This is a genomic window from Streptomyces sp. NPDC087270, assembly GCF_044744625.1.
GTDB lineage: Bacteria > Actinomycetota > Actinomycetes > Streptomycetales > Streptomycetaceae > Actinacidiphila.
Genome location: NZ_JBIUYR010000026.1, coordinates 57,672 through 114,316, shown reverse-complemented (window position 1 = coordinate 114,316; position 56,645 = coordinate 57,672). Strand labels below are relative to the sequence as shown.

The window sequence follows — 56,645 nt, the reverse complement described above, 5'->3', positions numbered from 1 at the left end:
TGGCGGCGCAGTACTGGTTCTCCGACCGGATCGCGCTGTTCGCGATGCACGCCCACGAGGTCACCCCGCAGGAGCAGCCCGAGCTGCACGGCGCGGTCGACCGGCTGTGCGCCCTCGCCGACATGCCCAAGCCGCAGGTGGCGGTCTCGGAGATGGACCTGCCGAACGCCTTCGCCACCGGGCGCAGCGCCGACCACGCGGTGATCTGCGTGACCACCGGCCTGCTGCGGCGCCTCGAACCGGGCGAGCTGGACGGCGTGCTAGCCCACGAGCTGTCCCACGTCGCGCACAAGGACGTCGCGGTGATCACCATCGCCTCGTTCCTCGGCGTGCTCGCGGGGCTGCTGGTGCGCTTCGCCTTCTACTCGGAGCTGTTCGGCCGGGGCCGCCGCGACCAGAACACCCTGCTGCTGCTCACGATGATCATGGCGGTGTCCGTCGTGGTGTACTCGCTGAGCTTCGTGCTGATCCGCGCGCTGTCCCGCTACCGCGAGCTGGCCGCCGACCGGAGCGCGGCCGAACTGACCGGCCGGCCCTCCGAACTGGCGTCCGCGCTGGTCAAGGTGAGCGGAACCATCGCCCGTATCCCCAGCGAGGACCTGCGCACCGCCCGGGCCTTCAACGCGTTCTTCTTCACCCCGGCGCTGAAGGAGGGCTCGCCCCTCGCGACCGTCTTCTCCACCCACCCGAGCCTGGAGCGCCGCCTGGAGGCCCTGGCGAAGCTCTCCGCCGAAATGGGCCTCCACGCCTGAGGGGCACCCTTCGGCTCGCCGGCTGCCCCGGCGAACCGTTCTCCGCAGCGGGACCCGTGCGTGGGTGCGGCTCCCCGCGGACAACGACCCCGGTGGGGCCACCACCGGGGTCGTCCGCGCGGGAAGCGGGCGCGCATCGCGCCGTGGGTGACACTGAGTGATGTGACAACTGCACGTGGTGACGGCGATGGTGGTGGTGGCACGCCCGATGCAAGGGGTGGCGTGCCCGGCCCGGCGGAGATGCTGCCCGGTCTCGACGAGGACCAGCTGCGGGTGCTGGGCGAGGTCGGGCAGGCGTGGGCCCAGGTGTCGGACGACGCGGACCTGCGGCGCCACGAGTTGCCGGTCGACCCCGACCTCGGCGGCTTCCCGTCGGCCGAGGACATCGGCCCCGACCGCTTCGGCCGGATGGTCCGGGTGGCGACCCTGGGCACCGCCACGGCGCCGGAGGAGGCGGTGCCCTCCTCCGGTGCGGCCCGCGCCGCCTACCGCGTCCGGCACGCGCTGATCGGGGCGCCGCTGAAGAGCACCGCGGTCACCCGCGAGCGCATGCGCAAGCTGGTGGCGCTGCCGGTGCTCTCCGCCGACGCGCTGTCCTCCGTGGCGTACGGCCCCGAGGCCCTGCTCGCCGTGCTGGTGCTGGCCGGCACCGCCGGTCTCGGCTGGACCACGCCCATCGCGGCGGCCATCGCGTTCCTGATGCTCGCGGTCGGGGTGTCCTACCGGCAGACGATCCGCGCGTACCCGCACGGCGGCGGCTCGTACATCGTGGCCGGCGACAACCTCGGCAGAGTGCCCGGCCTGGTGGCCGCGGCCGGGCTGATGACCGACTACATCCTCACCGTCGCGGTGTCGATCGCCTCCGGGGTCGCCGCCATCACCTCCGCGCTGCCGTCGCTGTCCCCGTACACCGTGCCGATCGGCGCGGGGGTGATCGCGCTGCTGCTGGTCGGGAACCTGCGCGGGCTGCGGCAGGCCGGGGCGCTGTTCGCAGCCCCGACCTACGCCTTCATCATCGCGATGTTCGTGCTGGTCGGGGTGGGCCTGTCCGACGCCGCCGGGCGCGACTTCCACGCCACGCCCACCCCGCATCTGAACGCCACCGAGGGCGTCGGCGTGCTGCTGGTCATGCGCGCCTTCGCCTCCGGCTCCACCGCCATGACCGGCATCGAGGCGATCTCCAACGCGGTGCCGGCCTTCCAGCCGACCGAGTGGCGCAACGCCCGCACCACGCTGACCTGGATGATCTGCCTGCTGATCACGCTGTTCGCCGGGGTGACGGCGTTGGCCCGGCTCGACGGCGTGGTGCCCCGCTCCGGCGAGACCGTGCTCTCCCAACTCGCCCACCGCAGCTTCGGGTCCGGGCCGATGTACGTCTTCACGCAGATCGCCACCGCCGCGGTCCTGCTGCTGGCCGCCAACACCGCGTACAACGACTTCCCCCGGGTGCTGTTCCTGCTGGCCCGCGACGGGCACGCGCCGCGGCTGTTCCTGCGGCTGGGCGACCGGCTCGCCTTCAGCAACGGCATCGGGGTGCTGTCGGTGGCCGCCGCGGTGGTCTTCGTCGCGTTCAGCGGCAACACCGCGTCGCTCATCCCGCTCTACGCGGTCGGGGTCTTCCTCGCCTTCACGCTGTCCCAGGCCGGGATGGTGCTCCACTGGTGGCGGCTGCGCGACCGGCACTGGCGCAAGAGCCTGTTCTTCAACGCCACCGGCTGCGTGCTGTCCGCGCTCGTCTTCGTCACCGCGGGGATCACCAAGTTCACCTCGGGCGCCTGGGTGGCCATCCTCGCCGTCGGCCTGTTCCTCCTGGTGACCACGCGCATCCACCACCACTACGAGGAGGTCCGCGCCGCGCTCCGGCTGCACCCGCAGGCGATCGAGGTCCCCGCGTCGCCCGAGTCCCCGCCCCACGAGGAGTGCGACCCCCCGGCGCCCCCGCCCGAGCCCCCGCGCCCGCCCGCGGCGACCTCCGCCGTAACGGCCGGGCCGGAGCCGGTCGTGAACGGGACGGTCCGGGAGGACGAGGAGAGCCCCGAGGAGATCCGGAACCTGTCGATCGTGCCGATCTCCACGCTGGACCTGGCCGGCATGCGGGCGCTCGCCTACGCCGCGTCCCTGCGCCAGCCCGTCCTCGCGCTGCACCTCAGCCCCGGTGAGGCGGAGGCCGACCGCTTCCGGGGGTACTGGCACGTGTGGGGCGACCACCTGCCGCTGGAGGTGCTGGTCACGCCCTACCGGGCGACCGTGGCCCCGCTGGTCCACTACATCGAGGCGCTGCACGAGCAGCAGCCGCAGCTCACCCTCACCATCGTCGTCCCGGAGATCGTGACGCGGCGCCGGCGCTACCGCCTGCTGCACAGCCGGACCGCGAGCCGGCTCCAGCGGGCGTTGCGGACGCTGCCGAAGATCGTCGTCACCAACGTCCCGTACCACGTGTAGGCGCGGCGGTCCGGTGGGTGCCGTGCGCGGGGCGGGCCTCGCGGGTCGGGCGGCGCCCCCGTGGCCTGACGGTTCCGGCGGCGGCCCCGCCGTACCGTGTCTCGCGTGGTGAACAAAAGGGGCGGAGCGGAGGAAACGGTCGACTCCGGGGGCGCCGACTCCGGGGGCGCCGACTCCGGTCCGGGGCGGGCCCGGCACCCGGTGTGGTGGGTGCTCTCCGCCGTGCTGGTGGCCGCCGCCGTGGCCCTCGCGGTGGACCGGCGGCACGACCTGGTGCTGGCGCTGCACCAGATCGCGGTGGTCCGCCCGGCGCCGCTGGCAGTGGCCGCCTTGTTCGAGGCGCTCTCCCTGACCTGCCTGGCGACGTTGCAGTGGCGGCTGCTGAAGCTGGGCGGGGCCCGGCTGCGGCTCGCCCTGATGGGCGCCATGGCCCTGGCGGCCAACGCCGTGGCCGGGACCCTGCCCGGCGGCGCGGCGTTCGCCGCCGCGTGGCTGTACGGGCAACTGCGCCGCCGCGGCGTGTCGCTGGCGCTCGCCGGGGCGGCCCTCGCGGTCGCCGGCCTGATGTCGGCCACCACCTTGTTCCTGCTGCTGGTGGTCGGCGTCCTGGCCAGCGGCAGGGCGGGGCCGAGCGGCCTGCGCACCGCCGTGCTCTGGCTGACCGCGGTCCTCGTGGCGCTCGCCGCCCTGGCCGCGCTCCTGCCGCGCTCCGCGTTCGTACGGCGGCGGGCGTGGCGGATCTGGCGCCGGGTCGGGGTCCGCTCCCGCCGGCTGTGGAACGTCGAGGACGGGCTGTACCGCCTCGCCCGGGAGGTCCGGGAGGTACGGCCGGGGGTGCGCCCGTGGCTGCCGCCGCTCACCCTGGCCCTGGGCAACTGGCTGCTCGACGCGGCCTGCCTCGTCGCGTGCGCGTGGGGACTGGGCGTCGCCGTGCCCTGGCGCGGGGTGCTCGTCGCGTACTCGCTCACCCAGATGTCGGGGGCGCTGCGGCTCACGCCCGGCGGGCTCGGCATCGTGGAGACCAGCCTCGCCGCGCTGCTGGTCTTCTACGGGCTGCACGCGGACCAGGCGATCGCGGTGACCCTGCTGTACCGGATTCTGAGCTACTGGGCGCTCCAGCCGATCGGCTGGACGAGCTGGCTCGGCCTCACCTTCGCCGCGCGCCGCCGGGACGCGAGGACGGTGCGGGAGCGGCGGGCCCGGTCCTGAGCGTCCCTGGTCGTGACCGTCCTGGTCGTGGCCCCGTGGCGCCCTGGCCGCTCAGCCGACCAGCGGCGCGCCCCCGCAGTACCGTGGAAAGGGCGATACCGACTGCCGGTCGGCGCCAGACGACACGGTGGCGCCGGCGCAGGCCGGAAGCGAGGTACTCAGACGATGGAAGCCGACCGTATCGACCGCATGGTCTCCCAACTCCGCGCGCGAGACGTCATGGCCCATCGAACTGAGACCGGCGTGTACAGCTTCGGCATCCGCGTCGTCATCGGGGACGGAAGCGAGGCGCTGTGGACGCCCGGCGGAGCCGCCGGGCTCGACGCGCAGGTGATCAGGGACGGCGTGCTGGTCGGCTGCGTCCCGCACATCCCCGGGTCCGAGAGCTTCACCGACGAGCAGACGGTCGAGGCGATCGCCACGGCGCTGTACTCGGAGGAGGGGCTCTACCCGGCGGACCGCGCCGCCCCGCAGCCGCCGCCCGCCGCCGACAGCCCGCCCGGGCCCGCGGCTCCGGGTCCGGCCGGACAGCCGGGACCGGGACCGGGTGGACCGCCGCGCCGGCCGTGGTTCCGGCACAAGCGCGACTTCCCGCGCTGACGAGCCGACCCGCGGCCTGTCGCGCGCCAGGTCGTCGTAGCAGCTCGTCGCGGCAGGTCGTCGTACCGGGCCGGGGCCCCGCCTCACATGAGGTCGGCGCCGTGCGAGGCCCCCGCCCCCTGCCCTTGCACCGTACGGGTGATCGCGAGCAGGGCCGCGTCGTCGGAGAGGCGGCCGCCGGTGTGGTGGAGCAGGTCCTGGCGCAGGTGCCGCAGCAGGGCCTCCGGGGTCAGGGCCGGAGGGAAGGTCGCCACGCGTTCGACGAGCGGGTAGAAGATGCCCTGCCGGGAGCGGGCCTCGATCAGCCCGTCGGTGTAGAGCAGCAGCGTGTCGCCGTCGCCGTAGGAGATCTCGTCGGCGTGGACCCCGACGGCCGGCAGGAAGCCGGAGCCCAGCGGCGGCGAGGGGGCGGTGCAGTTGGTGGCGGTGACCTGGCCGTCGGAGCCGATCACGAGCGGGGCCGGGTGCCCGCAACTGGCCATCAGGACCGGACCGCCGTCGCCGTCGGGGAGTTCCAGCAGCAGCGCGGTGGTGAAGTGCTCGCCCGGGTCCTCCTGGCTGTCCGCGACCTCGTCCATGTCCAGGCTGACCCGTGCCTCCAGGGCCTCCGCGAGTTCGGGCAGCGTGTCGCAGAACCGGGCGGTCTCCCGGAAGGCGCCGAGCACGGCCGACGCCTCCGCGATGGCGGGCAGCCCCTTGCCGCGGACGTCCCCGATGATCACGCGGCTGGTCGCGGGGCGTCTGCGGGTGACGGCGAAGAGGTCGCCGCCGATCTGCGTGTCGTCCTCGGCGGCCAGGTAGAGCCAGGCGATCCGCAGCGGGCCGACGTACTGCGGCGGCGGCCGCAGCAGGACCCGCTGGGCGGTCTCGGAGACGAGTCTGACCCGGCTCAGCTGCCGGCCGCGCCGCTCGCGGATGTAGCTGAAGAAGACCAGGAGCACCGAGAGCACGATCAGCGCGACCAGCTGCCATGCGCGGGCCACCGTGCCCGAGCCCTGGGTCACGAAGGCCACGAACGCCTGCGCGCCCACGGCCACGACGGCGATCGCCGCCGTGCGCCACGGCCCCGCGAACGACGCGGTCAGCGCCGGCGCGACCACGAGCATGGGGCTGAGGAAGACGTCCCTCGGCGACACCGCGTCCGCGACGGTGATGAGGACCACCAGGGCGAGCGGGATGACGATCGCCAGCGGTGGCGTCCGTTCCGTCAGGTTGTCCAGCCGTCTGAGGTCCATACCGGAAATTTTATGATGTTTGCTCACCAAGAGGACGAACGGCGCCTTTTCCGGCCGACCCCCGGCGGGCGCGTGCCCGCAGTCCTGCTCGCGGGCCCGTCCGCGGCGGCGGAGCCATCCGGGGCAGGGGCCACCGCATGATCCCCCCGGGCAGGGGCAGGCGCTTCCTCGGAGGCTGATCGCCATGGGACCGTTGCTCGTCGTTCTTCTGCTCGTGCTGATCTTCTTCGGCGTGGGATTCGCCATCCACCTGCTGTGGTGGGTCGCTGTCGCGGCGCTTGTCGTGTGGCTGCTGGGATTCCTGCTGCGCGGCACCCACTCCAGCGGCAGCCGGAACCGCTGGTACCGCTGGTAGCGCCACCCACCCGACCGAACCGCCGGGCGCCACCCCACCCCCCAGGGGGCCGGGACGGCGCCCGCCTCGCGTTGCCCCGGCGCCCGCGGCGGCCGCGGGTACCGCCGACCGAGTGCCGGGCGGGGCGCGGTGGGCGCGGGGTGCCTCGCGCCGGCCGGCGTCCGTGAGGTGATGACGGCGGAAAGCGTCGGGCGATGCCGGCCCGGCGGCGATCGCACCTACCCCTGGCTGGGCCTGCGCGTCGGCGTGGTCGGCGACCTGAAGCCCTGCGCGCGCTGACCCCGGACGGCCCGGTCGTCCCAGGGCTGCGAGGGCGGTCGGGTCAGTTCGTCGGGCCGCAGGCGCTGTCGGTGCCGCGCTGGACGCAGACCGTCAGGAGGCGGCCGGGGCCGTCGTAGTACCAGGAGCTGTGGTGGTAGCCCGCGGTCGTGATCTGCTGGGACTCGATGACGTCGGCGCTGTTGCCGGCGTCGTCCTGAATCCAGGCGCGGCAGCCCTGGGAGTCGCCCTCGGTCTCCCACCGCATGTGGTCGTGGGCCGGGGAGCCTTGGAGCTGGATCTCCTGGACGACGGCGCAGCCCTGGAGGACGACCGGGGAGTTGCCCTCGAACCGCGCGGTGGCGGCGCCGGCGGACGTCGCGCCGGCGGCGAGCGCGGTGCCGGCCAGCGCCGTGGCGGTGGCCAGGTACGTCGTGATCCTCTGCCTGCGCGTCATGCCGTCCCCCTCCGGCCCGCCGGACGGTCCGGCCGGGCCCGGCAGCAGCGTAGCGCGGCGCGATCCCCGGTCAGAGGCTTCTCACCTGGTGCTTCGCGGAACCGCGGCGTCCGGTGCGCGGGCCGGGGGCGCCGGACGGGTGGCCCCGTGACGGCCCCGAAACGGCGCCGGCCCGCCGCCCGGTGAGGAGGGCGGCGGGTCGGGAGGCGCGGGCGGGGGACAGCGCCCCGCGAGCGGTTTAGTAAGGTCCGTTGACGTTGTCGATGGAGCCGTACACGTGGTACGCGTAGTTGCACGCGGCGACGATGTTCGCGACCGGGTCGTAGATGTCGTTCGAGGTGCCCGCGACGTGGTAGGCGTCGAACGTCGGCTGGATGGTCTGCAGCAGGCCCTTGGACGGGGTGCCCGCGGCCGCGTTGGAGTCCCAGTTGTTGATGGCGTTCGGGTTGCCCGAGGACTCCCGCATGATGTTGCGGTAGATGCCGTCGTAGCTGCCCGGGATGCCGTTCTGCTTCATGATCGCCAGCGCCTGGTTGATCCAGCCGTCCAGGTTGTCCGGGTAGGTCTGGGTCGCCGTGGTCGTGGTGGCCGACGCGTCGGACGCCGTGGTGGCGGTCGAGGTCGTGGCCGACGAGCTGCTCGCCGCCGACGGGGCCGCCTTCGCGGTGGTGGCCGAGGAGGACGCGGACGAGGTGGAGGAGGCGGACGCGCCGGACTTCGCCGGGGTGGCCTTGCCGGCCGGGACCTTGAGCGCCTGGCCCGGGTGGATGATGTACGGGCTGTGGATCTTGTTGGCCCACGCGATGGCGTGCCAGCCGCCCGGGGACTTGTGGGCGCGGGCGATGCCGATCAGGGTGTCGCCGGGCTTGACCGTGTACGTGGTGAACGAGTGGTGGCCCCGCCAGTGCGCGCCGTGCTTGGCGTGAGCGGTGCCCGCGGTGTGCGGCGCGTTCTTCGCGGCGGACGGCTCGGCGGCCTGGGCCGTACCGGCCAGCGTGGCGCAGGCTATCGCGGCGAAGGTGCCGGCGACGATGGCGCCCCGGGTGGAGACGAGACGCTTCTTCATCGAGTTGTTGTGGGCATGCTTGGGCATGATCTGCGGACCTCTTCACGATTGCTTGTTCAGTGGTGGTCGGCCCCCCTCGTCATTCCGACCCGCATTTCGTTTATCGATGCGCTGTGGCGAGCACATTGTTAGCAGCCGATAAAAGGGTCCACAATTGCCCTATGTGCTATGCCGCTTAGTAGACGGCCATGGTCTCTGCGGTTTTCTCCCCGGATAGCGGGGCGGTGGCGCCCGAGAATGCACTAACCGGCTTCGTAGGTGACGTGTGTCCTATGTCGTGCATCACGTCGGAGCGCCCGATGGGGAAACGCGACGTAAGGATGCGGGCGCGGAAAGTGCGGACGCTTTTCCTTCTTAACAATGGCTTAGACGTGCAAATTGCCCAAGGAGCGCTTATGTCATCGAATCGGACATAAGGAAGCGCGTGCGATCGGCTCGGCGGGTGATTTCGGGTGATTTGCCGACGTGGGGACGAACAGGCGCGCAGGCGCGGTGATGCGGCGACGTGGGCACGCGGTGATGCGGTGATGCGGTGATGCGGTGACGCATGGATACGGTGCACGCGGCGACGCATGGATACCGTGGCGCGGCGACGGGCGCGCAAAAGGAGGCCAGGGCGCCCTCTCGGCGTCCTGGCCTCCTGATCCGGCTCTGAGTTCTCCTGCCCCTTCGGGGACCTGCTGCGCCGCCCCTCAGAGCACCGTCGACAGGAATGCCCGGGTGCGTTCGTGCGCGGCGCCCGTCGGCGTCAGCCGCGCGGACGGGCCGGTCTCCACCACCCGCCCGTTCTCCATGAACACGAACCGGTCGCACACCTCCCGTGCGAAGCCGATCTCGTGGGTGACGATCAGCATCGTCATTCCGGAACTGGCCAGCGACCGGATGACGTCCAGCACGCCGGCGACGAGTTCGGGGTCCAGCGCCGAGGTCGGCTCGTCGAAGAGCAGGACCTGGGGGTCCATGGCGAGGGCGCGCGCGATGGCCACCCGCTGCTGCTGCCCGCCGGACAGCTCGGCGGGGTACGCGTCCGCCTTCTCCTTGAGCCCGACCAGGGCCAGCAGCTCCCGGGCCCGCCGGGTCGCCTCGGCCTTGCTGCGGCCGAGCACGCCGACCGGCGCCTCGATGATGTTCTGGAGGATGGTCATGTGGGAGAAGAGGTTGAACCCCTGGAAGACCATGCCGATGTTCCGGCGCTGCGCGGCCTCCAGGCGGTTCGGCAGCTCGCGGACGGCGGTGCCGTGCGGCCGGTAGCCGAGGAGCTCGCCGTCCAGCAGGACGGCTCCCTCGTCCGTCTTCTCCAGCATGTTCAGGCAGCGCAGGAACGAGCTCTTGCCCGCGCCCGAGGGCCCCAGCAGGCAGATGGTCTCGCCGCGCGCCACGTCCAGGCTCACGTGGTCCACGACGGTCAGGTCGCCGTACCGCTTGGTGATGTCCACCGCGCGCAGGATGGGGCCGCTGCCCGCGGTGGTCGCGGTGGTCTCTGTGGAGGTCACGGTTGGTCCACCTCGATTGCCTTGGGCCGGTTCGCGGACCGGCCGCGGGTGTTGCGCAGGGTCCGCTCCAGCAGGGTCTGGCCCACCGACATCACCGAGACGATGATCATGTACCAGAGGCTGGCGACGATGAGCAGCGGGATGACCTGGAAGTTGCTGTTGTAGATCTGCTGGACGGAGTAGAGCAGGTCCGGCACCGAGATGAAGGCCACCAGGGAGGTGGACTTCAGCAGGTTGATCGACTCGTTGGCGATCGGCGGCACCGCGGTCCGCAGGGCCTGCGGGAAGACGATCCGGCGCAGGGTGCGGATGTTCGACATGCCCAGCGCCGTCGCCGCTTCCCGCTGCCCGTTCGGTACGGCCAGGATCGCCGCGCGCAGCACCTCGGAGGTGTACGCCGCCTGCTGGAGCCCGAAGGCGACGATCGCCGCGGTGACCGGCTGCACCAGGTTCTTGGTGTCGACGTCGAAGAACTGGGGCCCGAACGGGACGCCGAGCCCCAGCGCGGGATAGATCAGCGAGAAGTTGTAGACCAGGATCAGCAGGACCAGCAGCGGCATCGAGCGGAAGAACCACACGTAGACGCCGGCCGCCCCGCGGAGCACGGAGTTGGCGGAGAGCCGCATGTTGGCGAGCACCGCGCCGAGGACGACCGCGATGGCGATGGAGGCGACGGTGATGATCACCGTCCGCTCCAGGCCCTCCAGGATCGAGTGGTCGAAGAAGTAGTCGCCGACGGTGCCCCAGGCCAGGTTCTTGTTGCGCGCGAGGCCCTGCAGCCAGAACGCGCACACGAGCACGACCACGACCGCGGCGACCTTGCGCGCGTAGTGGGGGTGCGGGGAGCGGGTCATCCCGGCGAAGGGGTGCGGGGGGAGCACGGCGGCTCCCCCCGCCGCGCGGTCGGCCGGGGGCGGCACGGTGTTCCCGGGGAGCGCGGTCCCCTGGGGCGATTTGCTGGTGTCGGCCATGGCCGGTTCCTCAGTTGGTCGGGTTCGGGGAGGGGTTGACGAGCGCCTTGGTCACGCCGGCCTTCTCGACGCCGTAACGCTCCAGGATCTTCTGGTACGACCCGTCCTTGATCAGCGCGTCGATGCCGTCGGCGACGGACTGGGCCATCCCGCTGCCCTTCTTGGTGGCCACGCCGATGTAGACCGACAGGTAGTGCGGGCCGCCGAGGGTGAACACGTCGCCGGACTGCTTGGCCACGTAGCCGAGGTTGGTGACGGTCGCGGTGGTGGCGTCCACCTGCTTGCTGCGCACCGCGAGGGTCGCGGCGCCCTGGTCGGCGAAGGTCTTGACGTCGATGGCGCCCTTGCCGGCCTTGACGCAGGTGGTGGACTGCTCCTTCAGCACCGGGATGGAGCTGGAGGCGGCGACCATGGAGATCTTCTTGCCGCACAGGTCGTCCATCGAGCCGCCGATCGCCGGGCTGCCCTTCAGCGACAGGAACTCGTAGTGGTCCTCCAGGAAGGCGACCTGGTCGAAGGACTTCTCGCGCTCGGCGGTGACGTCCGCGCCGAACGCGCCGAAGTACGTGCCGCGGTTCACGCCCAGCAGCGCGTTCTCGAAGGAGTCCTTCTTCTGCTGGACCTTCTTGCCGAACGGCCCGCTGAGCGCGTCCGCCAGGTCCACGTCCACGCCGACCGCCTTGCCCGACTCCAGCATCGCGTAGGGCGGGTAGCCGATGACCATGGGGGCGACCAGGTCGCCCTTGGCGCCGGCGGGCAGCTGCACGGAGGCGGTCGAGGTGCCGCTGCCGGCGGAGTCCTTCGGCGAGCTGCCGCCGTTGTCGGAGGAGGAGCCGGAACAGGCGGTCAGGACGCCGGCGGCGACCACCGCGGCGGTGCCGGCGAGGATGCTCTTTCTGATCTTCATGAGGGGCGCCGTACTTTCTCGCAGGGTGTGTGGCTTCGGGGCGGGGGCGTTCGTACTACGCGACGCGGCCGATGGTCAGCGACCGCACGCCGCTGACCCGGGTCTGCGCGCAGGCCGCGGCGAACTCCGCCAGCCCCTCGGTGATCGAGGCGAAGATGGTGCAGGGGGTCCAGCCCAGCGGGCCGAACACGCGGCCGCCCTTGCCGTAGAAGATGCCGACCTCCCACAGCTCGAAGTTCAGGCCGGACATCTGGCCGGGTTCCTGGAAGAACCAGATGAGGTCGCCGGCGCCGGGGATCACCTGCTGGTTCTCCGCGGGCAGGGCCCGGGGGTCGAAGGTGTGCGCCTGCTCGGGCAGGCCGAACATGATCTCCGGCCCGGCGTACATGGCGTGCATGACCTTCTCGGTCACGGGCTCCGCCAGGGCGTCCCAGATGGCCGCGCACGTCTCGGGTGCGTCGTCCGTGGCGAGGGTGGCCACGGCGCGGGTGCCGTCGTCGAACTGGAGGTAGATCCGGCGGTCGGTGCTCATGGGTTTCTCCGGAAGTGATGACCGTCGCCACACGTGCGAGCGGTGATAAGAACGATAGTTCGTCTTATTTCGGACAGGAACGGATTGTGAGGAGGCTCATGGTGTGCGCGGAAGCGCACGGTATGAGCGGGCTGGGGGCCGTCGGTGGACGGGGTGTCAGGCGGCGGAGCGGGTCCGCGCGGCGTACTCGCGGGCCGCGGCCACGAAGTCGTCGAAGAGGATGTCGGCGTGGTGCCGCTCACCGGGCGCCGTCATCTTTTCCGGGTGCCACTGGACGCCCCGGAAGTACCAGTCCGGCGTGCGGCTCTCCGCCGCCTCGATCACGCCGTCGGCGGCCCAGGCGACCGGGCGGAGCGCGGCGGCCATCCGGTCCAGGGCCTGGTGGTGGATGGAGTTGACCCGCGCGGGGTCGGGCAGGCAGTCGCGCAGCCAGGATGTGTCGGTGCGCACCTCGTGCCGCAGGTTCCGCAGTTCCCGCGCGCCGTGGACGGCCGGATGCGCCGCGGTGACCGGGAGGTCGGCCTTGAGGGTGCCGCCCAGGGCCACGTTGGCGATCTGAAGGCCGCGGCAGATGCCCAGCACGGGCATCCGGCGGCGGAGCGCGCCGCGGACCAGCGCGGTCTCCGTCGCGTCCCGCCCGGGGTCGAGGTCGCCGGCCGAGTCGGCCGAGTCGGCCGCGCCCGCGCCCGCCGCGCCCGCGGCACCTGCCGCGCCGTACGTCGCCGGATGGACGTCGCCGCCGCCGGACAGCAGCACCCCGGCCACCGTGTCCAGCACGACCTCGGCCTCCTCCGCGGTGAGGGTGGGGGTCAGTACCGGGACGCCGCCGGCCGCGCTCACCGCGTGGGCGTACTCGGTGCCGAGGGTGTAGAGGTCGGTGCCGTCCCCCAGGTACGTGTCCAGCGGGCGGCGCCAGCTCGTGACGGCGACCAGTACCGGGCGGTGCGTGGCGGGCACCGGGTCGTTGGCGGCGGGCGCGTGGCGGTGCGCGGCGGGCAGCGGGCTGGTCATCGGGGCTCCAGCTGGAACCAGGTGCTCTTCAGGTCGGTGTACTTGTCGATCGCGTGCGCGGACTTGTCGCGGCCGAAGCCGCTCGCCCCCGTACCGCCGAAGGGCATGGCCATGGAACCCTCCTCGTAGCAGTTCACCCAGACCGATCCGGCCTTCAGCCGCCGCGCCACCGTGTGGGCGGTGGACAGGTCACGGGTCCACAGCCCGGCGGCCAGGCCGTACGGTGTCGCGTTGGCCAGCCGGACCGCCTCGTCGGTGCTGTCGACCACGAGCACCGACAGCACCGGGCCGAACACCTCCTCCTGGGCGATGGACATCTTCTCGGTGACCCCGGTGAGCACCACGGGCGCGAGGTAGCTGCCGCGCACCAGCGCCTCGCTGGGCACGAAGCGCTCCGCGGTTCCGGCGGCGAGCGTCGCGCCGTCGCGCAGCGCGCCGCGGACGTGCCCGAGCACGCGCGCCAGGTGCGCCTCGCTCACCAGCGCGCCCGACGGAGCGTCGGCGTCCAGCGGGTCGGCCGGCCGCATCCGCCGCGCCTCCTCCACCGCGGCCGCGATCGCCTCGTCCGCGACGTCCCGGTGGACGATCATGCGCGAGGAGGCGCTGCACATCTGGCCCTGGTTGTAGAAGCAGGCCCAGGCGGTGGTGCGCCCGGCCTTCGCGACGTCGGCGTCCGGGAGGATCACGCTGGCGGACTTGCCGCCCAGTTCGGGCCAGACCCGCTTGCCGTTGGACTCGGCGGCGTAGCCGAGGAAGCGGCGGCCGACCGCGACGGACCCGGTGAAGGCGAGCACGTCGACGTCGGGGTGGCGGCCGAGCGCTTCGCCGGCCTCCGGGCCGAACCCGGGAAGGACGTTGAGCACGCCCGCGGGGAGCCCCGCCGCCAGGGCGAGTTCGCCGAGCCGCAGCGCCGAGAAGGAGGTCTGCTCGGCGGGCTTGAGGACCACGCTGTTGCCCGCCAGCAGGGCCGGCCCGAGCTTCCACGCGGTCATCGTGAGCGGGAAGTTCCAGGGCACGACCGCCGCGACCACGCCGGCCGGCTCGCGGGTGACCAGGGCGAGCGCGTCGCCCGGCGAGGCCGGGTTCTCGTCCGCGAGCTTGTCGGAGAGCTGGCCGTACCAGCGCAGGCAGCCGGCGACGGCGGCGAGTTCGACGTCGAGCGCCTCGCGGACCGGCTTGCCCATCTCGATCGCGATGCGCAGCGCCAGTTCCTCGGCGTGGGCGGCGACCGTGTCGGCGAAGCGGATGAGGATCTCGCCGCGCCGGGCGGCCGGCAGCCGCGACCAGCGGCCGTCCTCGAAGGCCAGCCGGGCGGCGCGGACGGCCTGGTCCACGTCCGTCCGGTCGGCCGCGGCCAGGAGCCCGACGACGCTGCCGTCGCGCGGGCTGACCACGGTGATCTCCCGCTCCCCGTGTGGCTGGACCCGCCGGCCGTCCACCAGGTGGCCGGCCGACCAGTCGAGCCCTGCGGCAAGAGCCGCGTCGTGAAGCCGCATCGATCTCTCCTCGTTCTGGATGAGGAGAGATTATGCCTAGTCGGCTATTTCGGCAATGGTTTCTTTCTGGTTCCGACAGATGAGGCTCACTCGTGTCTCATGTTCGCCATCTGCATCGGGCCGCGTCGCAGTGCCTCCAGGACCACCGAGGAGCGGGCCACGGTGACCGAGCCGAGGGAGCCGATGGCCCCGGTGAGGAAGGAGTAGAGCGCGGCCGGGTCGGAGACCAGGCAGTCCACGAGGATCTGCGAGGAGCCGGTGCAGGCGACGCAGAAACGGACCTCCGGGCGGCAGCCCAGCGCGGCGCCGGCCGCCTCCACCTGGTCCGGCGGCACGCTCAGCCAGATCAGCGCCTCCACCCGCAGGTCGTGCACGGCCGAGGAGAGCTCGGTCCGTACGTGCAGCGCGCCCGCGCCGAACAGCGCCTCCAGGCGGCGCCGGGCGGTGGGCGCGGAGATGTCCGCCGCCTTGGCCAGCGAGATCACGGTCGCGCGGCCGTCCTCGGCGAGCGCGGCGACCAGCGCCTCGTCCTCCTGGGTCAGCTGCACCGGCCCCGACGCGGTCGCGCCGCGCGCCGGGGTGTCCGCGCGCAGCGTCTGCACCACCGGCGCGGGCAGCACGCCCACGCTCCAGTCGTAACCGGACCGGAAGTAGCGCAGCACCGTGCTGGCCTCCACCGAGACCACGCCGTCTATCGCCGGCAGCTCGGCCAGCAGCAGCCGGGAGCTGTCCTGGCGGGTGCGCGGCAGCAGCATGCACACCACGTCGCCGGACCCCTCGACCACCGAGACCGACGAGGCGTCCGGGCGGCGCGCGAGCTCCTCGCCGACCTGGAGCGCGACCCCGGTGCGGGTCGACAGCCGCAGCACCAGGGGATGCGCCTCGCCGACGATCGTGGTGTCCAGATACGTCGAGACCTGCACCAGTCCGGCGTCCAGCAGCCGCTGCCCCCGCCGCTGCACCGTCCGCTCCGACAACCCGAGCGCCCGGGCGATCGCCCCCCAGGTCGCGCGCCCGTTGACCTGCAGGGCGTACGCGATCATCCGATCGGGCTCGGTCAGCTCCTCTGCTGCGTTCATAGCCCAGAACACTAGATCAGCCCCCGGCCCCCGCTCACCCGTCGCCCCCGACGGCGGGCGCCCCCTGCCCCGGTGGTCGCGCGGACCCCGTCGCGCCCCCCGCGCGGCCGGCCGTCACCTCTCCCGCTCGGCGCCCCCGCGCTTCTCCGCTTCGTACGACGTCCACGCACCCTGGTGGTCCGCGCACCGCGACGAGCCCTCCATCGCCGGACGTTGGCATCTCCGCCCGCGCAACGTCCGCATATGGCATATCAGTTGGCGTTCTCCCACGATCACTCCTCGACGAGGTCATCCACGGCACTCGCATGCGCTCCCCACGATCGCAGCGAACCCCCCACCCCGGGCAGTCGTGCGCCCGGTGGTGAAGAGAGCACACCGAGCGCACCCGCCCACCCCCGAACTCGCTTACCGAATAGGCAAGTTGGGCCGCAGCGCCGATCGGGCGGACCCGCCGGACGGGCGCAAGGGCACGGCCACCTGGCGCGCTTCGGGTCCCTTGGAGCGGATCGAAGCGTGGCAGGTGGCCGTGGTGGGTGTCAGGTGGAACCGTGCTCCCCGCACGAGGGGGTCGTGCGGGGAGCGGGTGCGATCAGCTCGCGGGCATCAGTTGGGCCATGTTGAAGCCGGCCACGTCCTTGCTGGAGCCGATGCCGTCGCCCCACTGGTCGTAGCCCTTGCGCACCCCGTTGTCCTTGTCGTTGTCGTCCAACGCGAAGGAGAACACGGTGTTGTCGGTCGGCTGGACCGAGCTGACGTCGCTCCACGGGAGCGCCATCTCGTAGAGCGTGGTGTGGGTCGCCTCGTCCCTGGTCACGGTGACGGTCGCGTCGGTGACCTGTCCGCTGCCCTCGGTCGGTGCGGTCCAGCGGTAGAGCTGGGGGCCGGCCGAGGTGAGGGCGGCGCCGTACTCGTAGTGCCCGTTGGCGGAGGCGGTGCTCTCCGTGGCCGAGGCACCCGGCACGCCCGAGGTCGCCGCGAACTGCAGGGAGTCGCCCTGCCAGATGTCCGCTCCGGTCGCGGGCTGCGACTGGACGTCATCGGTGAGGTTCGCCGTGATGTAGAGGTTGTCGGAGTCCCAGTCGAGCCACACCTTGCCCGACAGGTCGGAGTCGCCGCCGTACGGCTGCGAGCCGTCCAGCGTCACCCACTTCCCGTCCGCGGTCGCGGACATGTCCACCGCGGGGCCGTCCTTGACCTGGTCGAGCGTCCACGACTTGCCGAGGCTCTTGTTGACCACCGGCAGGAAGGAGACATGCCCGGACAGGGCTTCCGAGGGCAGGTCGCCGGCGATGACGCTGGTCACCGTGAAGGACGAGCCCTTGCCGAAGGTGACGCCCGTCACCGGCACGTCGACCGTGGCCGACTCCTGGGGCGCGATGGTCGCGCTGACCGGCTGGGTGCCCGACGCGCTGCCGAGCTTCCAGTTGACCCCGGTCACCGTGGTCGGGGTGTCCGACGGGTTCTTCAGCACGACCTGGAACTTCCCGGCCGGCGGGTTGGTCCCGGTCACCACCGGGGTGACCTGCTCGGGCGTGGCACCCGAGGTCACCGTGACCGCGCTGACCGCGGCCTCGGAGTAGGCACCGGCACCGCCGGTGAACTCCGCCGACGCGTCCAACTCCGCCTTGGTGCCCGGGCTCGCGGACGCCGGCACCGTGACGCTCCAGGTGGCCGTCACCTTCTGACCGGGCGCCACGTTCGACAGCGACACCGGAGAGGTCGCCTTCACCGTCCAGCCGCTCGGCGAGTCGAGACCCAGCGAGAGTTTGCGGACGGCCTGCGCGCTGGTGTTGGCGAACGTCGCGGTCGCGGTGATCGTGGTGTTCGGCTTCACCACGGCCGCCGACTGCAGAGCGAACGGGTTCTGCACCACGATCGGGGTGCTGCCGGTCACGCCGTTCACCGTCACGTCGATCGTCGCGGCGCCGGGCGCCCGCATGGTGACCACACCACGCGCGCTGACCGTGGCGACCCGCGGGTCACTGCTGCGGTAGGTGACATGAGCGTGCGACAGGTCGGCGAGCGACTGGTCGTTGTCGGCCGCTTCGACGATGTGGTCCGCCGGCGCGTGCTTCTGCTCCAGCGAGGGATTCGTGTCCGCCGCCTTCATCGGGTTGGTGCCGGTCAGGTCCAGCGTGCCGCCGGGCTGGAAGAGCACCTCGTCCGGCTGGACCGTCACGGACCGCACCTTCGGCGTGATGGCGCCGTGCACCCGCACCGTGCCGGAGCCCGCCACGGTGGCGGAGTCGGGCCCGACGCGGAACTGGTAGGAGCCGTTGCGGACGACCTGCTTCAGCGCGCTCTCGTCCCACTGGCTGAGGTCGGCGGCCTTGACGGACAGGTTGACGTGCTGGGTGTGCCCCGGCGCGAGCACCGCCGTCTTCTTGAAGCCGACCAGCTGCTCCTTCGGCGACTGGCTGCCGGACGCCGCGGACTGCGGCGCCGCGTAGAGCTGGGCGACCGTCGCGCCCGCGGTCGTACCGGTGTTGGTGACGTCGAAGCCCACCTTCACCGTGCCGTCCGCGGAGACCGAACCGGGTCCGACCTTGACGCCGGAGTACTTGAACTGCGAGTAGGACAGGCCGTATCCGAACGGGTAGGTCGGCTTGCCGGTGAAGTACATGTACGTACGGCCGAGCCCGTCGGTCTCGGACGGGGAGAGCCCGTAGTTGTCGACCGACGGCAGCTGGGAGTCGTCGGCGTACCAGGTGAAGTCCAGGTGGCCGGACGGGTTCTGCTGCCCGAAGAGCACCTGCGCGAGCGCGGTGCCCTGGCTCTCGCCGTTGTAGCCGCTGAACACGATGGCCGGGAAGTCCTTCTGGGCCTGCTGGATGTCGTACGGGCCGTCGGCCTGCATGACCAGCGCCGTACGCGGGTTGCCGAGGGCGGCGACCTGGCTGATCAGCGAGTCGTAGTTGCCGGGCAGGGCCATCGTGGAGCGGTCCGTGCCCTCGTCGGCCACGCCCATGTCCGAGCCGACGTCCACGACCACCAGGTCCGCCTTCTTGATCGCGGACTGCGTGCCGGCCGAGCACGCCGCGGGCGTGGTGGCGCCCGTCGAGGTGCCGCAGGCGTCGTAGGTGACGGTCGCCGACGGGTTGGCCGCCTTGACCGCCGCGGTGATGCCCTGCACGGCGTCGACCCTGAGCGTCGGCTGGCCGGAGTAGCCGCCCAGCGTCGTGGTGTTCGCCAGGTTGCCGACGATCACGATGTTGTTCAGCTTCTTCGGGTTCGCCGGCAGCAGCGGGGCCGAGGTGCCGGAGACCTTGTCGTTCTGCAGCAGCACGAGGTCCTGGGCCGCGACCTTCTCGGCCAGCGCCTGGTGCGCGGGCGATTCGATCTGGTCCTTGGTGATCTTGGTGTAGGCGACCTTGCTCGCCGGGTCGAACTCGCCGGTCTGCATCCGGACGGTGAACAGCTTCGTCAGCGCGCTGTCGACCACGCCGGGCGTCAGCAGCCCGATCGAGATCGCCGCGTCGATGTTCTGCGTGTTCATCTCCCCGCCGGCGCAGTTCAGCTGGGTGCCGGCGCGCAGCGCGAACGCCTGCCCGCCCGCCGCCGCGGGGACCTGCTTGCCGGTCGCGGTGTTCGTCCAGGTGGTGCCGTTGGTCGTCCAGCCGGGCGGGGCCCAGTTGTGGCCGCCGGAGGAGTAGACGTCGCTGATCGCCCCGCAGTCGGAGGTGGTGTACCCGCCGAACCCGTAGGTGGCCTGGAGCAGTTGGTCCACCGTGTAGGTGTCCGCCGGCGCCGGCGTGCCGTTCACCGCGTTGTACGAGGTCATCACACCGGAGACGTGCGCGTTCTGCACCAGGCTGGCGAACTGCTTGGTGTAGTAGTCCCTGATGTTCGCGTCGGTGGTGTTCGCGCTCTGGGTGTGCCGGCTGTTCTCGTCGTTGTTGAGCGCGTAGTGCTTGGCGGTCGCGGCGACCTTCAGGTACGGGGTCTGCGCCTTGCCGGTGAGGGTCTGGCCCTGGTAGCCGTTGACGAACGCGTCGGCCATCGTGGACGCCAGATAGGTGTCCTCGCCGAACGACTCGTTGGTCCGCCCCCATCGTGGGTCACGGTCCATGTTCACCGTCGGCGCCCAGAAGGTGAGGTCGCCGTAGTCCGACGCGGACGGGCCGATGTTGTTCTGGCCCTTCCCCCACAGCGACTTGTCGAGGAAGCCGCGCACCTCGTCCGAGATCGCGGTGGTCTCCTGGTACGTCAACTCCGGGTCCCACGACATCGTGGATGCGAAGTTCACCGGGAAGCTGGTCGCCGTGACGTCCAGCTCACCCTGACCGCCGGCCTGGGTGTCGGCGCCGAGCCGGTTGATGCCGTGCTGGCCCTCGCTCCAGTACGTGTACTGCTGGACCCCGAGCCGGGGGATGGCCGGCGCGTTGTTGGTCTGCAGCTGCGCGACCTTCTCGGCCTCCGTCATCCGCGACACCAGGTCCGCGGCCCGCTCGGCGAAGGTGTAGTGCGTGTTCAGGTAGATCGGCTGCGTCGAGTCCGCGGCGGACAGCGCCGCGGACTGCGGACTCGCCTGCGCCACCGCCGGCACCCCGGCGACCACGCTCACCGCCAACGCGGCGGTCAGCACTCGTCGTCCAACTGCTGATCTGAGTCTTCGGGAGCGCATGGTTGTCTCCTTCACGTCATACCCCGCTGGGGCACAGGTTCATGGGGGAGCAGGCCGGCACCGTTTGACGGTGGCATGCGCGGAGTGCGCGGATTGCGTAGGTATGACAACGATGTCTCCTTCGCGTACGACGCACCGTGCATCGCGGCTGCCTGCCGGGCTGACGAAATCTCGCTGACACACTGTTCAGCTTGGTATGAGCAGAAGTCAAGACTTCCTTCAGGACTCCCACGGAACCCGCACGATGCGTCAGATAGGCGCTTTGGCAAGGAGATCGGGCGGTTGGGCGGGGCCGGCGCGGGTAGCGGCGAGCGGGGTTGAATATGCCTAAAAGCGGTCGTCAGCCCAGGTCGGGGCCGGGTCCGGGCGACTTCGCGCCCTGGTGCGCGGGTGGTGCCCGGTGGGCCCGCGCCGGTCGGCTCGATCCTGACCAACGGGCGCGTTCCGGAGCGGCCTCGGCGGGTGGCGTGCGAGGATATTTCTGACTGAAGTCGACGGAAGTCGCTGTCGGAGCGGCCGTTCGACGCGTGCGGTGGCCGGACCGGTGGCGCGGAGTATTGCGGCTTGTCAGGCGGAACGGCGGGGCGGCGGCCCGGGCGGGCCGGTCGTATACGGCGCCGGCGCGGTGACGGTCCTTTCGCGGCGGCGGCCCCGAAAACGGGTGCGGCCCAGCCGGGGTGAGCGGCTGGGCCGGGGGATGGCCTGGTGGTGGCCTGCGGTTCGGGTGGGGGCGGCCGGCTGCGGGTCAGGGCGGCCCGGGCCCGGGTGGGCGGGTCAGCGCCAGCCGAGCTCCGGGGCCACGTGGGTCAGGATGCTCTCCAGCACATGTGCGTTGTACTCCACCCCGAGCTGGTTCGGGACGGTCAGCAGCAGGGTGTCCGCGGCCTGGATCGCCTCGTCCTCCCGGAGCTGCTTGACCAGCGCGTCCGGCTCGGCGGCGTACGACCGGCCGAAGATCGCCCTGGTCGTGTCGTCGATCATGCCGACCTGGTCGCGCGACTCGCGGTCCTGGCCGAAATAGGCCCGGTCCAGGTCGTTGGTCAGGGCGAAGATGCTGCGGCTGACCGACACCCGCGGGGTGCGCTGGTGGCCGGCCGCTCGGAACGCCTCGCGGTACGCCTCGATCTGCTTGCGCTGCTGGACGTGCAGCGGCTCGCCCGTCTCGTCGTCCTTCAGGGTGGAACTCTGCAGGTTCATCCCGAGCTGCCCGGCCCACACGGCGGTCGCGTTCGAGCCCGAACCCCACCAGATCCGCTCGCGCAGCCCCTCGCTGTGCGGCTCGACCCGCAGCAGTCCGGGCGGGTTGGGGAACATCGGGCGCGGGTTCGGCTGCGCGAAGCCGTCGCCCTCGATCACCTTGAGGAACGCCTCGGTGTGCCGGCGGGCCATGTCCGCGGCGCTCTCGCCCTCGGCGGGGGCGTAACCGAAGTAGCGCCAGCCGTCGATCACCTGCTCCGGTGACCCGCGGCTGATGCCGAGCTGGAGCCGGCCGCCGGAGATGAGGTCGGCGGCGCCGGCCTCCTCGGCCATGTACAGCGGGTTCTCGTACCGCATGTCGATCACACCGGTGCCGATCTCGATCTTCGAGGTCCGCGCGCCGATGGCCGACAGCAGCGGGAAGGGGCTGCCCGCCTGCCGCGCGAAGTGGTGCACCCGGAAGTACGCGCCGTCCGCGCCGAGCTCTTCCGCGGCGACCGCGAGATCGATCGACTGATGCAGGAAGTCGGCGGCGGTACGCGTCTCGGAGTGCGGGTTCGGCGACCAGTGTCCGAAGGAGAGGAATCCGATCTTCTTCACCTACTGGACAGCGTTCGGCGGCCCTGATTGATTCCCCGGGCCGGCCGAAACGCTCAGGTCACGGTGCCGGCGGTCACGCGTGGGCGCTGATGATGCCGCCGTCGCTGAGCACGATGTAGATGCCGTTGGCGTCGAGCCCGACGTCGTGCTGGTTCGTCTCCACCGTGGCGTCCACTTCGCCCTCGTTGCCGAGGATCTGCGCGCGGTAGCGCAGCTCGCCGATCTTCGTGACCTTGGCGGTCCAGCCGCCCGCGAGCTTGAACGTGCCCGGGCCCTGCTTCCCGCCGCCCATCCAGGAGTGGAGGGTGCCGTCCAGCGAGAGCTCGATGAACATGTCGTTGGCGTCCAGCCCGGCGTCGTGGCCGTGGGTCTCCAGCGTGACGAAGAGCTCGCCGTTGTGGACGACCTTGGCGAGGTAGTGCTCGTCGCCGAGCTTGTAGATCTCGGCCTTGCTGCCGTCCACCAGGGTCTGGGTGTGGATCGGCTTCGCCGTCCTGGTCGCGGCGGCGGGCACGGCGGGTGCGACGGCCGGAGCGGTGGTGGCCGCGGGCGCGGGCGCGGTGGTGGGCGCGGCCGCGTTCGGGGCGGGCGCGTTCCCGGCGCCGGCCGGGCTGCTCGGGGGAGTCGCCGGGGTCGCCGGGCTCGCCGGGTTCGAGGGAGCCGCGGAACCGGTGGTGGACGCCTTGGCACCGTTCGCCGGCCCGCTCGCGGCGGAGTGGGAAGAGCCGCACGCGGTGAGGAGCAGAGCGGCGGAACCCAGGGCGACGGTGGCGAGTGCGGTACGGCGGATCATGGTTTCCCCTAGCGATGAGCTGGTCACTTGCATCGGCTGACACTCATGAGGACAGCGAGGCGCCTGCGGGGGTTTCCGCTGTGCGCCGCCTGTGACGGGACGGTGACCGCTGTCATACGACGGAGACGAACGTCACGCCGCGCCCCGGCAGTTCCGCGCTGCGCCGTCGCGTGCGCCGGTCCGCTCCGCGCTACGTCGCCGCTTACGCCGGTCCGCTCCGCGCTACGTTGTCGCGCCGGCGGCGGGCTCCTGACAGCGCTTCAGTCCTTCCGGCGTGTAGCAGGGGAGGTGGCCGCCGGCGGTCAGCAGGTCCTGGCCGGCGCCGCGGAGCGTGAAGTCCAGGAAACCGGCGGCGAGCGAGTCCGCGGGCGGCAGGCCGTAGGTGTACGCGTACTCGATCTCGGTGAACGGGTAGCTGGAGTCGGCCACGGCCTGCGGCGTGGGCGCGTGCCCGTCGATGGTCAGGGTGCGCACTCCCGCGGAGGTGGTGGCGGCGCCCAGTTCGCTGTAGCCGATGGCGCCCGGCAGGCGGGCGACGGTCCGGAGGACCTCGCCGGTGCTGTCGAGTTCGCAGCGGATCACCTTGTCGGAGGGGGAGTTCCTGTGCCGGCAGTCGCGTGAGGTGAAGGCCGGCTCGCCCCGGCCGCCGAGTATGCGGCGGCGGAAGATGTCCCGGGTGCCCGAGTCGGCGCTGCGGCTGACGAGGAGGACGGGCAGGTCGGGGCCGCCGAGCTGGTCCCAGTTGGTGATGTCGCCGCGGTAGATCGCCCGGATCTGGCCGGTGGTCAGATTCCTGACCGGCACGTCGTCGTCGACCACGAGCGCGAAGGCGATGACGGCGACGCGGTGGTCCCGCAGGTTCGGGTAACCGCCGTCCGGCGCGGGGCCGTCGGACATGGCGATCACGGCCGGCGCGGCGCCCTTGCCGGCCGCATCGCCCTCCTCCGACAACTGGCGCACGCCCTGCTCGCTGCCCTGCGCGGCCACCGTGACCGTGGAGTGCGGGCACTCGGACTGGTACTCGTGCGCGATCCGGTCCATGGCGGGGGCGAACGCCGTGGAACCGGTGACCGTGAGGTGCCCGGTCGCGCAGCCCATCGGCAGCGGGGTGTCCTTGCCCACGATGATGATGCCCGCCAGTACGGTGACGCAGACGGTCAGCATGAGGGTGATCAGGCGGCTGGGCCGGCTGAACAGCGGCGGCTTCTCGTCCATCGGGACCGAGCGGTTGGGCTTCACCCGGCCGCCCGCGATCCCGCCGGTGATCTCGACCCTGGAGCGGACCGGACCGCCGGTGAGCCGGATCAGCAACTTGTAGTGCTCACCGGGGTTGAGCGGCACGCGCGGCAGGAAGACCTTGTTCCCCTGGTGGCGTACGCCCGTCGCGTCCGCGGACAGCCTGAAGTGCTCGATCAGGCCGCTGGGATCGGGCTGGGTGACCGCGGCGCTCTGCACGTGCCGGCCGGCGAACCGGACGGTGAGGCCCGGCTGTTCGTCGCGGTCGGTGTAGTCGCTCTGCCGGATGTCCTCCGCGCCGTCGTTCTCGATGCGCAGCAGGACCAGCGTGGCGTCGGGCATCCGGGGCAGCGCGTTGAACAGTTCGTTGTCGCTGTCGACCGCTATGTCCATCTGCACGCGGTAGCCGATGCTCTTGCCGCGGACCAGGCGTTCGTACCAGACCACGCCGATCGACACCCCGACGCCGATCAGCGCGGTGACCAGCGCCACGATGTTGTCGGCGCTCAAGTAGTCGCCCATGGTCGGCTCGTCCCCCCGTGACGGCAGTGCTGGTGTACGGCGTCGGCCCGCGCCGGCGGTGGGCCGGCGCGGGCCCAGGCGGGCGAGGTCAGCCCGCCGGCTGGTAGTGCTGGAGGTAGAGGAAGATCGACTTCCAGCCGGACCCCACGTTCAGGACGTGCAGTTGGCCGCCGCTCGGGCCGAGGTCCAGCGCCGCGATGCCCTCGACCTCGTCGTCGGGCTGGACGTCCTGCGAGAAGGCGCGGGTGACCGCACCGGTCGACGGGTCGATCCCGTACACCGCCTTGTCGCCGTCGCCGTCCACCGAGGCGTAGAGCACGCCGTTCAGCATGGCCGCGCCCTGGATTCGGCTGAGCGGCCGCGACAGCCGGACGGTCCGGGCGACCGGCAGCGCCGCCCCGGCCGGCAGGGACAGCAGGTCGGCGAGCCGGTAGGCGACCAACTCGTCGGTGCCCAGGGCCGCGTCCTGGTTCCACGCCGCGGTGTAGACGAGCCCGGCCGCCGCGTCGACGGCCACCCACGGCACGCCGCCGGGCAGCAGCGCCAGCGGCAACTGGACGTATCGCCCGGTCCAGCTCAGGTCGCCGGTGTTGTACAGCGCCAGCAGCGGGTGCTGGTAGTCGCTGCCGTCCTCCAGCGGGGCGATCACGTATCCGCCGTAGACGTCGATGTCACCGATGTGGTCGGAGCCGTAGGGGCCGCTCAACGCGGCGGGGATCGCCAGGGCGTTGGAGGCGGTCTCCTGGTTCCCGCTGACGGTCGCCTTGTCCAGGCTGTAGGTGCCCGAGTAGTAGAAGTACGTGCCGTCGGTCGCGATGCCCTGCCCGCGCTCCAGCGCGGTGATCCCGGTCCAGGTGGAGTAGTCCGGGAGTCTGGTCCATGTGGTCGCGTACGCCGCTTGCGGCAGCAGCAGCGCCATCGCGGCGGCGACCGCCGCGGCCGCACCTCCCGCATACCGGAGTTTCATCAGCTCGGACCTCCAAGTCGCCCTGTGACACGTCCTGTTGCTCGCCGGCGCCATTCATTTCAGCAGCGCGCGGGTGAGCGGCGCACCGGTCGCAGATGAACTCTGACCGACGGGAGCGGGGCGGCGGGCGGAGGGAGCGGGCGGAGGGAGCGGGAGGAGTGGGCGGGGCGCGAGGCGTACCGGGCCGCTCCGCGTCATGGAGCCGCCCGCATACGAGGCCGCTCGGCGAGCGGCGACGTACGCGGGCGGCCGTGGAGGTGGCGGCCCCGGGGCGGTCAGCGCGCGGCGGCGAGGCCCTTCCGGAGCTCCTCGACGTTCATCACCGGCTGGATCTCGATCCGCGCGCCGAGTTCCTCGAAGAGCGGCTCGACGATGCCGGGCAGCTGCGAGCTGTCCTGCATGTCGAAGACGAAGAGGGAGCACCGCTCGCCCTCGCGGGCGAAGAAGTAGGCCGCCTCGGGCTTGAGTTGCTCCGCCAGCGACTGCATGAGCTTTTCCATGGCGCCGTTCTTGATCGCCTTGTTGGCGACCTGGGTGTCCATTCGGGCACTCAGCATGACCCTCATCGCACGGGCTCCTTCCGCTCGCCGTGACCGGCGCGGTTCGGCCCCGCGCTCATCGGTACCGGGGTGACGTCCCGCTCATCGTCGCCACGGCCCCCGGGCGCGGCAACATCTCACCCGCCATTCGGGCCGGAGGCGGGGCCGGGCAGGCCGGAGGCCGGATCGAACGCGCACGCGGGCATGCGGGGGGTCGGGCCGGGGGTGCGTTCGCGCCCGACGCCCACGCCCGACGCCTACGCCCGACGCTCAGGCGCGACGCTCACGCCCGACGTTCACGCGCGGTGGACGTTCAGCACCACGACGCCGGCGATGATCAAGGCGATGCCCGTCCACTGGGGCCACCCCAGCGCCTCGTTGAAGGCCGCTGCTCCGATGGCCGCCACCGCCGCGGTGCCGGCCCCCGACCAGACGGCGTAGGCGACGGACACCGGTATCCGGGTCAGTGCCCGCCCCAGCAGGACGAACGAGACCACGTAGCCGATCACCACGCCGACGGTGGGCAGCAACCGCGTGTAGCCGTCGGTGAGTTTCAGGCAGCTGGTGGCGCAGACCTCGCAGGCGATGGCGAGGGCGAGCAGCAGGTAGGGCAACGTGACTCCCGGGGAGCTGGTCGGGCCCGGCGGCGGGCGGCGGGTGCGGCGGGGATCAGACCCCGGCGGCGTCGAGCGAGGAGAGCAGCGCCAGGTCGACCTCCTCCAGACTCCCGACCACCAGGACGCCGGCCCCCGGCGCGAGCGGCACCGTGGACGGTACCGCCACCACCCGGCAGCCGGCCGCCCGCGCGGAGGCCAGGCCGGGCGGGCTGTCCTCCACCGCGACGCAGGTCCGGGGCGGCACCCCGAGCCGGGCCGCCGCGGCGAGATACGGTCCCGGGTCGGGCTTGGGGCGGGCGGTGTCCTCGGCCGCCACGGTCAGCGCGAACCAGTCCGCCCCCAGCGTCCGCAGCACCAGGTCGACCACCCGCCGGGGGGACGCCGTGACCAGGGCGGCGGGCACCGCGGCGTCCCGCAGTTCCGCCAGCAGCCGCAGCGCGCCCGGCCGCGGCCGTACGTCGCCGGCCACGCGTGCGGCGAAGGCGTCGTCGAGTTCCGCGGCGATCCTCGCCTCGGTGACGGCCGGCCCGACGACGCGGTGGAGGTACCCGGCGGTGTGCCCGACCGGGCGGCCGACCACCTCCGGCAGGTCGGCGTCGGTCAACCGGTACCCGAGCCGGTCGGCGATCTCGGTGACGGCCCGCCACCACAGGTGCTCGGTGTCGACGAGGGTGCCGTCCATGTCGAACAGGACGGCGGCGGGACGGAGCCGGACGGTACGGGAGTGCACGAATGCCCTTCCTGGAGGGGGAGTTCGGAGTCGGCCGGGAGCGGGTCAGGCGGCCCGGCGGTCCACCAGCACGGGACGCTCGGGCAGGGTGAGCGCGGCCGGCGAGCCCAGCGGCAAGGCGGCGGCGCTCTCGGTGGGCACGTCGGCCTTGACCTCGGTGCCGTCCGGGAGGCGCACGGTGACCCGGGTGACCGCGCCGAGGAAGGAGGCGGCGACCACCAGCGCGGCCCCGCGCGGATCGGCGCTGACCCGCACGGCCTCGGGCCGTACCAGGGCGTCCAGTTCGCCGTCGGAGGGCAGCTCGCCCTGCACCGGCAGCCGTGCGCCCAGCACCTCGACCTGCGGGCCGCCGCCGGCCCTGGCCGCGGGGATGCGGCTCATGGTGCCGACGAACTCCGCGACGAACGCGGTGGCCGGGCGGGCGTACAACTCCGCGGGGGACGCGACCTGTTCGAGCCGCCCGGCGCGCAGGACGGCCACCCGGTCGGCCATCGACAGCGCCTCCTCCTGGTCGTGGGTGACGAACAACGTGGTGATCCCCAGGTCGAGTTGGAGCCGGCGGATCTCCTCGCGCAGCGCCAGCCGGACCTTGGCGTCGAGAGCGGACAGCGGCTCGTCCAGCAGCAGTACGCGCGGTTCCAGCGCCAGCGCGCGGGCCAGCGCGACCCGCTGCTGCTGCCCGCCGGACAGCTGGTGCGGGTAGCGCCCCGCGAGGTCGGCCAGGCCCACCAGGTCCAGCAACTCACCTGCCCGGTGGCGCTGTTCGGCCTTGCCGGCGCCCCGCATCCGCAGCCCGAAGGCGACGTTCCCGGCGGCGGTCAGGTGCGGGAAGAGGCTGTAGGACTGGAACACCATGCCCGCGCCGCGCCGATGGGCGGGCACGCCGGTGATGTCCTCGCCGTCGACGAGCACGTCGCCGGCGTCCGGATGCTCGAAACCGGCCACCATGCGCAGCGCGGTGGTCTTGCCGCAGCCGGACGGGCCGAGCAGCGCCAGCAGTTCGCCCGGCCCGGCGGACAGGTCCAGCCCGTCCAGCGCCACCGTGCTCCCGAACGTACGGCGCAGGCCGCGGAGTTCGACGGTGGCGCCGCCGGTTCCCGGCGCGTGCGCGGCGGCCTGGGCGGCCGCGGTGGTGGCGGTCATGAGTTCTCCTCGGCGGTGGGCGTCGGTGCGGTGCGGGCGCCGCGGGGGCCGCGATCGCTCCGCTTGCTGCGGGAGGTACGGGTGCCGCGGCTGCCGGCGGAGGTACGGGCCGATCGGCCGCGCCCGGCGGCGGCGAGCACCAGCAGCAGCACCCAGGTGAGGACCAGGCTGAGCACCGAGACCGACACCGACATCTGCGCGTTGCTGCCGCCGAGGGAGACGATCCACACCGCGAACGGCCGGAAGCCGAGGATCGAGGCGACGGTGTACTCGCCCAGCACCAGGGCCAGCGTGAGGAAGCAGGTGTTCAGCAGGGCGCCGCGCAGGTTCGGCAGCACCACCTGGAGGACGGCGCGCGGCCAGTTCGCCCCGCAGTTGCGGGCGGCCTCGACCAGGGTGGTGAGGTCGACCGCGCGCAGCCCGGCGTCCAGCGTCCGGTACGCCAGCGGCAGGGCCATCAGTACGTAGGCGAGCAGCAGGACCACCGGAAAGCCGGGGTTCTGCACGGCGTTGAAGGTCTGGAAGAGCGGGGTGTCGGCGAAGTCGTCGGGACCCCACTGCAACACCGAGCTGATGCCCGCCGTCAGCGCCACCGCGGGCACCACCAGCGGCAGCGAGCAGAGCACCTCCACCAGCACCCGCAGCCGGGGAGCGGTCAGGCGCACGGCGATCAGCGCGGGCACGAGCAGCAGCAGGGTCACCGCGGTGGTGGCCGCGGCCAGCTCCAGGGTCAGCCGCAGGCTGCTCCCGAAGCCCTCGGCGCCGAGTATCCCGCGGTAGGAGCCGAAGGTCAGGCCCTGGCCGGGGACGTCCACGGTGAAGAGCACCGAGAAGACCATGGGGCCGAGGAAGTACAGCGCGGCGACGAGGCCGACGACCCCGCGCCACAGCCGGGGCCGGCGGCGGCCGCCGGGTGCCCGCGCGGGCCGGGCGGCGCCGGTGGCCGGCGGGGTCAGTGCAGCCATCGTGCGCTCCTGCGCTGGAGGGGGATGTACAGGGCCATCACCGCGCCCGCGATCACGATCATGTCCAGGCTCAGCGCCAGGGCCACGTTGCCCTGCCCGGCCAGCACGTTGCCGGACAGCGCGTTGGCGATCTGCAGGGTGATCAGCGGCACGGAACTGCCGACGATCGCGGCCGCGGTGGCGTAGGCGGCGAAGGCGCTGCCGAAGAGCAGGACGAAGCCGCCCGTCAGGGAGGGGGCGAGGACCGGCAGGGCGACGTGCAGCCAGTACTGGCGGCTGGTGGCGCCGCTGTTCTGTGCCGCCTCGCGCCACTGGGCCCGCAGGCCGTCCAGCGCGGGGGTGATGGTGAGCACCATCAGCGGCACGAGGAAGTACAGGTAGACGACGCTCAGCCCGGTGAAGGAGTACAGGCTCCAGCCGTGCCCGCCCAGGTTCAGGGCGCGGGTCAGCTCGCCGGAGTTGCCGAGGGTGGCGACGAAGGCGAAGGCGAGCGGCACGCCGCCGAAGTTGGCCAGCACGCCGGAGGCGGCGAGCACGCCTTCCCGCAGCGCGCGGAAGCGCGACGTCACGACGGCGTGCGCGAGCGGCAGGCCGGCCAGCACGCCGACGGCCGCGGTCAGGGCGGAGAGCTTGACGCTGCCCCACAGCGCGGTGAGGTAGGCGCCGTGCACCGACTGGCTGAGGTTGTCCGTGGTCCAGTGCCGGCCGCCGGGCGTGCCGGCCGACGTCCTGAAGGCGTTGGTGACGATCGCGAAGGCCGGCAGCCCGAAGACCACCAGGACGAAGACGATCAGCGGCAGGACGGCGAGCCATCCGGCGGCGCGCGGCCGGCGGCGGGGGCCGGCCTTCCGGGAGGTCTCCTTGCGGGAGGCGGCCTTGCGGAAAGTGGCCTTGCCGAAAGTGGCCTTGCGGGAGGCGGCCTTGCGGGGGGTGGGGGCGGCAGCGGTCCCGGCGCCGCCGGCCTCCTGAGCGGAGGAGCCGGCGGCGGGGGACGGCGTCGCGGCGCGAGCCGTGGTCATGGTGCCGGTCAGCTCACGGCCTTGGCCCAGCCGGCGAGCACGGTCTTCTGCGCCGCGTCGACCTGGGCCGTGGTCGGGAACCGCGGGCTGCCGGAGACCGCCGGGAGCTTCGCGGCGGCGGCCTTGTCCACGGTGCCCTTCTGCGTCATGGCCGGCAGCTCCGCCGGGCGGGAGTAGCCCCGCAGCCACAGGTTCTGGCCCTCGCTGCTGTAGAGGAACTCCTCCCACAGCCGGGCGGCGGCCGGATGCGGGGCGTACTTGTTGATCGCCTGGCTGTAGAACTGGGCGTACTGGCCGTCGGCCGGCACGGCCACCCGCCAGTCCAGGCCCTTGCCCGCGAACTCCTTGGCGTAGCCGGCGTTGAGGTAGTCCCAGTCGATGCTGATCGGCGTCTCGCCCTTCTCGACCGTCGCCGGCGTGGACTCCACCGGGTTGAAGTTGCCGTTCGCCTTCAGCTTGTGGAAGAAGTCCAGGCCGGGCTGGATGTCGTCCAGCGAGCCGCCGTTGGCCAGCGCGGCCGCGTAGACGCCGCCGAACGCCGAACCCGACTTGGTGGGGTCGCCGTTCATCGCGACCTTGCCCCTGTACTGCGGCTTGAGCAGGTCGGCGAAGGTGGTCGGGCACTCCTTGACCGCCTTGGCGTCGCACCCGATGGACACGTAGCCGCCGTAGTCGTCGTAGCGCAGGCCGCCCGGGTCCTTCTGGGCGGCGGGGATGTCGTCCCACGAGGCGACCTTGTACGGCGCGAGGATGCCCTGCGAGGCGGCCTTCAGCGCGAAGGAGTTGCCCAGGTCGACCACGTCGGGGGCGCGGCCCTGGCCCTTGCGCGAGGTGATCGCGGTGATCTCGTCCTGGCTGGCGCCGTCCGGGTTCTCGTCGGAGACCTTGATCCCGTACTTCTTCTCGAAGGCGCTGATGACCGCGCCGTAGTTGGCCCAGTCCGGGGGAAGCGCGATGGCGTTGAGCGTTCCCTCCTTCTTGGCGGCGGCGACCAGGGCGGGCACGCCGCCGAAGTCCGCCGCGGACGCGGCGGTCGCCGCGCTCTTGCCGCTGCCGCCCGCGGAGGCCGCGGTGCCTGAGGCGGAGCCGCACCCGGTCAGGGCGAGCGCCGCGGCGGTGAGCCCGGCGGCCATGGCGGCAACGCGGACACGAGGGACTGTCACGGGATTCCTCCTGGGGAGCGGCGCGCGGAGGGCGGGTCGGATGACCGCCGACGGAACGAACGCCGAGGTTGGCTGTACAACTTTCGCCAGTACGCCCGACGCCCGTGTCCGGCGGGTGAACGGCACGGCGACGGCCGGGAGACGGTGGCGAAATGTCGGCGTCCGGCCGGCGCCGGCGGTCCGTCGCGGGGGACGCCTGGTGACGGAGAGCAGATAGGGTCCAGCGGAGCGGAAGGGCTCGACCGTGGCGCGGTGACGAGGAGCGACGTTGCAAGGTGACAGCGCGGTGCCGGCGAAGGGCACGCTCTATCGCAAGGTCGCGGCCGACCTCCGCGAGGCGATCGCCGCCGGCGAGTACGGATCGGGCGGCAAGCTCCCCGCCGAGAGCGCGCTGGCGGAGAGGTACGGCGTCTCCCGCGGCACCATCCGGCAGGCCCTCGGGTCGCTGCGCGCCGACGGCCTGGTCACCTCCCGCCGCGGCACCCGGCGGGTGGTGCTCGCCACGACGCGCGTGCAGAGCTTCGCGGAGCTGGTCAGCTTCACCAGCTGGGCGCGCTCGGTGGGCGAGGAGCCCGGCGGGCGGGTGGAGCGGATCGAGCGGCGGGCCGCCGACGCGCGGGAGAGGGAGCAACTGCGCCTGGAACCGGGCGCGGAGGTCGTCGTCGTGCTGCGGGTGCGGACGCTGTCCGGCCGCCCGGTGATGGTCGAACGCAGCGTCTACCCGGTGTGGGTGGGGGAGTTGGTGGCCCGCATCCCCGCCGACGCCGTCTCGCACACCGAACCGCTCCAGGAGCAGGGGGTGGTGTTCGCCGACGCCGACCACACCATCGACCTCGTGCTCGCCGACACCGACGACGCCCGGCTGCTGGAATGCGGCGAGGGGCAGGCGCTGCTGCGCGAGCGCCGCCGCTCCACCGACCCGGTCGGGGCGCCCGTCGAGTGGTCGGAGGACCGCTACCTCCCCGGGACCGTCGCGTTCACGGTGCACAACTCGATAGCCGCGTCGGCGCTCGGCCGTCGCCACCGCCGTACGCCCTGACCCCGCCGGGCCGTACGCCCCGACCCCGGCGGCCCGTACGCCCCGACCCCGGCGCGGCGCCCCCCGTGGCCAGGGCGCTACCCGTCCAGCAGCGAGGTGAGCAGCGGCAGGAAGTGGCCGAACTCCGGTGTGGCGGCGCCTGGTTCCTTGGCCTGCTCGTCCCAGCGGCGTACGGCCACCGCGTCGGCCGCGTACGGACGGCGGGCGAAGGCGGCGGCCTGCGCGTCGGTCATGGGGCCGCCCTGGAGCCGCAGGGTGTGCTCGGAGGCGGCGGACAGGCCCTCCCGGTAGCCCGGCTCCACCGTGCACAGGTACCGCTTCGCGGCGACGTGCAGCCGTACCGGTTCGGTGACCTCGGGGCCGAACCAGCGGGCGAGGAAGTCGGCGCCGGTGTGGCTGTGCCGGGTGTCGCCGTACTCCGTGACGTCGGCGTTGGCGTCTGCTCCCGCTTCGGCGCCCGTCGCGTGCTCGCCGAAGTGGCCGACGTCGTGCAGCAGGGCCGCCGCCACCAGGTGCGGCGGGGCGCCCGCGGCTTCGGCCAGCGCGCCCGCCTGGAGCATGTGCGCGGCCATGGTGACCTCCTCGCCCAGGTATTCCGCCGCCCCGGCCCCGTCGAAGAGCTCGGCCAGCGGGGCGGGCGAATCCGCCCGGCGCAGTACGGCGAGGCAGCTCGCCGGCCCGTCCAGGTCGGCGTACGCGCCTTGCAGGTGCCGGGAGCCGTCCTGCGCGAACGCGGTACGGGCGTGCAGCAGGCGGGTGTTGTCGAAGACCAGGCAGTCGCCCGGGGCCAGCCGGAAGTCCAGTTGCAGGCCGGGCCGGAGCAGGAGTTCGCCGAAGGCGCGGTAGGCGGCGTAGAACGCGTCCAGCTCCGCCGCGGGCAGCCGTACCGTGCCGAACGACCGGTTGTTGAAACGGACTTCGCGAATCCGTCCGCGCGCGTCCACCTCGATCAGCGGGCGGTCCGCGCGCAGTTCGGTGCGGTCGTCGCGGAAGACGAACGGGACGGGCGTACCGGTCAGCACCGCGAACGCCTCGGGGTCCTCCGCCCGCAGCAGCGCCGCCGCCTGGAAGCCGTCGACGAGCCCGGAGTCGCCGCCGGACGCGGAGTTCTCCAGGCAGTGCAGCAACTGCACGGTGGGGACCGGGTCGCGGTAGGGGTTGTCCGTGTGCGGGGTGATCCGCGCCGAGGTGAAGGCGAGGTTGTTGGGGTCCGGCTCGACCCTGACGTCGAAGAGCCGGCCGTAGTTGGTCTGCCGGACGTGGCCGAAGGTCTCGGCGACCGCCAGCACCTGGCCCTCCCGCACCGGCACCCCGCGCAGCAGGGCGAAGCCCAGCCGCTGCAACGCGTCGAGCACGCGGGCGCGCCGGGCCGGGGCGGCGAGGTAGTCGTCCCAGGCCGCCTCCGGCAGGCGCCCCGCCAGATCCGCCGCGCTCCACAGCTCCTTCCCCGTCTCGGTGCGCCGGTCCCCGGTGAGGGGGGAGTCCGCGGGGCGGTGGGCGTCCAGCCAGCCGACGGTGAAGCGGGACCGGTGGCCGTCCGGTGCCCATCCGACCTCTACGCAGGGCGAGTCGGGGCCCGGCTCCACCACCTCCTCGACGGCGAGTCCCCGCGGCAGATCGGTGATCTGGAAGAGCTTCTGGCCGGTGCGCGGATCGCGGCACTCGGGGCACGGGCAGTTGTCCCGCAGCCAGGCCGCCGGCAGGGCCCTGATCCGTGCGGACAGGTGACGAGTGGCAGGTACGACCGCTGGTTGCGCCGCCATGCTGTTCCCCTCGGTGGGTCGGGTCGGTCAAGTTGTACAGCCAACTTTGCCGAGCCAGGGTGAGCGGCAGGCGATCTGCGGGTGACGAGAAGGCGACCGGGCGCGGATACGCGCGCGACCCGTCGCGACGGTCCCGGGCGTCGCGCGGCGGATCACCGGCAGCCGGAACAGGTGGGTGGGCGCGGCCGGTGGTCGCTCGTACGGGCCGTGATCCTCGCCTACGACATCGGCCTCCTCACAGGACGGTGACCCCTCCTGGACCCCTCCTCGAACTCCCGGTCACTCCGGACGGTCGCCGGCGATGACGACGCGCTCCATCAGACGGTGCTGCGGGAAGTAGTCGTTGACCCCGTAGTGAACGGTGGTCCGGTTGTCCCAGAAGGCCACGGACCCTGCCTCCCAGCGGAAGCGCACCTGGTACTCCGGGTAGGACAGCTGATGGAGCAGGAAGCCGAGAAGTTCTTCGCTCTCGTCCTCGGGGAGACCGACGAGGTGGGAGGTGAACGCGGCATTCACGTAGAGGGACTTGCGACCTGTCTCCGGATGCGTGCGCACCACGGGATGCTCGACCGGAGGCCGGCCGCTCCGCGCGTTGATGCTCCTGAGCAGGACGGCGATGCTGCCGCTCGCCGCGGGAAGCTCGTGGACCGCCCGGAGCCCCTCAAGGCGCTCCTTGACGTCTTGCGGGAGCCCGTCGTAGGCGGCGGCCGTGTCGGCCCACAAGGTGTCACCGCCGAGCGGCGGCAGGTCGACGGCGCGCAGGACGGCGCCGAGCGGCGGTGCCTCGTAGAACGACGCGTCGCTGTGCCAGACGTTCTCACTTCCGGGGTTGTCCCGGTCGTGCTCCAGTCGCGCCACTTCGTCGATTTCGGCCCTGCGCTGGGGGTGGGCCGCCTGGAGTTCCCCCCAGTTCCGGGCGAACGCGGCCTGCTGACGGCCGGTGAGCTTCTGGTCGCGGAAGAAGAGGACCTTCCAGTCGAGGAACGCCCCCCTCAGTTCGGTCAGCGTGTCGGCGTCCACCGGCCGGGCGAGGTCGACCCCGTGGATCTCCGCGCCGATGAGCGGGGACAGCGGCCGGACCTCAAAGGTCGCGTAGCGCCGTCCGGCGCCGTCCGACTCCAGCCTGCGCGGCGCCAGCTCCTGGGACACGACATGCAACCGCCGCCTGTCGGTGACGGCGGGCTGTGATGCGTTCACGGGCATTCCTCCGGAGAGGGAAGAGGGAGAGTGGTGACGGATGCGGGTACACCCTGCGGACGTCCGGCCTGCGCCCTCGCCTCAGGGGGTCGTGCTGTTCAGGATGGAGTTCCTGGCCAGATCCCGGTTGCGCTCGGAATCCGGCTGGAACTTCCTGTTGAGGTAGGCGAAGCCGGTCAGCGAGCAGCGCCGGTTCTCGCCCGCGGTGTGGTCCACCCTCCGGATCGTGTGCAGGGTGTCCGACATCACCATGACCAGGCGGTTGGGCCGCGGCAGTACGGCGACCGGGCTCCGCTCGCACGTGCGCAGGATCTTGTTCACCAGGCCCGCGGAGCCGCTCGCGGGCCTGGTGACCTCCGGGTCCGGCCCGCTGCCGGCCGCGGGGAGAAGGGTGCGCGGTTCTTGGTCGATCAGCATCAACTCACCACCCCACGAGATGTCCCACTCGCGGTGCAGATAGACGATGTACTCCCCGCGACGGCCGCGCCCGGCGTCGTTGTGCCAGCCCAGCCGGCTGTTGGCGGGGTACTGCCAGAACGTGAAGGTGAGCCGGTCCCAGTCGGTACCGGCCGCGCCGAACAGCCCGGTCTCGGTACGCACGGCCTGGGTGACGCGGGTGAACACCGCGGGCCGTCCACTGCTCCCGGTCTCGCCGATGGACGCGGGGAAGTGCGTGCCCCGGGTCCGGTGCGCCGGGCCGTCGAGTTCGGCGGAGATCACGCTTCCGGTCTCGCCCAGCGCCGAGCGCTCCATCAGCTCCACCGCCTGGTCGAAGACCTCCGGGGGGAGGAAGTCGTCGTACACCACGTAGCGCTCGCCGCGCTCTGTCATTCGCATGGATCGCCCTTCTTCCCGCGCGCATCGTCGTCGATGCCGCGCTCCGGTTCAGCCGCGGTGGCCGTCCGCGGCCGGATCAGGTGGTGCACGTGCTCGCTCCATCCGGCGACCGAGCGGTGCTCCGGGTCCAGCAGCACCTCGTCCGGGAGCTCGATCCCGAACGCGTCCTCCACCTCGGTCGCCAGGCCCATCCAGTCGACCGAGTTGAGTCCCAGCGCCGCGAAGTCGAGCCGGCTGAGCCGCGGGTCATCCGACAGAGCGTCGGCCGGGATTCCGCGGACCCCGCTGCGTTCGAGCCTGGCCGCGACGATCCGGGCCATCGCCTGCGTGGTCTCCCGGGCCCGGTCCCGGTCCGGCGGGGGCCCGCTCATCGTCCCGGCCATTGCGCGTCGATGAGCTTGATGACGTGCGCCCGGTCGACCTTTCCGCCGGCCGTCACGGGCAACGCGTCGCAGTGGACCAGCCGGACGGAGCCCGTGCCGGCCGGGAAGGTCGAACGGCTCCGCTCCACCTGGGCCCGGTCGACGCCCTCGCCCTGCACGACGGCGTACAGGTCCTCGGTCTCCCCGGCGGAGCGGACCAGGACGACGGGAACCACCTCGACGACACCGGGTACGTGACGTATCGCGCGGCACAGTCCGTCGAGGTCCACGGTCCGGTCGTTGAGCCGGGCCGAGGGGTGCAGCCGGGACACGAACGTCACCACGCCGTCCCGTCCCCGCCGCACCAGATCGCCGGTGTCCCATCGCGTCCGGGGCGGATCGGCCGCGCCCAGGAAGCCCTCGACCGGCGCGTCCAGCAGCAGGCGCAGCTCGCCTTCGGCTCCCGGGTCCGGTGCCAGCACCGTGACCCCCGGCATGGGGGTGCCGATGGCCCCTTCCGGCAGTCCGGCCGAGCCGATGAAGGTCGGGCCGGTCTCCGAACACCCGTAGTTCCGGGTGAGCCGGATGCCGAACCTCGCGGCGAACCGCTCGTCCAGGTCGCTGCTGACGCGGCTGGCGCCGACCATCGCGATCCGCGGCCCCGCGGACGCGGTCGCCGGCGTGGCGGCGAGCAGGTCGGCCGTCGGGGCGGTGAGCGCCACGACGCTCGCGGCTCCGGCTCGGGCGGCGGCCCGTCGGGCGTGCACGAGGCGGCGCGCGTCGAGCCGGGAGCCGGCCATGAGCGCGGCGAACGCGATCCCCCAGCCGTAGGAGTGCGTCAGCGGTGTCGGCACGTACACGGTGTCGTCCAGGCCGAGCGGGAGCCGTGTGCGGTACCCGGCGGCCTCGTTGAGCACGCTGCCGCAACTGCGCCTGGCGATCCTGGGCGGGCCGGTCGAACCCGATGTCATGTGGAGTACGGCGGTCGAATCCCCTTCCGCCGCGATGTCGGAGCCCGCCGGCCGGCACACGCGCGCCGACGGCGACAGCTCCGCGCCGAGCGGACCGAGCGGCGCGTCCGTCAGGCTCTCGCACAGCAGCGGTACGGAGTCCGTCTGCCAGGCCGCGAGAACGACCGCGAAGAAGTCCTCCGCCCGCTGCTGCGTCACCGCGATCACCGCGCGTTCACCGGCACCCGCGGAGTCCAGCCGCTGGACGTAGTCGTCGACCAGCGGCCGCAGTTCCGCCATCCCGGTGTCGTCGAGACGGCCGCCCGCCTCCGTGACGAGCTCGGCCAGTTCGCGCCGCGTCGCCGGTGCGCCGGGGGCGGTCATCGGACGGCCTCCGCCACATCGCGGTCCGGCTCCGCGTCACTGGGGTCCGGCTGGGGGCCCCGGCCCGCGATCGGGCCCAGGGCCAGCGCGCAGGTGACGAAGAGTCCCGCCATCACCAGCCATGCGGCGGTGTGCCGGTCGGCGGCCAGCCAGCCGAACAGTGCGGGCGCGACCAGCATGCTGACGTCCAGGCCCATGTTGTAGACGCCCTGGTATTCGCCCACGGACTCGGCGGGCGCGAGCGTGTAGACGAGTTCCCAGGACGCGGCGGAGTACAGCACTTCGCCGCCGGCCACCAGCAGACCCAGCAGGATGATCGCCGCCACCTTGGGCCCGGTGCCGTGCACGGCACCGGCGGCCGCGAACATCGCGAGGCCCGCCCCCAGCAGGATGCCGCCGCGCCGCCCGGCCCGCACCGCGGCGACCGCGCCGCTCAGGTTCTTGGAGACCGGAACCTGGAGCAGCAGCACGACGCCGATGTTGAGGGCGGAGACGACCGAGACCAGCCACAGCAGTGACGACGCCTGGGCCGAGATCCACAGGGGGAGGGCGACGGAGAACACCGACGAGTAGAGCAGCAGGAACGCGTTGAGCCCCGCCAGACCGAGGAAGCGGCCGTCCCGGTAGACCATGCGGCGTCCCGGCTTGCCCGGTTCGGGTGCCGCGCCCGCACCGGCGCTCTGGCCGCTCGGTGCGTCGGCGGGCCGGGGCTGCGGTGTTCCGCGGGGTGCGGTGGCGACGAGGAAGCCCGCGGTACACAGGGTCAGGGCCTCGACGACGAAGGCGGTCCGGAACAGCGGGCGCGAGTCGAGCGACAGGACGACGCCTCCCAGGCTCAGACCGATGAGCATGGCCGCGTTGCTCACGGTCTTCACCATGGCCCGGTAGCGCACCCGACGGTCGGCGGGTACCTCACGCCGGACGAGCGCGCCCATGACGGCACCGCTGCCCCGACCGCAGATGAAGAGCAGGCAGATCAGCACGAACGCCGTCCAGGCGTTCACGACCGCGAGCAGCCCGGTGGCGACGGCCATCGTGCAGACCAGCCCGGCATACGTGCGTCGGGCGCTGCCGTTGTCCGCGAGCCGGCCGGCCAGCGGGCCGGACACCATGCCGCACAAGGCCGCCAGGCTCATCGTCACACCGAAGGCGCCCGCGCTCGCGTGGAGTTGCCGCACCAGGTAGACGGCCAGCACCGAGGTGGACATGCCGGTGCCCAGCGACAGGATTCCGAAGGACAGGATCAGCCGCCGTTCGAGGGGCGGCCGCCGTTCTTTCCCAGGCGTCACTCCGCCCCCTCGGGCAGGAAGGCCGACCCTCGGACGGCCAGCCCCATGCTGTCGATCACGGCCCGCACGTGATCCAGACCGACCACGAACCGTTCCTTTCCGTAGATCAGGTACCGCTCCGCGTTGGCGTCGCCGGTGAAATTGCTGGTCATCACGTTCGCCCCGGCGGCCAGACCGAGGGACTGCCCGCCGGAACTGGTCTTCTCCAGGGCGCTGACCGACGGTATGAGAAGGCCCGGATAGCAGACCCGCAGGGTCGCGATGACGTTGAGCGCGAGCTGGAGGTCGCCGGCGGGAGAGAGCATCAGCGGGGTGTCCGGAGCCGGGACGAACGGGCTCACGCTGCACATCTGCACACCCAACTCGCCGACGAGTTCGATGTCGTCGATCACGCTTTCCAGACTCTGCCCGGGGAGGCTGGAGATGAGTCCGGTGCCCACCTTGAATCCCAGGTCCAGCAGGGTCCTTATCCGTTCCAGCCGTGCGTCCAGCTTCTCGTGGCGCATCTGCTCGAAGAGCACGGGATCACTGGTCTCGTGCTTGATGATATAGCTGTTGGCGCCCAACTCCCTTAGTTCCTCGTACTGTCGGCGCGAGAAGTTGCCGAGGTTGAGCAGGATCTCCACCTGGCCGTCCCACATGCGCCGCAGGGCCGGTATGACCTCGCGCAGGGTGGGGAAGAGACTCGGCGTCTCGCCGCCCTGCAGCAGGACGATGTCGATACCCGCGCCGCGGATGTGCTCCGCGCGCTCCAGGATCTGCTGCGGGCTCATGACGAAGCGGTCCAGGTGACCGAGGTTGTCCCGCCGCATCGGGCAGTAGTCGCAGTTCACCCGGCACACGTTGGTGATCTCGATGACCCCGCGAAGGAGCACCGCCCGGTCGAAGTTCTCGTCCCTCAGCCGGCTCGCCTCGGCGAACAGTGCCTCCTGGTCCGCGCCGACGGACCGGAGCGCGTGTCGGACTTCAGATCGTGTCAGCATCGCTGGGGCTTTCTTCCTCCGGATCGTCACGGGGACGCGGCGGCGAACCGGGCACGTCCAGGGTCACGACCGCCTCCGCGGTCAGTGCGGGGTCCCAGTGCCGGCGGTGGGTACGGAACACCGTGTCGACACTGGGACGGAAGCGGACGGTCGAGGTTTCGCCGTTGACCACGACGCGGACCTGCTGCCCGGCGTCGAGCCGATCACTCGTCAGGTAGAGCCGGACCTGCTCCGCGCCTTCGGCCCGCAGGTCGTACGCGTCGTCGTCGGTGCGCTCCGCGGTCACCTCGGCGCCCGCCGGGTCGACACCCGACAGGGCGACCCAGTGGGCCCTGCCGTGCCGGTCGTCGAGGGCGCGGTGGCGCACGCGTGCCACATCCGGTTCCCGCCGGCGGTCCCTCAACCAGGCCGACAGGCTCGCGACCAGCTCGCCGTCGTCCTCGAAGTGCAGCGAACCGAGCGGATGGTCGCCGTCCGGTACCTCGACGTAGGTCAGCGCCTGGTGGCCGGCCTCGCGCAGTTGCGTCACGGAGGTCCGGTCGAACTGCGGCGGGATGCGCTTGTCCTGGGCGCCGTGGATGACGAACAGCGGTAGCGGCAGCACATTGTCCAGCAGGAAGCGGGTGCGCCGGTCGCTGCCGAACGCTTCCCACATCGACAGGGCGCCGTTGATCGGCACCGCCGCCGCCAACCGCGGCCACCCCCGCATGGCGAGGTTCCAGCACGCCAGTCCGCCCATGGACACGCCGGCCAGCACGATACGGTCCGGGTCCGCGTCGAGGTGCTCCAGAGCCCAACGCAGGGCCGCCACCGGGAAGTCGTCGTCGCGGCCGCTCCACCGCGGATGGCGGAAGTGCTTGGCGAAGACGCCGCTCACGTCCAGCTTCCCCACGACGTCGTCGAGCAGTTGCGCGTCCGGGCAGAGCAGCACCATGCCCAGCCGTTCGCTGATGCCGACGAAGGACGGCAGCATCCTGGCCCCGGTGTTCGCGGCGCCGTGCAGCACGATCAGGGCCGGCGGGTGAGGGCCCGCCGACTCGGGCACGTGCACCACCATGGTGGTGGTCCGCGCACCGAGGCGGAGCTCGACCGTCGAGGTGCCGGGCACCGGCGCCCGGTCCGTGCCCAACCGGCGAAGTGCCCTGCGGAGGTTGGCGGCGCCCAGGCGCATGCCCTCCTCCATGGGCGGCGGCCGATCCCCCACCGGCACCAGGGGGTTCGGCCACGACCGCATGGAACTCACAGGGTGGCTCCGAGCCGGGTGAGCCGGGCGATCTCGGTGTCGACGGCCGGGTCGAGGCGCTCTCCGGTCAGGGCGAACACGACCCTGGCCCGTTGCAGGATGCCGATCGCGCTGCCCACCAGCGGCACGGAGCAGAGCTCCCGGGGCAGCGCGATGGGTTTCACCAGCGGCTCCGCGGTCGGTTCCACGGAACGGAAGGTCTCGACCGCCAGGCGGCGCAGGACGTCCGCGCACACCCGCTTGGCGACGGCGCAGGAGTACCGGTCCAGCTTGGTGAGGCTGCCGGTGGCCTGGATGTTGCGTGACGGGCACCCGCTGTCGCAGATGTCGCGCGCGTAGCAGGTCTGGCAGGACTGATGCTGGGACGGCAGCGCCGCCTGCCCGATCTGGTCCTTGCGCAGCAGGTCCACGAAGACCACGTTGCGGTCGGTGGCCTGCCCGACGTTGTGGCCGTACTGCTTGTTGCGGGCGGGGTCCTGCATCTCGGGGCACATGATCAGCTCGCCGGTGGCGTTGAGCACGTGGTAGGAGTCCCCGCTGCTCATCGGTCCGCAGTAGGAGCGCGGCGGGCTGGACAGCAGGTGCTGGAAGGCGTAACTGAAGACGCTGGCGTCGATGCCCCGAGCGACGTCCATGGCGCGCAGCAGGTTCTCCGCGTAGTCCTCGGCCGAGGGTTCGGAGTAGCGGGACAGCCGTCCCGGCGTCGTGGTCCCGACCGGTCCGACCGGCTCGAAGTGGACGAAGTTGGCGCCGAGGTCGGCGAAGAACCCTACCGTCTCTCCCATGTGGTGCACGGTCTCGCCGGTGACCGTGGACCGCACGCGGTAGGGGACACCGGCTTCCGCGAGGAACCTGATGGTGTCCATGGTCTGGCCGACGTTGTGGCGCTTGCCGTAGATCCGCTGCTCGCCCTGGCGTTCCGGCGCCGCGTCCATCGACACGGTCAGCGTGAAACGGTGGTCCACCAGGTACTGGAGCACCGGGAGGGGCGCGGTGCCGTTGGTGACCATCGTGAAGTAGGGAGTGACGTTCTTGGCCGCGCACGCCCGTTCGGTGTGCTCGACCACCTTCTCGATGTCGCTGATGGCCAGGGTGGGTTCCCCACCGAAGAAGTTGACCCCGAACAGCTTGTTCTGCGGACCGGGTCGACGCTCCAGGGTGTGGTCGACGATGGCCAGCATGCGGTCCGCTTCCAGACTCGCGGTGCTGTGGCCCACTTCGCTGAAGCAGTACACGCAGCTGAGGTTGCACCGGTGGCCGACCACCAGGGTGACGCCCCAGGGGTCGGGTTGACGCCTGTAGAGCCGGGAGTCCCGCAGGGAGGGGTAGTCGGCCAGGACCTGACGCCATGGCGCGGCCGCCTCCTGGTCGGCCGGGACACGGATGGCGTGCATGGACCTCGGTATGACGAGATACAGCCACTGGCCGTCGCGTACGGCGGGGTAGTCGTCAAGGAGTTCGGCGACCGCTTTCGATCCGTCCTGGGCGCCTCGCTGAGCGGCTTCGGGAGCCTGTGTTCCCATCGCTTGTCCCTTCTGAGGTCAGAATTCGTATCGGCCGACGTGGACCGGCCGACCGCTCACCCGCCGGCCTTTGCGACCGCCCAGCCACAACATGAGCGTGATGGCCGAAAGCGGCACCGGAATCTCGATCTCCGGCATTTCCCATACGGCGGCGAACGGCGCGAGTTCCGCCAGGAGAGTCGCGACGTCACTCACCGCCGCGCAGGGAAGCGCACCGAGGAGCAGGCGGTCCCGGTCGAGAACCGCCCGCCGGCCGGCGATCGGGGGGCCGCCGGCCAAGGGCGGGACGGGCAGCAGATCCGGCACCAGAGCCTCCCCCGGCCCTTTGACGCGGTCGGGGGAAAGCAGGTCCTCGATCCGCCCGAGCGCAAAGGAGCGTGACGGCGGGCTGTCCCCGGTCCTTTCGCCTTCCGGCAGGGCCGCGAAGGGCAGCGCGAACAGGTGGAGCGGGTCGCCGGCCCGCCGCAGTCGCAAGCGCTCGGCAAGCACGAGTTGGGCCGGGCTGCCTTCGGAGACCCAGGCGGCGATCCCGCGCAGTCCTGCTCGTTGTGCCAGGCGGCGCAGCGCGAACGCAAGACGCAGGGCGTGGTCGCCGCCGCGTGCCTCGGGATGGACGAAGACGCCCTTGAGGAACAGGTAGTCGCCCCAGCGCAGTGAACGATGCACCGCGGCAAGGCTGCCGTCGGGCCGGCGTCGTCCCATCCACCGGTAGCGGTCGTGGTCGGACAGTTCCGCGTGGAGGATCGCGTCGGTGAATCGGTGCCCGGCCACCAGGTCGGCAACGTCCCGCAGGTCGGCGGGGCCGAGGACCTGCACATCCTCCGGCGACCGTGGAAGCGCGGACCCGGACGCGGTATCAAGCATCCGCGGGCCTCCGGGTCAGTGCCAGATAGGGGAATCCGGTCGGCGCGATTTCGGCCGATTCCTCGGGATAGGGAACCTTGGTCATCTTCTTGCTGGCGATGTTGCCGACCATGATGTGCAACAGCCGTTCGTTGGGAAGGAACTGGCCGTCGAAGTACTTGATCACCCAGCCGAACAGGTCGGGGTCCAGCGGGTAGAAAGTCGGTTCGACGAGGTCGTCGTCCGGAATTCCGACCTGGCGGGCCAGGGCGGTGGCCGGAAGGACCCGGAAACCGATGTTCAGCACCGGCTCCCCGGTGCGCAGGTGCGCGTTCACGTATTCGGCCGATGCGCGGACCGTTTCCTCGGTCTCGCCGGGACCGCCGAAGACCAGATTGACGCGGGTCTTGAGGTCGTGTGCGCGGCAGCGCTCGATGAACCGGGTGACGTGCCGGGTGTCGAAACGCTTGCCCAGTCGCCCCATCATGGCGACGTCCAGGCTGTCCGGGGAGATCAGGACCGATTCGACGTTGCTGGCGGCGACCAGCTCGGCGAATTCGTCGTCGAACGGCCGCGGTGCGAAGTAGCCGGTCCAGGTGAGGCCGGGCAGTTTGAGGTCGGCGAGCAGGGCGACCACTTGCTTGGCGAATCGGATCTCGCTGTTGAATATGGCGTCGGTGAAGAAGATCCGGCGCACGCCCGCCTCGTATATCCCGCGGATCTCGTGCTCGATCAGGGAGATGGGCTTGAGGTCGCCGAGATTGTCACCGCTGATGTGGGCGTACGGGCAGTACACGCATTCCTGGTAGCAGGTCTTGCGTTTCGTCTCGATCCCGATCATGGCGGTGGAGGAGCCGGCGTAGGCCTGGAGGAGGGCGGCCGGATGATCGAGGCGGTCGGTCAGGAAGCCTTCGTAACGTCCGCCGGTGAGGTTGCGTCCTGAGCCCCGGTACTTCTCCGGATCGGTGGCGATGTCCAGCATGGCCGTCTCGCCCGGGCCCACCACGCCGACATCCAGCCCGAGCCTTTTGAGCAGGGCGCTGCCGAACAGGCTGTAGCCGGGCCCGCCCGCGACCATGACGGGCGCCGCCGAGCCCACCGCCTCGCGGACCCGCTGGATGAACTGCTGGTAGTAGCGGACGAAGCCTTCGCGGGCCAGGTCGATGGGGTCGATGTTCCGGATCGAGAAGCCGATGACGTCCCAGTGCTGCGAGGCCCAGGACAGATCGTCGAAGGCCCGCGGTGTCTCGACGAAGTCCACCAGGAGGGTTTCGTGTCCGGCCAGTTCGAGCGCGGACTGCAGGCAGCGCGCGCCGATAGGGAAGATGGGCTCGTTCCCGGGCATCGGCATACTGGCAAGGTTTACTAGAGCAATGCGCGCCACGATGACGTCCTCCTCAAAGCAGTCACTGGAGCAGCGGGCAGATCGGACACCTGGTCAAGGAAGGGCCAAGCGGCCGAAAGCGCCCGGCCAAAAGAAATTCGGCCGGGCGCCCTGGTCGCTCAGTCGCAGGTAGGCGCCGACACCGCGACGATCACGTCGGGGTGAACCAGTTCCGCGAGTCGGTCGCAGATGAGGTCGAAGCGCTGCGGGTCACTCTTGATGAACAGTTCGACGCTCGACTTGTCGAGGTGCAGGCCGGCGAGGTCGAGCATGTCGCCAGGGTTCGCGGTGAGCGCGTTTGCGAATTCCTCGTCGTAGCTGAGGCGCCCGATGAGCGCATCGAAGACGATTCCTGCGGAAGTTGTCTGAGTTCCCTCAGCAACAGGAGCTACCATGATCTCAACCTTTCGTCCTGGCGGCAGATTTCCGTCTTATTGAGTGGCGAAAATCTGCGCAGCGATTTGACCGGTCGAATGCTGGCTATGCCTTCTATAGCCTGTTGCTTGACCACCGTGTTGTCAAGGCTGCCGCGGTTCGCCGTTTTGGAGAGCGCTGCTCTGTCAAACGACACCTGGCGCGCTGAACTGCGGTTTTTGCAATATCATGGGTTTCTTTCTGTGCAATCGACCAATGATCATCCGTGCGTGGATGCAATTGCATTCGGAATTTTTCCTTCCGTATTCCGGCGGCTTGATTCGCGGTTGCGGAGTCGGCGGCCGGGGTCGGCGACTTCGCCCGCGCCGGCGTCACCGCTATGTCATCGTGCTGAATCGACGCAAATGGCCGTGAGCGGACGGGTCGGTATTGTCCGGCTATTACCACGCGAATGCGCTGGAGGTCTGTCGCGCTGCCCGTTCGGGCGTGGGGATCGTGTGCCGCGACGGCTCGTGGTGGATCGGGGTGTCGGTGGCGCTCAACGGAAGGCACCCGCCGCCGCGGCGGTGGGCGACGATCTCGGCGGCGACGGCGACGGCGGTCTCCTCCGGAGTGCGCGCGCCCAGGTCGAGGCCGATCGGCGAGCGCAGGTGGGCGAGTTCGGTGTCGCCGAGGCCCGCTTCCCGCAACCGGTCGAGGCGGTGGCGGTGCGTACGGCGGGAGCCGATCGCGCCGACGTAGCCCAGTGGAAGGCGCAGCGCCCTGGTCAGCAGCGGGACGTCGAACCTCGTGTCGTGCGTCAGGACGCAGACGACGGTGCGGCTGTCCAGGCGCCCGGCGGCGTACTCCGCGTCGAGGTAGCGGTGCGGCCAGTCGGCCACGACCTGATCGGCCGCCGGAAAGCGCCGGGCGGTGACGAAGGTCGGACGCGCGTCGCAAACCGTGACGTGAAAGCCGAGAAACGCCCCGATCCCGGCCACCGCGGCGGCGAAGTCGATGGCCCCGAAGACGAGCATGCGTGGCGCGGGCGCGTAGGACTCCACGAAGAACGTGATGCCGCTCGCCTCGTCATGGGGCTCGCAGGGGAGCCCGTCGGGTCCCCTCACCAGGCGGCCGGTGCGTCCGGCGTCGAGCATCGCCCGGGCCTGCGTGGCGACGGCGGCGCCCAGCGCGTCGGAGACACCGCTGTCCGGTCCGGCGCCGACGACGACCGTTCTGCCCAGGAGGTCCGACAGCCCGTCAGGTGCCCTGATGACGCGGGCCACCGCCACCGGTACGCCGCCGATGATGGCGGTCAGGGCCGCGGCGAGGCCGCTCGCGACGGGGGGCCGGGCCGGCGGGAGATGGCGGTCGTCCGCACCGTGGCCGCAGGCGGCGCGGCTTCGGATGTCCGGCGTGACCGGGTCCGGCTGGACCGGCTGGACGAAGACCTCGATGGTGCCGCCGCAGCTCAGGCCCACGGCGAAGGCGTCCTCATCGCTGTAGCCGTAGCGTTCCAGCACGGGGCGGTTCGAGGCGATCGCCTCGCGGCACGACTCGTACACGGCGCCTTCCACGCATCCGCCGGAGACGCTGCCGACCACGTCGCCTTCGGCGTTCACCGCCAGCGCCGCGCCCGGTTCGCGCGGGGCGCTGCCGCTGACGCCGACCACGCTCGCGACCGCGAACGCCTGTCCGCTCGCGTACCACGTGGCGAGTTCCTCCGCGATGTCGCGCACGGCCGCTCACCCTCCTTTTCGTGTCGGTGCGGGCCGGTTCGGGGTGCGGGCCGGTTCGGGGTGCGGGTCGGACCGGGGTGCGGATCGGACCGGTGGCGCTCAGAGCGGGACCAACTCGTCCTGGCCGGCGCGCCCGGGCGCCGTCGGTCGACGCCGGGGCATGGAGCGGAGGGCGTAGATGGCGGCCTGGGTGCGGTCGCCCAGCCCCGTCTTGAGGAATATCGCGGTGAGATGGTTCTTGACGGTTTTCTCCGAGATGTTCAGTTCTCTGGAGATGTGCCGATTGCTCATTCCTCCGCCGACGAGGTGCAGCACCTCCGTCTGCCGGGGAGTCAGGCAGGGGCCGGCGGGCGCGGTGGAGGAGCCGTTGCCCCGCTTGGCTCCGCGCCCGGTGTCCTCGTCGGCGGGGATGGAGCGGAGGGCGTAGATGGCGGCCTGGGTGCGGTCGCCCAGTCCCGTCTTGAGGAATATCGCGGTGAGATGGTTCTTGACGGTTTTCTCCGAGATGTTCAGTTCTCTGGAGATGTGCCGATTGCTCAGCCCTCCGCCGACGAGGCGCAGCACCTCCGTCTGCCGGGGGGAGAGCTCCTCCTCGCCCGCGCTCCGCGCCGGGTCGCCGGCATGAGATGTTGAATCGTCGGTGGCCTGTCGAGTCATATTTTCATGTCCCTCGCTGTGCGCATCGATAAAGATTCCATCTACAGGTGGAGCGATGAGCGGATGACATTTTTCAGCACGAACAGGCGTGCGTCAACGATGTTCTTCTCCCTCGGCTGGGCCTTGTCGGCTTCTCGCCGGCCGGTTCTGGCCGAAAAGGCATCTGCCATGGATGTCATAGGACCAAAGTCCTATTGATATGGCCCTGCCAAGTGGGTGACGCTTGGTTCACGAGTGCAGTCAGGGGGAGAGGCGATGGAGGCTCGTACTCCTGGCGAGGCTCTTCTGCCCAGCTCAACCCCTGCGTGGGTCGGTTGAAGCGCTTGGGCGTGGCGGGGGTTCGCGCTGATTCGGCGGCGGTGGGATTTGCGGAATCCGTCGTTCCGGACGGCTCATGCCGCGACGGTCGGAACATTTCGGAGCAGCTGAGGTTCCCACAAGAGCGCCCGTATCCGCGCGGGTGCCTGGAGCGCCGAGAGGATCGCGATAAATGAGCCTGAATTCGGGTGGGTCGGAATCTGCGGTGTTCCTGAACGGAGAGAGGCTTTCGGCCTTCTCCAGAGAGATCTTCCCGGACCTGGCGAGAGCCGATCAGCGGCGTTGGGCGAATGTCTATCTTCGAGGCATCCTTTCCGCTTCCGGCAAGAAGACGATCCGCAACATCGCGGGTCCGCACTCCTCGCTCTCCGACGTGCAGTCGCTCCGGCAGTTCATCAACCAGAGCACCTGGTCGTGGGAGTCGGTCGCGCGGCGCTGTACCCCGGTGGTCTCCAGCAGGCTGCCGCCGGAACTGTGGGTGCTGGACAGCGTGTTCATCCGGAAGCGCGGTGACGCGTCGGTGGGCGCCGGCCGCTGGTTCGTCCGGCGGTCCGGCCGGACGATGAACGGTCAGATGGGGGTCGCGCTCTTCCTCTCCTCGCAGCGCTCCAGCGTCCCCGTCGACTGGCGGATACTGCTGCGCGGGCGCTGGATGGTCGACCGCGAGCTGCGCAAAGGCGCCGGGGTGCCGGAGGAGTACCGCCTGGAGCACGGCTGGGAGGCGGGCGTCGATCTGCTGGACGCGGCGATCCGCAGAGGCGGTCCGCCCCGGCGCCCGGTGGTCGCGGACTGCACCGGGTGGCCGCGGGCCGAGTGTCTGATCCGGGAACTGGCCAAGCGGGACATCGAGTTCCTGGTCTGCGTCGACGCGTCGGCGCTTCCGGAGGAAGGCCAGATCGCCGCCACTCCGGGGAGGGTGACCAGTTCGGTCGTCCAGCTCGCCGATCGCGGCACCGCGCACTCGGCGATCAGGGTCGTGACCCAGCAACCGATCCAGCGCGACGACCCGGCGCGCCACTGGGTGACGAACATCGACCCGTGGGACCTGCGCGTCCTCGGTCTGGCGCTGCCCGTGCTGCGTCGGCACGGCCAGGACGTCGAACGACTCGAAAGTGACTTCGGCGTCCACGATTTCGGCGGACGGTCGTTCGGCGGCTGGCACCGGCACCTGGCACTGGTGTCGGCGGCCTTCGCGTTCTCGGCCCTGGAGAAGCCGGAACCCCCGACCGCCCACCGCGGGGCGGAGCACCGCGGCCACCTGGCCAGGTCCGAGCGCCGGACGCTGCCTGCCCCGCGGGTGCCGAACGCGGTGGCGGTTCCGCAAGGGCACCGGTAAGGCCGTCACGATCACGCGTCCGGAACCAGGAGGGCTTCGGGGGCGATCGGCAGTCGCCGGACCCGGATGCCGGTCGCGTGGTGGACGGCGTTGGCGATCGCCGCCGACACGCCGACCGCCCCGAGTTCACCGACGCCCCGCGCCCCGATCGTGCCGCTCAAGGCGTCGTACTCCTCGATGAACTCCACCTCCACGTCAGGAACGTCGGCCTGGACCGGCACGAGGTAGCCGGCCAGGTTCTTGGAGACGAACCGGCCGAGTCCGGCATCCGTGTGCGACTGCTCCAGCAGCGCCTGGCCGATGCCCCACACGATCCCGCCGATGATCTGGCTGCGGGCGGTCAGCGGATTGATGATCCGGCCCGCGCTGTACGCGCCGGCCACGCGGCGCACTCGGGTCAGCCCCAGTTCGGCGTCGACCGCCACCTCGGCGAAGACCGCGCCGAACGTGTGCGGGGACGAGCCGTTGTCCTCCGGAGCCCACTCGCCCCTGCCCCACAGCCACTTCGTACCGCTTCCCGCCAGGCCGCGGGTCATCCGCCGCCAGCGGGCCTCGGGCGACCCGCCGGACGGCGGTCCGGAGCGGTCGGCCGGGTCGCCGCCGATCGCGGCCAACCGCTCCAGGAGGTCGGCCGCCGCGGCACGCACCGCCGATCCCACGCTGAGCGTGGTGGAGGACCCGGCGGACATCCCCGAGGCCGGCAGGCGGCTGTCACCCAGGATCACGGTGACCTGGTCCGGGGAGCAGCCGAGGGTCTCCGCGGCGATCTGGCCGAGCACGGTGTACGTGCCCGTCCCTATCTCCTGGCTGCCCGTCTCCACCCGTACGGCCCCGGAGCGGTCCACACCCACCCGGGCCGAGGCGGGGAAGGCGTACTGGTTCATCAGGGCGGTGGCCATGCCCCAGCCGATGTACTCGTGGCCCTCCCGCCTGGCGCGCGGGCGCGGCGGACGGTCCTTCCAGCCGAAGACCCGGGCCCCGGTCAGATAGCAGGCGCGCAGCTCCTTGGAGCTGAACGGCCGGCCGCTGGTCGGATCGGTCTCCGCGTAGTTCCTCAGCCGTAACTCGACCGGGTCCAGGTCGAGTTCGTCCGCGAGTTCGTCCATGGCGGTCTCCAGGGCGAACATGCCCGGGCCCTCGTGCGGGGCTCGCATCGGGGTCGGCACGATGGTGGCGACCGGTGCCACCCGGTGGGTGGTCTCGATCGCCGGACAGGCGTACGCGGTCCGGGTGCCGGTGGCGGCCAGTTCGGGGTACTCGGCGTAGCGCGCGGTCTGGTTGACCGAGGCGTGGCGGATCGCCAGCAGCCGTCCGTCCGTGGTGGCCCCCAAGGTGACGGTCTGGCGGGTGGCGGGCTGGTAGCCGTGTGAGGTGAAACTCTGCGCACGGGTCAGCACCAGCCGGACACCTCCGCCCACTGCCCGGGCGGCCATGGCGGCGATGATCTGGTGCGGCCAGACGTGGCCCTTGCTGCCGAAGCCGCCGCCGGTCCAGGGGGAGAGCACGCGGACCAGTTCCGGTGCCAGGCCGAGCGCACTGGCCACGACGGTGCGGACGTTGGCGACGCCCTGCGTGGCGTCGTACAGGGTGAGCCCGGCCTTCTCGTCCCAGTGGGCGGTCGTGGCGGCCGGCTCCAGCGCGTTGTGGTGCCGGTTGGCCGTCCGGTAGTGGCGTTCGAGGACGACGTCGGCGGCTTCCAGGCCCGCGGCGACATCCCCCACGGCGGTGTCCGCGGGGCCCCACCGCGGGATGGGAGTGGGCCGCCATGCCTCGCCGAGAGCGTCGTCCAGCACCGTCGGGACGGACTCGCGAACGTAGCCGACGCGCAGCTCCTCCGCTGCCGCCTTCGCCTGCTCGGGACGCTCGGCGACCACCACGGCCACCGGCTGGCCCTCGTAGTGCACCGCGTCGTCCTGCAACGGGAGCAGCCGGTGCATGTACAGCCCCTGGGGCGGCGACAACCGGGGCGCGTTGAGGTGCGTGAGCACGGCCACCACACCCGGTGAGCGCTCCGCCGCCTCCGTCGCGAGCGAGGAGATCCGGCCGCTCGGCACGGTGGCGGTGACGAGGAACGCGTGCCGCAGCGGCTCGACCGCCTGGTCGGCCGCGAACTTCGCCTGACCGGTGACCTTCGCCAAGGCGTCCGTGCGGGTGACTTCGGTGCTCACGTGCGGACCACCCCTCTGTCCCGGAGTTCCAGCAGTGCCCGGCGGGTCGAGCGCCGGGCCAGCTCGATCTTGAAACCGTTGCTCTTCAGCGGGCGGGCCTCGTCCAGCGCCGACGCCAGCGCTTCCCGCACCACCGGCTCGGTCAACTCCCTTCCCACCAGGCGTCGTTCGACCTCGTACAGCCGCCAGGGCCGGGGGGCGACTCCGCCGAGGGCTATCCGGACGTCGCGGATCAGCGCCCCGTCCGTCTCCACGGCGACGGCCGCCGAGACGAGGGCGAACTCGTACGAGGCGCGCTCCCGCACCTTGAGGTAGCCGGAGCGCGCGGCGGCGGGGGAGGACGGCACCCTGACGGCGACGATGATCTCGTCGGGTTCCAGTACGGTCTCCCGTTCCGGGGCGTCGCCCGGTAGGAGGTAGAGCCGCGCCAGCGGCAGGGTGCGGCTGCCCCGCGGGGATTCGGTGGTGAGCTCCGCGTCCAGGGCAACCAGCGCCACGGCGAGGTCGGAGGGGTGGCAGGCCCGGCAGGCGTCGCTCCCACCGATCACCGCCAGGGTCCGGTCGTGGCCGGCGCTCGCCGCGCAGCCCGAGCCCGGCTGTCGCTTGTTGCACGGCAGCTTCGTCTCCGCCCGGAAGTACGGGCAGCGGGTGCGCTGGAGCAGGTTGCCGCCGATCGTCGCCGCGTTGCGGATCTGCGGGGAGGCGGACAGTTCCAGCGCCTCGGCGACGGCGGGATATCCGGAGCGCAGCTCCGGGTGTCCCGCCGCGGCGCTCATCGTGGTGAGAGCGCCGATCCACAGGCCGTCCCCGTCCGCCCGGACGGTGTCCAGCGGCAGCCGGCCGATGTCGACCAGGACGTCCGGCCGCTCGATCCCCTCCTTGATCAGGTTGACCAGGTCGGTACCTCCGGCGATGAGCCGGGCGGAGGGGCCGTATCGCGTCAGTGCGGCAAGCGCGGCGGCGGTGTCCGCCACCCGCAGGTATCCGGGTTCAGGCACCGGCGCGCTCCGTCCGGGCCCGTGCGGCCGCCACCGCGGACACGATCTGCGGGTAGGCGGCGCAGCGGCAGATGTTGCCGCTCATCCACTCCCGGATCTCCTCCGGCGAATCGGCGTGGCCCTCGCGGATGCAGGCTGTGGCCGACATGATCTGGCCGGGCGTACAGAAGCCGCACTGCAGGGCGTCGTGTGCGACGAACTCCTGCTGCACGGGGTGCTCGCCGGTCCGGCCGCCCAGCCCCTCGATGGTGGTGACGGACCGTCCGTCGTGCTGTGCCGCCAGGGCGAGGCAGGAGTTGATCCGCTGCCCCTCGACGTGCACGGTGCAGGCACCGCACTCGCCGCGGTCGCAGCCCTTCTTGGTGCCGGTGAGCCCGAGGAGGTCGCGCAGAGCGTCCAGCAGGGTCATCCGGGCGGGCACCGAGAGCCGGTGCGTCGTCCCGTTCACCTCCAGAACCACCTCGGTCGACTCCGTGAACGGATGGGGCGTCATGGGTGATTGCCTCCTGCGGTCTCGACGGGGCGGGCCGATTCAGGCCGGCCGGGCGACGGGCAGGGCCCACCGTGCGTGGACGAGTGCGCCGAACAGGCCCACGGCGGCGGCCACGGGGGCGATCCAGGAGAATCCGGCCGAGGAGAGCAGCACGCCGCCCGCCGCGGACCCGAGCGAGGTGCCCAGGTACATGAAGCTGCTGTTCCACGCCATGACCGAGCCGATCTCGCTCCCGAAGGTGTGCATCAGCTGGGACTGGAAGGCGGGCAGGCAGGGGAAGGCACTGAGCGCGAACAGGCCGAGGACCAGGAGCAGTACCGCGGTCGGGGCGTGGAAGGCCAGGACCAGGAGCACTTCGAGCACCGACAGGCCCACCAGGCTGCCGGTGACGACCCGCGTCGCACCGTAGCGGTCGGCGAGCCGGCCTCCGCTCAGGCTCCCCGCGACGGCGCCGACTCCGTAGATGACCAGCGCGACGGCGACCATGCCGGTCGACAGGTGGGCGTTGTCGGTCAGCGCGGTGCCGACGTAGGTGTAGAGGCTGTAGACGGCGAAGGCCCACAGCCCGGTGACGGAGACCGCCCGGGCCTTGGTGACGGCGCTGCTGCGCGGGCCGGCCGCGGGGGCGCGGCCGGCGCCCGGAGCGCCGCCCGGCGCCACGCTGCGCCAGGAGAACAGGTTGACCACGACGAGCACGAGCGTCACCCCGCCGATCCCGAAGAAGGTCTCCCGCCAGCTCAGCAGCGAGGCGACGGCGGTGCCGGTGGGGGCGCCGGTGGCGAGCGAGATGAGGAAGCCCGACGCGGCGACGGCCAGCCAGCCGGCGCGGCGTTCGGGCGGAGCGGCCAGGCCGACCAGGGTCTGCACGGAGGGCGTGACGGCGGCGGCCGACAGACCCGCGAGCACCCGGGCGGCCAGCAGCATGCCGAACCACGGCGACAGGCCGGTCAGGGCGTTGGCGAGGCCGAAGACGGTCAGGCCGCCGATGAGGACGGTCCGGCGGCCGACCCGGTCGGCGAGGGTGCCGATGATCGGAGCGCCGATCATGTACGCGAGCGAGAACGTGGTGACGGTGACCCCGGCCACGGACGCGGAGACGTGGTACTGGTGCGCGATGTCCGGCAGCAGGGGCGAGACCACGAACAGGTCGGTGCCGATGACGAGAAGCGTGATGAAGGCAACCGCGAGGCTGCTGCGGCCGACGGGCTCCGACGTCGCCTCGCGGGTGCGGGGCACAGGCCGGCTCAAGTCCTGGCTAGTCATAGGCACGACCCTAGCAGTTTGCTTAGCTGGATATGTATTAGCTGGAAAATTATTCCCCGGCTTTGCGGTCGGGTACGATTGCCTCATGGACCGACAGGACTCCATCGACAGGATGCTGGGGCAGTGGTCATGGCGGACCCATGACCTCCCGTTGGAGCAGATGGCCGTCTCCAAACGCATCACGCGGATGGCGCGTGTCCTGGAGGACCTCGCCACCGCGTGCCTGGCTCCGCTCGGCATGGACCGCGGCGAGTTCGACGTGCTGGCCACCTTGCTGCGCAGCGGACCCGCCGGGGAGACGACGCCGACCGAGCTGAGCCACTGGCTGCTCATCTCCGGCCCCGGTCTCACCAAGCGGCTCGGGCGCCTTGAGGACCGCGGACTGATCACCCGCCGGCTCGCCCCGAACGACCGCCGCTCTCTGCTGGTCGCTCTCACCGACGAGGGCAGGGAACTGGCCGAGCGGGGCGTGCAGGCGCACGCGAAGGCCACGGCCGAGCTCTTCGACGGGATCTCGGCCACGAAGCGGGAGCGGCTGGGCGCGCTGCTGCGCGAGCTGATCCTGGTGGCGGAGGAACCGTAGGGCCTGAGGCGGAGCCTGCGGGCGGCGAGGCCCGGGGCCCGAGGCGCTGAGGCCCGAGGCGCTGAGGCAGCGCCCGCGGGAGACGGGGCCCGCGGGAGACGGGCCCGATTCAGCGCCTCGGCCGCCTCAACGGGTGCCGGAGAGGGCGAAGCCGCTGATCGAGGCGAAGAACCTGCCCCGCTTCTCGGCCTCTTCCAGCGGCTGCCACCAGGCGGCCAACTCCTCGGGCGTCCAGGCCAGGCCGCCCGATGCGACCGTGGTGTTCACGAACTCGCCGAGCGAGGCCTGGAAGAAGGCGTACGACATCCGCACGGTGTGCGGAGTCAGGGTCACCCCGGTCACACCCAGATCGAGGAAGCGGTTCTCCAGCGAGCGGGCGTTCCAGCCGTGCCGGTGGTTGTCGCAGAAGGCGTGTACGGCGGTCCGGGTCGCCTCGCGGTCCGGGTGGTCCACGGTCAGGGTGTCGAAGTCGTAGTCGAAGACCGCGATCCGCCCGCCCCTGCGCGTCACCCGCAGCACCTCGTGGTCGGCCTCGTCCAGGTCGGGGCAGTGCTGCCGGACGAGCTTGACCCGCACCCCGTCGAAGGACCCGTCCGCGAAGTCGAGCCGCCGGATGTCCCCGACCGCGAACTCGGCCGGCAGCGGCGAGCCCGCGCTGCGCCCGCGCGCCTCGCCGACCATCGCCTCGCTCAGGTCGACGCCGGTCACCCGGCCCTCGGGGCCGACCAGCGCGGCCAGCTCGCGGGCGTCGTCCCCCGTGCCGCACCCGACGTCGAGGATGTGCCTGCCCGTGAGCGGTCCCAGCCCCTCGGCCAGGGTGCGCCGCACCGCGCCGTACTCGGGCAGCGCGTTGGCCAGGTCCATGAAGCGGATGAACCAGTTCGAGTCCTTCGCCGAGTCCACGCGGGTGAACTCGCCGGAGTGCTGGAGCCCGGTGTCGACAGGCATGGTGTCGGTTCTC

Annotated in this window: 50 protein-coding genes (1 of these 50 only partly in view); 8 read left to right on the top strand and 42 right to left on the bottom strand. The window is 71.7% G+C overall.

Annotated features, from left to right (window positions below):
• From htpX to ACIPAE_RS36300, 4 genes are all read left to right on the top strand, one after another.
• Window positions 1–752 carry the 3' portion of a zinc metalloprotease HtpX gene (htpX, locus tag ACIPAE_RS36315; RefSeq protein WP_329364668.1) on the top strand. Its footprint begins 151 nt before the window's first position, so only the last 752 of its 903 coding nucleotides appear in the window; its start codon lies off the left edge, out of view; it ends in the stop codon at window positions 750–752.
• 240 nt (window positions 753–992) lie between these two features.
• Window positions 993–3,194: an APC family permease gene (locus ACIPAE_RS36310; RefSeq protein WP_402451236.1), complete on the top strand. Its 2,202-nt coding sequence runs from the start codon at window positions 993–995 to the stop codon at window positions 3,192–3,194.
• A 105-nt stretch (window positions 3,195–3,299) separates the two neighbouring features.
• Entirely contained in the window at window positions 3,300–4,403 is a 1,104-nt protein-coding gene (locus ACIPAE_RS36305) for a YbhN family protein (protein ID WP_402451226.1), read from the top strand.
• Between the two features lie 165 nt (window positions 4,404–4,568).
• Window positions 4,569–5,003: a hypothetical protein gene (locus ACIPAE_RS36300; protein WP_366413249.1), complete on the top strand. Its 435-nt coding sequence runs from the start codon at window positions 4,569–4,571 to the stop codon at window positions 5,001–5,003.
• Window positions 5,004–5,086: 83 nt separating this feature from the next.
• On the opposite strand, the gene ACIPAE_RS36295 is transcribed toward ACIPAE_RS36300, so the two are convergent.
• Entirely contained in the window at window positions 5,087–6,238 is a 1,152-nt protein-coding gene (locus ACIPAE_RS36295; RefSeq protein WP_366413248.1) for a PP2C family protein-serine/threonine phosphatase, read from the bottom strand.
• A 184-nt stretch (window positions 6,239–6,422) separates the two neighbouring features.
• Here ACIPAE_RS36295 and ACIPAE_RS36290 point away from each other — a divergent pair, with 184 nt between their 5' ends.
• Window positions 6,423–6,593 (top strand): hydrophobic protein, encoded by a 171-nt coding sequence (locus tag ACIPAE_RS36290; protein ID WP_329364661.1) that lies wholly within the window; start codon window positions 6,423–6,425, stop codon window positions 6,591–6,593.
• 322 nt (window positions 6,594–6,915) lie between these two features.
• Here ACIPAE_RS36290 and ACIPAE_RS36285 read toward each other — a convergent pair whose 3' ends face one another.
• From ACIPAE_RS36285 to ACIPAE_RS36185, 21 genes are all read right to left on the bottom strand, one after another.
• The gene (locus ACIPAE_RS36285) at window positions 6,916–7,308 is read right to left on the bottom strand and encodes a hypothetical protein (protein ID WP_402451222.1); all 393 of its coding nucleotides are present in this window, start codon (window positions 7,306–7,308) and stop codon (window positions 6,916–6,918) included.
• A 238-nt stretch (window positions 7,309–7,546) separates the two neighbouring features.
• Complete coding sequence (locus ACIPAE_RS36280) at window positions 7,547–8,401, bottom strand: LysM peptidoglycan-binding domain-containing protein (protein WP_329364658.1); 855 nt, start codon at window positions 8,399–8,401, stop codon at window positions 7,547–7,549.
• A 665-nt stretch (window positions 8,402–9,066) separates the two neighbouring features.
• Window positions 9,067–9,822 carry an amino acid ABC transporter ATP-binding protein gene (locus ACIPAE_RS36275; RefSeq protein WP_366413262.1) on the bottom strand — a complete coding sequence of 252 codons (756 nt, stop codon included), beginning with the start codon at window positions 9,820–9,822 and terminating at the stop codon, window positions 9,067–9,069.
• A 41-nt stretch (window positions 9,823–9,863) separates the two neighbouring features.
• Complete coding sequence (locus ACIPAE_RS36270) at window positions 9,864–10,838, bottom strand: amino acid ABC transporter permease (protein WP_329364656.1); 975 nt, start codon at window positions 10,836–10,838, stop codon at window positions 9,864–9,866.
• A gap of 10 nt (window positions 10,839–10,848) precedes the next feature.
• Entirely contained in the window at window positions 10,849–11,745 is an 897-nt protein-coding gene (locus ACIPAE_RS36265) for a transporter substrate-binding domain-containing protein (protein ID WP_329364654.1), read from the bottom strand.
• A gap of 55 nt (window positions 11,746–11,800) precedes the next feature.
• Window positions 11,801–12,277 (bottom strand): DUF3830 family protein, encoded by a 477-nt coding sequence (locus ACIPAE_RS36260; RefSeq protein WP_329364652.1) that lies wholly within the window; start codon window positions 12,275–12,277, stop codon window positions 11,801–11,803.
• 156 nt (window positions 12,278–12,433) lie between these two features.
• On the bottom strand, window positions 12,434–13,288 hold the full coding sequence (locus tag ACIPAE_RS36255; RefSeq protein WP_402451216.1) for a gamma-glutamyl-gamma-aminobutyrate hydrolase family protein: 855 nt from the start codon (window positions 13,286–13,288) through the stop codon (window positions 12,434–12,436).
• Window positions 13,285–14,784: an aldehyde dehydrogenase family protein gene (locus ACIPAE_RS36250; RefSeq protein ID WP_402451214.1), complete on the bottom strand. Its 1,500-nt coding sequence runs from the start codon at window positions 14,782–14,784 to the stop codon at window positions 13,285–13,287. Before ACIPAE_RS36250 ends, ACIPAE_RS36255 begins: the two co-directional genes overlap by 4 nt.
• Before the next feature lie 86 nt (window positions 14,785–14,870).
• Entirely contained in the window at window positions 14,871–15,863 is a 993-nt protein-coding gene (locus ACIPAE_RS36245; RefSeq protein WP_329364645.1) for an Lrp/AsnC family transcriptional regulator, read from the bottom strand.
• A gap of 589 nt (window positions 15,864–16,452) precedes the next feature.
• Window positions 16,453–20,487, bottom strand: a complete 4,035-nt coding sequence (locus ACIPAE_RS36240; protein WP_402451212.1) for a glycoside hydrolase family 3 C-terminal domain-containing protein — start codon at window positions 20,485–20,487, stop codon at window positions 16,453–16,455.
• Between the two features lie 774 nt (window positions 20,488–21,261).
• Complete coding sequence (locus ACIPAE_RS36235) at window positions 21,262–22,284, bottom strand: LLM class flavin-dependent oxidoreductase (protein ID WP_329364642.1); 1,023 nt, start codon at window positions 22,282–22,284, stop codon at window positions 21,262–21,264.
• A gap of 73 nt (window positions 22,285–22,357) precedes the next feature.
• Entirely contained in the window at window positions 22,358–23,077 is a 720-nt protein-coding gene (locus ACIPAE_RS36230; protein ID WP_402451209.1) for a hypothetical protein, read from the bottom strand.
• A 222-nt stretch (window positions 23,078–23,299) separates the two neighbouring features.
• Window positions 23,300–24,835 carry a PstS family phosphate ABC transporter substrate-binding protein gene (locus ACIPAE_RS36225; protein ID WP_402451207.1) on the bottom strand — a complete coding sequence of 512 codons (1,536 nt, stop codon included), beginning with the start codon at window positions 24,833–24,835 and terminating at the stop codon, window positions 23,300–23,302.
• A gap of 88 nt (window positions 24,836–24,923) precedes the next feature.
• Window positions 24,924–25,802: a hypothetical protein gene (locus tag ACIPAE_RS36220; RefSeq protein WP_402451205.1), complete on the bottom strand. Its 879-nt coding sequence runs from the start codon at window positions 25,800–25,802 to the stop codon at window positions 24,924–24,926.
• Between the two features lie 275 nt (window positions 25,803–26,077).
• Window positions 26,078–26,359 (bottom strand): hypothetical protein, encoded by a 282-nt coding sequence (locus ACIPAE_RS36215; protein WP_402451203.1) that lies wholly within the window; start codon window positions 26,357–26,359, stop codon window positions 26,078–26,080.
• A 278-nt stretch (window positions 26,360–26,637) separates the two neighbouring features.
• Window positions 26,638–26,955, bottom strand: coding sequence for a multidrug efflux SMR transporter (locus tag ACIPAE_RS36210; protein WP_329364632.1), 318 nt, complete (start codon window positions 26,953–26,955; stop codon window positions 26,638–26,640).
• 55 nt (window positions 26,956–27,010) lie between these two features.
• Window positions 27,011–27,688, bottom strand: a complete 678-nt coding sequence (locus ACIPAE_RS36205) for an HAD family phosphatase (protein WP_329364631.1) — start codon at window positions 27,686–27,688, stop codon at window positions 27,011–27,013.
• Window positions 27,689–27,733: 45 nt separating this feature from the next.
• On the bottom strand, window positions 27,734–28,831 hold the full coding sequence (locus ACIPAE_RS36200) for an ABC transporter ATP-binding protein (protein ID WP_402451200.1): 1,098 nt from the start codon (window positions 28,829–28,831) through the stop codon (window positions 27,734–27,736).
• On the bottom strand, window positions 28,828–29,796 hold the full coding sequence (locus tag ACIPAE_RS36195) for an ABC transporter permease (protein WP_402451198.1): 969 nt from the start codon (window positions 29,794–29,796) through the stop codon (window positions 28,828–28,830). Before ACIPAE_RS36195 ends, ACIPAE_RS36200 begins: the two co-directional genes overlap by 4 nt.
• On the bottom strand, window positions 29,784–30,815 hold the full coding sequence (locus ACIPAE_RS36190; protein ID WP_402451196.1) for an ABC transporter permease: 1,032 nt from the start codon (window positions 30,813–30,815) through the stop codon (window positions 29,784–29,786). The genes ACIPAE_RS36195 and ACIPAE_RS36190 overlap by 13 nt, the downstream gene beginning before the upstream one ends.
• Before the next feature lie 8 nt (window positions 30,816–30,823).
• Window positions 30,824–31,948 carry an ABC transporter substrate-binding protein gene (locus ACIPAE_RS36185; RefSeq protein WP_402451235.1) on the bottom strand — a complete coding sequence of 375 codons (1,125 nt, stop codon included), beginning with the start codon at window positions 31,946–31,948 and terminating at the stop codon, window positions 30,824–30,826.
• Between the two features lie 298 nt (window positions 31,949–32,246).
• Between ACIPAE_RS36185 and ACIPAE_RS36180 the strand changes: the two genes are divergently transcribed.
• Complete coding sequence (locus tag ACIPAE_RS36180) at window positions 32,247–33,017, top strand: GntR family transcriptional regulator (RefSeq protein WP_402451194.1); 771 nt, start codon at window positions 32,247–32,249, stop codon at window positions 33,015–33,017.
• A 77-nt stretch (window positions 33,018–33,094) separates the two neighbouring features.
• On the opposite strand, the gene ACIPAE_RS36175 is transcribed toward ACIPAE_RS36180, so the two are convergent.
• The 15 genes from ACIPAE_RS36175 to ACIPAE_RS36105 form a co-directional block, all read right to left on the bottom strand.
• Window positions 33,095–34,780, bottom strand: a complete 1,686-nt coding sequence (locus tag ACIPAE_RS36175) for a TauD/TfdA family dioxygenase (protein ID WP_402451192.1) — start codon at window positions 34,778–34,780, stop codon at window positions 33,095–33,097.
• 279 nt (window positions 34,781–35,059) lie between these two features.
• Window positions 35,060–35,977, bottom strand: coding sequence for a TauD/TfdA dioxygenase family protein (locus ACIPAE_RS36170; RefSeq protein WP_402451189.1), 918 nt, complete (start codon window positions 35,975–35,977; stop codon window positions 35,060–35,062).
• Window positions 35,978–36,058: 81 nt separating this feature from the next.
• The gene (locus tag ACIPAE_RS36165) at window positions 36,059–36,814 is read right to left on the bottom strand and encodes a 2OG-Fe(II) oxygenase (RefSeq protein WP_402451187.1); all 756 of its coding nucleotides are present in this window, start codon (window positions 36,812–36,814) and stop codon (window positions 36,059–36,061) included.
• A complete protein-coding gene (locus ACIPAE_RS36160) occupies window positions 36,805–37,185 on the bottom strand; it encodes an acyl carrier protein (RefSeq protein WP_329364619.1) in 381 nt (126 codons plus the stop codon). Before ACIPAE_RS36160 ends, ACIPAE_RS36165 begins: the two co-directional genes overlap by 10 nt.
• Window positions 37,182–38,510: an AMP-binding protein gene (locus ACIPAE_RS36155; protein WP_402451185.1), complete on the bottom strand. Its 1,329-nt coding sequence runs from the start codon at window positions 38,508–38,510 to the stop codon at window positions 37,182–37,184. The genes ACIPAE_RS36160 and ACIPAE_RS36155 overlap by 4 nt, the downstream gene beginning before the upstream one ends.
• Complete coding sequence (locus ACIPAE_RS36150; protein ID WP_402451182.1) at window positions 38,507–39,799, bottom strand: MFS transporter; 1,293 nt, start codon at window positions 39,797–39,799, stop codon at window positions 38,507–38,509. The genes ACIPAE_RS36155 and ACIPAE_RS36150 overlap by 4 nt, the downstream gene beginning before the upstream one ends.
• Window positions 39,796–40,782, bottom strand: a complete 987-nt coding sequence (locus ACIPAE_RS36145; RefSeq protein WP_329364612.1) for a radical SAM protein — start codon at window positions 40,780–40,782, stop codon at window positions 39,796–39,798. Before ACIPAE_RS36145 ends, ACIPAE_RS36150 begins: the two co-directional genes overlap by 4 nt.
• Complete coding sequence (locus ACIPAE_RS36140; protein ID WP_402451179.1) at window positions 40,766–41,953, bottom strand: CocE/NonD family hydrolase; 1,188 nt, start codon at window positions 41,951–41,953, stop codon at window positions 40,766–40,768. Before ACIPAE_RS36140 ends, ACIPAE_RS36145 begins: the two co-directional genes overlap by 17 nt.
• Before the next feature lie 68 nt (window positions 41,954–42,021).
• Entirely contained in the window at window positions 42,022–43,548 is a 1,527-nt protein-coding gene (locus ACIPAE_RS36135; protein WP_402451175.1) for a radical SAM protein, read from the bottom strand.
• Window positions 43,549–43,566: 18 nt separating this feature from the next.
• Window positions 43,567–44,412: a hypothetical protein gene (locus tag ACIPAE_RS36130; protein ID WP_402451174.1), complete on the bottom strand. Its 846-nt coding sequence runs from the start codon at window positions 44,410–44,412 to the stop codon at window positions 43,567–43,569.
• Window positions 44,405–45,775, bottom strand: coding sequence for a radical SAM protein (locus ACIPAE_RS36125; protein WP_366411682.1), 1,371 nt, complete (start codon window positions 45,773–45,775; stop codon window positions 44,405–44,407). The genes ACIPAE_RS36130 and ACIPAE_RS36125 overlap by 8 nt, the downstream gene beginning before the upstream one ends.
• 119 nt (window positions 45,776–45,894) lie before the next feature.
• On the bottom strand, window positions 45,895–46,170 hold the full coding sequence (locus ACIPAE_RS36120; protein WP_328469445.1) for a hypothetical protein: 276 nt from the start codon (window positions 46,168–46,170) through the stop codon (window positions 45,895–45,897).
• Between the two features lie 420 nt (window positions 46,171–46,590).
• Window positions 46,591–47,868: an XdhC family protein gene (locus ACIPAE_RS36115; RefSeq protein ID WP_402451171.1), complete on the bottom strand. Its 1,278-nt coding sequence runs from the start codon at window positions 47,866–47,868 to the stop codon at window positions 46,591–46,593.
• Between the two features lie 99 nt (window positions 47,869–47,967).
• The gene (locus ACIPAE_RS36110) at window positions 47,968–48,525 is read right to left on the bottom strand and encodes a response regulator transcription factor (protein ID WP_402451169.1); all 558 of its coding nucleotides are present in this window, start codon (window positions 48,523–48,525) and stop codon (window positions 47,968–47,970) included.
• Between the two features lie 41 nt (window positions 48,526–48,566).
• Window positions 48,567–48,704: a hypothetical protein gene (locus ACIPAE_RS36105; RefSeq protein ID WP_366411679.1), complete on the bottom strand. Its 138-nt coding sequence runs from the start codon at window positions 48,702–48,704 to the stop codon at window positions 48,567–48,569.
• A 344-nt stretch (window positions 48,705–49,048) separates the two neighbouring features.
• Between ACIPAE_RS36105 and ACIPAE_RS36100 the strand changes: the two genes are divergently transcribed.
• Entirely contained in the window at window positions 49,049–50,179 is a 1,131-nt protein-coding gene (locus tag ACIPAE_RS36100; RefSeq protein ID WP_402451166.1) for a transposase, read from the top strand.
• 11 nt (window positions 50,180–50,190) lie between these two features.
• Here the strand turns inward: ACIPAE_RS36100 and ACIPAE_RS36095 are convergent, their stop codons facing one another.
• From ACIPAE_RS36095 to ACIPAE_RS36080, 4 genes are read right to left on the bottom strand one after another with little or no spacing between them, the layout of a single operon-like run.
• Window positions 50,191–52,347: a xanthine dehydrogenase family protein molybdopterin-binding subunit gene (locus tag ACIPAE_RS36095; protein WP_402451164.1), complete on the bottom strand. Its 2,157-nt coding sequence runs from the start codon at window positions 52,345–52,347 to the stop codon at window positions 50,191–50,193.
• Complete coding sequence (locus ACIPAE_RS36090; protein ID WP_402451162.1) at window positions 52,344–53,345, bottom strand: FAD binding domain-containing protein; 1,002 nt, start codon at window positions 53,343–53,345, stop codon at window positions 52,344–52,346. Before ACIPAE_RS36090 ends, ACIPAE_RS36095 begins: the two co-directional genes overlap by 4 nt.
• The gene (locus ACIPAE_RS36085; protein WP_329364593.1) at window positions 53,338–53,838 is read right to left on the bottom strand and encodes a (2Fe-2S)-binding protein; all 501 of its coding nucleotides are present in this window, start codon (window positions 53,836–53,838) and stop codon (window positions 53,338–53,340) included. Before ACIPAE_RS36085 ends, ACIPAE_RS36090 begins: the two co-directional genes overlap by 8 nt.
• Window positions 53,839–53,877: 39 nt before the next feature.
• On the bottom strand, window positions 53,878–55,101 hold the full coding sequence (locus ACIPAE_RS36080) for an MFS transporter (protein ID WP_329364591.1): 1,224 nt from the start codon (window positions 55,099–55,101) through the stop codon (window positions 53,878–53,880).
• An 85-nt stretch (window positions 55,102–55,186) separates the two neighbouring features.
• Between ACIPAE_RS36080 and ACIPAE_RS36075 the strand changes: the two genes are divergently transcribed.
• Complete coding sequence (locus ACIPAE_RS36075; RefSeq protein ID WP_329364589.1) at window positions 55,187–55,684, top strand: MarR family transcriptional regulator; 498 nt, start codon at window positions 55,187–55,189, stop codon at window positions 55,682–55,684.
• Between the two features lie 126 nt (window positions 55,685–55,810).
• Here ACIPAE_RS36075 and ACIPAE_RS36070 read toward each other — a convergent pair whose 3' ends face one another.
• The gene (locus tag ACIPAE_RS36070; protein WP_366411674.1) at window positions 55,811–56,632 is read right to left on the bottom strand and encodes a methyltransferase domain-containing protein; all 822 of its coding nucleotides are present in this window, start codon (window positions 56,630–56,632) and stop codon (window positions 55,811–55,813) included.
• Between the last annotated feature and the right edge of the window lie 13 nt (window positions 56,633–56,645).

Excerpts from the sequence above, each read along its gene's own strand:
- ACIPAE_RS36230 (WP_402451209.1), bottom strand. The coding sequence starts at position 23,077 with ATGATCCGCCGTACCGCACTCGCCACCGTCGCCCTGGGTTCCGCCGCT.
- ACIPAE_RS36155 (WP_402451185.1), bottom strand. The coding sequence starts at position 38,510 with ATGACCGCCCCCGGCGCACCGGCGACGCGGCGCGAACTGGCCGAGCTC.
- ACIPAE_RS36110 (WP_402451169.1), bottom strand. The coding sequence starts at position 48,525 with ATGACTCGACAGGCCACCGACGATTCAACATCTCATGCCGGCGACCCG.
- ACIPAE_RS36160 (WP_329364619.1), bottom strand. The coding sequence starts at position 37,185 with ATGAGCGGGCCCCCGCCGGACCGGGACCGGGCCCGGGAGACCACGCAG.
- ACIPAE_RS36240 (WP_402451212.1), bottom strand. The coding sequence starts at position 20,487 with ATGCGCTCCCGAAGACTCAGATCAGCAGTTGGACGACGAGTGCTGACC.
- ACIPAE_RS36280 (WP_329364658.1), bottom strand. The coding sequence starts at position 8,401 with ATGCCCAAGCATGCCCACAACAACTCGATGAAGAAGCGTCTCGTCTCC.
- ACIPAE_RS36075 (WP_329364589.1), top strand. The coding sequence starts at position 55,187 with ATGGACCGACAGGACTCCATCGACAGGATGCTGGGGCAGTGGTCATGG.
- ACIPAE_RS36120 (WP_328469445.1), bottom strand. The coding sequence starts at position 46,170 with ATGGTAGCTCCTGTTGCTGAGGGAACTCAGACAACTTCCGCAGGAATC.
- ACIPAE_RS36285 (WP_402451222.1), bottom strand. The coding sequence starts at position 7,308 with ATGACGCGCAGGCAGAGGATCACGACGTACCTGGCCACCGCCACGGCG.
- ACIPAE_RS36130 (WP_402451174.1), bottom strand. The coding sequence starts at position 44,412 with ATGCTTGATACCGCGTCCGGGTCCGCGCTTCCACGGTCGCCGGAGGAT.
- ACIPAE_RS36290 (WP_329364661.1), top strand. The coding sequence starts at position 6,423 with ATGGGACCGTTGCTCGTCGTTCTTCTGCTCGTGCTGATCTTCTTCGGC.
- ACIPAE_RS36270 (WP_329364656.1), bottom strand. The coding sequence starts at position 10,838 with ATGGCCGACACCAGCAAATCGCCCCAGGGGACCGCGCTCCCCGGGAAC.
- ACIPAE_RS36190 (WP_402451196.1), bottom strand. The coding sequence starts at position 30,815 with ATGACCACGGCTCGCGCCGCGACGCCGTCCCCCGCCGCCGGCTCCTCC.
- ACIPAE_RS36260 (WP_329364652.1), bottom strand. The coding sequence starts at position 12,277 with ATGAGCACCGACCGCCGGATCTACCTCCAGTTCGACGACGGCACCCGC.
- ACIPAE_RS36200 (WP_402451200.1), bottom strand. The coding sequence starts at position 28,831 with ATGACCGCCACCACCGCGGCCGCCCAGGCCGCCGCGCACGCGCCGGGA.
- ACIPAE_RS36185 (WP_402451235.1), bottom strand. The coding sequence starts at position 31,948 with ATGGCCGCCGGGCTCACCGCCGCGGCGCTCGCCCTGACCGGGTGCGGC.
- ACIPAE_RS36310 (WP_402451236.1), top strand. The coding sequence starts at position 993 with ATGCTGCCCGGTCTCGACGAGGACCAGCTGCGGGTGCTGGGCGAGGTC.
- ACIPAE_RS36165 (WP_402451187.1), bottom strand. The coding sequence starts at position 36,814 with ATGCGAATGACAGAGCGCGGCGAGCGCTACGTGGTGTACGACGACTTC.
- ACIPAE_RS36300 (WP_366413249.1), top strand. The coding sequence starts at position 4,569 with ATGGAAGCCGACCGTATCGACCGCATGGTCTCCCAACTCCGCGCGCGA.
- ACIPAE_RS36255 (WP_402451216.1), bottom strand. The coding sequence starts at position 13,288 with ATGACCAGCCCGCTGCCCGCCGCGCACCGCCACGCGCCCGCCGCCAAC.
- ACIPAE_RS36220 (WP_402451205.1), bottom strand. The coding sequence starts at position 25,802 with ATGAAACTCCGGTATGCGGGAGGTGCGGCCGCGGCGGTCGCCGCCGCG.
- ACIPAE_RS36250 (WP_402451214.1), bottom strand. The coding sequence starts at position 14,784 with ATGCGGCTTCACGACGCGGCTCTTGCCGCAGGGCTCGACTGGTCGGCC.
- ACIPAE_RS36085 (WP_329364593.1), bottom strand. The coding sequence starts at position 53,838 with ATGACGCCCCATCCGTTCACGGAGTCGACCGAGGTGGTTCTGGAGGTG.
- ACIPAE_RS36175 (WP_402451192.1), bottom strand. The coding sequence starts at position 34,780 with ATGGCGGCGCAACCAGCGGTCGTACCTGCCACTCGTCACCTGTCCGCA.
- ACIPAE_RS36215 (WP_402451203.1), bottom strand. The coding sequence starts at position 26,359 with ATGCTGAGTGCCCGAATGGACACCCAGGTCGCCAACAAGGCGATCAAG.
- ACIPAE_RS36245 (WP_329364645.1), bottom strand. The coding sequence starts at position 15,863 with ATGAACGCAGCAGAGGAGCTGACCGAGCCCGATCGGATGATCGCGTAC.
- ACIPAE_RS36145 (WP_329364612.1), bottom strand. The coding sequence starts at position 40,782 with ATGCTGACACGATCTGAAGTCCGACACGCGCTCCGGTCCGTCGGCGCG.
- ACIPAE_RS36195 (WP_402451198.1), bottom strand. The coding sequence starts at position 29,796 with ATGGCTGCACTGACCCCGCCGGCCACCGGCGCCGCCCGGCCCGCGCGG.
- ACIPAE_RS36135 (WP_402451175.1), bottom strand. The coding sequence starts at position 43,548 with ATGGGAACACAGGCTCCCGAAGCCGCTCAGCGAGGCGCCCAGGACGGA.
- ACIPAE_RS36265 (WP_329364654.1), bottom strand. The coding sequence starts at position 11,745 with ATGAAGATCAGAAAGAGCATCCTCGCCGGCACCGCCGCGGTGGTCGCC.
- ACIPAE_RS36105 (WP_366411679.1), bottom strand. The coding sequence starts at position 48,704 with ATGACATCCATGGCAGATGCCTTTTCGGCCAGAACCGGCCGGCGAGAA.
- ACIPAE_RS36140 (WP_402451179.1), bottom strand. The coding sequence starts at position 41,953 with ATGCGCCTGGGCGCCGCCAACCTCCGCAGGGCACTTCGCCGGTTGGGC.
- ACIPAE_RS36225 (WP_402451207.1), bottom strand. The coding sequence starts at position 24,835 with ATGGGCGACTACTTGAGCGCCGACAACATCGTGGCGCTGGTCACCGCG.
- ACIPAE_RS36070 (WP_366411674.1), bottom strand. The coding sequence starts at position 56,632 with ATGCCTGTCGACACCGGGCTCCAGCACTCCGGCGAGTTCACCCGCGTG.
- ACIPAE_RS36295 (WP_366413248.1), bottom strand. The coding sequence starts at position 6,238 with ATGGACCTCAGACGGCTGGACAACCTGACGGAACGGACGCCACCGCTG.
- ACIPAE_RS36080 (WP_329364591.1), bottom strand. The coding sequence starts at position 55,101 with ATGACTAGCCAGGACTTGAGCCGGCCTGTGCCCCGCACCCGCGAGGCG.